Source organism: Streptosporangium sp. NPDC051022 (assembly GCF_040683035.1).
Lineage (GTDB): Bacteria > Actinomycetota > Actinomycetes > Streptosporangiales > Streptosporangiaceae > Streptosporangium.
In genome coordinates this window covers 1-57671 of record NZ_JBFBCF010000039.1, presented here as the reverse complement: position 1 = coordinate 57671, position 57671 = coordinate 1, and the positions used below count along the sequence as shown (strand labels likewise).

Here is a 57671-nt window from a genome sequence, read left to right as displayed (position 1 = left end):
GCGCACGATGGAGAAGTCGGCCCGCATGCCGGGCCGCAGCGTGCCGATCTCGTGGCCGGCGCCGAGCAGTTCGGCGGCGGCCGAGGTCGCGCTGCGCAGTACCTGGGCCCGGTCGAGGCCCGCCTGGGCGAGCGCCTCCAGTTCGTCGAGGTTGCGGCCGTGCGGGGAGAAGCCGGAGTCGGAGCCCATCGCGATCCGCACCCCCGCCTCCATCGCGCGGCGCAGGTTGCTCTCGTGCACCGAGACCGCCTCCCGCGCCTGGAGCAGGAGATCGGGCTCGGCCTCCGCCCCCGCCTCCGCGACGGTCAGGAACGCGCGTGCCGCGGTGAGCGTGGGCACCAGGAAGGTGCCGTGCTCGACCATCAGCGCGATGCCCTCCTCGTCGATGAACACGCCGTGCTCGATCGAGGCGACCCCGGCCCGCACGGCGGCGGTTATCGCGGCGGGGCCGTGCGCGTGCGCCATCACCCGCAGGCCCGCCGCGCCCGCCTCCTCGACCAGGGCGGTGAGTTCGTCCTGGCGGAGCTGGCAGTGCCTGGGGTCGTCGCGGGGGGAGCTGATGCCGCCGGAGACCGCGACCTTGATGACGTCGGCGCCCGCTCTGACCAGTTCGCGCACCACCCGGCGCAGTCCGGTCGGCCCGTCGGCCACCGGGTCCGGCATGCCCGGGTAGAGCGGGAACAGCCAGCGGCCCTCGGTTCCCGACAGGCGCCAGGGGTCGGCGTGGCCGCCGGTCGGGGAGATCATCGCGATCGCCGTGCGCACCCGGGGGCCGCGGACCAGGCCGTCGGCGACCGCCATCGCGATCCCGGCGTCGGCTCCGCCCGCGTCGCGCACGGTGGTGACGCCGAGGTCCAGGGTCCTGGCGAGCGTACGGCCGGTCGCCAGGAAACGGTGCGACAGCGGGGTGTTCACCAGCCGCAGCGTGTCCAGGTGCGGCAGCGTCACGTGGGTGTGGCAGTCGATCAGGCCGGGGATGACGTCGCGTCCCGACACGTCCACGACACGCGCGGCCGGGTCGGTGTGCCCGGCGGGCGCGATCCGCCCGCCGACGACCACCAGGTCGCGGTGCGCCGGGGGCGCGCCGGTGCCGTCGTGGACGGCCGCGCCGCGGTAGATCGTCGTCATTCGCTCCTCCGCAGGTGCTCGGTCAGCAGTGCCGCCAGCGCGGCGGGGGCCTCGTACATCGGCAGGTGGCCGATTCCCGGCATGATCTCCAGCCGCGCGCCGACGACCTGGGCGAACCAGGCGGACTCCGGCGGCGGGCAGGTGCCGTCGAGCTCGCCCACGACGACCAGCACGGGACAGCGCACCCCGCCCGCGGCCGGCTCGGTGTCGGTGGCCGACGCCGCCCGCCAGATCGCGACGGTCGTGGCGGCGTCGTTGTGGCTGAGGTCGGCGGTCACCGCCGCGGCGTGCCCGGGGGCGGCGACCGCCGTGGTGGTGTGGCGGCGCAGGGCGGCTTCGGGGCCGAGGGCGGCGATGTCCTCGATCAGGCCGCCCTCGTCGGGGTCGGCGGGGCGGAAGGCGCCGCCGACGGTGACGACCGAGGCCACCAGGTCCGGCCGCCGCGCCGCCAGTTCGACGGCGACGGCCGCCCCCGCAGAGGCGCCGACCAGGTGCGCCCTCGGCACACCCAGCGAGGCCAGGACGTGCGCGCAGTCCTCGGCCCAGGTCGCGACGTCGTACCGGTCCGACCTGGCCGACTCGCCATGGCCGCGCAGGTCGAGGGCGATCCAGCCGCGGCCGGCGGGCAGCCGTTCCGCCAGGCCCTGCCAGCAGCCGGCGGACAGGTTGGCGGGGTGCAGGAACAGGATCGGCGCGGTGTCCGGTGCTCCGCGGTGGAACAGGACGGACAGCGGGCCCGTGCCGGTCTCGACGGTCCGCCGCTCGGCGTCGCCGAGGAGGAACCGGTCGGCCAGGACGGCATCCCGCTCGGCGGCGGGGTTGTGGCCGCGGCAGGCCACCAGGTAGGCGGCGCCGGAGACGAGCAGTCCCACGGCGAAGGCGATGTCGGTGCCGCCCAGGGCCTCGACCGCCGGCCCGGTGAACAGGCCGGTGGACATGAAGGGGATCATCGCGGCGAAGCCGAGCCCGTAGGCGATCAGCCCGGCGGCGCTCCACCGGCCGTAGACGCCGTCCAGGTCGAACAGCGCCGATATCGCGTAGTGGCCGCGCCGTACCCAGTAGTAGTCGATGAGGTTCACGGCCGACCAGGGCACCAGCAGATACAGCACGATGGTGACGAAGTCATTGAAGGTGCCGAGGTAGGCCGCCGGCATCGCCAGCGCGACCAGGTAGGCGCACACGCCGCCGGCCACGATGCCGATCACCCGGGCCCGCACCGACAGGTGGAAGCGGCGGAAGCCCGCCGCGATGCTCACCCCGGACAGCATCGCCCCGTACAGGTTGACGCCCATTAGGGCGATGGCGCTGGGCACCAGGGTGACCGCCAGCGCGAGCGTCCCGAAGCCGGGGAACAGCCCGTCGCCGATGTCCCGCAGGTTCGGCAGCGCGTCGGCGACCGGCACGGACGAGGCGATGAACGAGCCGAGCGCCATCAGCCAGATCGCCGAGGCGGCGGCGCCCAGGTAGGTCCAGCCGATGACGGACCTGGCGGGGGTCGAGGCGGGCAGGTAGCGCGAGTAGTCGGAGACGAAGACCGCGTATCCCAGCTGGTATCCGGCGGCGGCGGCGAACTGGACCAGGAACGCGGCCGGTGTGTCGGTGTGCGCGGCGGGCCGCGGGTCGAGGTTGACGAGCGCGAGCACGGTGAGCACCGCGAACACCGGGACCACCAGGTAGGACAGCCGGCGCAGCACCACGTGCAGCAGGTCGTGGCCGACGATGGCCAGCAGGGCGGCCACCACGACGATGAGCGCCCCCCACAGCAGGGGCGGTCCCGGCAGCACCAGTGAGACGGCCTGGCCGCCCAGCACCACGCCGAACACGCTGAGCCCGATGTAGAGGAAGATCGCGGCGAACATCGGCAGGGCGGCGCCCCTGACGCCGAACTGCGCCCTGGACTGGACCATCTGCGGCAGGCCCATGGTGGGGCCCTGGTTGGCGTGGAAGGCCATGAGGAACGCTCCGGCCAGCGCCCCCAGCGTGCCGGCCGCGATCGACCAGCCCAGGGACAGACCCTGGGCCGGGCCGACGAACCCGACGATGACCGTCGAGATGACGAGCTGGCCGGTGAACCAGAACGGTGCCTGGTGCCAGGCCCGGCCCCGGCGTTCCGAGGGCGGGACGTAGTCGATTGAGCGGACCTCGATCACCCCGAGGAGCCGTGAGGGTGAGACATCGCTGGTCAAAGATGGCCTCCGCTGAAGAGAGCCGAAGAACGGTGATGGAAAACTACAAAAAGAATGTAGGTTTGTCGAGGGTTCTTCCCGGCTTTCGGTCGGCAGGATCGGTCGGTTTCGGACGCGACGATATGTCGGTCCCCTGGAGGGGGAAGCGGAAGGGACGCGGAGCGCCGGACGGGACGGACGAGCTTCGGCCGTCACTCCGCCGCGGGGCCTGCCGCCGTGCGGCCTTCCGGGCGGATCTCCCCGTGACCGGGTCCCGCCGGCGCGGCGGTCACCCGCCTTTGCCGTGTTCGTGACCGCCCGGGCACCGGCACGGCGGGCGGCGGAACGGGCGGATCGGCGCCGATGAGCGGTGTCCGGCCCGGTGAACGTCTCCGGATCGCGGCACTAGACTCACGAGGCATGATGTACCGCACGATCGGCGAGGTCGCTGCGGCGGTGGGCGTGAGCCCGCAGACGCTGCGGGTCTGGGAATCCCAGGGACTCCTGGTTCCCGATCGCAGCAGTGGCGGGCAGCGGCGCTACACCGACGATCACCTGGCGCGGGCGATGCGCATCGCCGACCTGCGCCGCCGGCACGGCTGGAACCCCGCGGCCATCCGCACGTCGCTGGCCGGCGAACCCGCCGCCGAGGGCGGCAGGCGCCAATGGGACAACGGCTCGATCCGCAACGCCAGGCGGGCCAGCGGGCTCACCCTCAAGGAGCTCGCCGGGATGATCGGGGTGTCGTCCGCCTATCTCGGGGCGCTGGAGCGGGGCGACAGCGGGGTCTCGACCCGGCTCATCATGCGCATCGCCGACGCCCTGCTGGTGCCGCCGAGCGCGCTGGCCACCTTCCGCGCCCGCGACACGATGGTCGTGCGCCAGGACGAGCGGGCGCGCGGCCTGTTCGAGGGCGGCGTGGTCTGGGAGGAGCTCACGCTGCCCGGTTCCGGGATGGAGTGCTCCCTGCTCACCGTGCCGCCCGGTGAGGCCAGCGGCGGCGCGTACGCCCGGCCCGGCGAGTCGTTCGCGTTCGTCATGTCCGGGCGGCTGCGCTTCGTTCTGCCCGGAGACGAGGAGGTCATCGTGGCCGAGGGCGACTCGATCACCCTGCCCTCGCACACGTCGTTCGCCTGGGACAATCCGGGGAGTGAGCCCGCCCGCGCGCTGTGGGTCGAGCAGCTGGGGGTCGGCGCGTGGGAACAGGCCAGGGCCGCCAACATCGTCCGCTCCCCCGACGGCGCCGGATCGTAGGACCGGACGCCCGTGGCCGTCGCGGGCGGGAGCCCGGTGGTGTCGCCGAGCTCGGCGGCGAGGCGGCGCCAAGGAGCGCCGGGGCGTTCGGAGAGGAAGTGACGGGCGGCGTCGCGGAGATCTGGCCGATCGTCGGCAAGGCCCATACGCGCAGCATAACCAAGCGCTCGTTTGTTGGTTAAAGCTTGGGGTATTTTGGGTATTTCCGCAGGTCAGATATGATTTGCAAAGTCACGGGAAAGTTGGGTCGGGGGGATCATTGGCTTTGGCGAAACCGGACTACACGCTCGAGTACGACTATCTCGCCGGAGATCGGCAGGAGCGGGCCATCCTGCTGCACATGGTGCTCTCGCTCCTCGTGGGGATGGTGCTCGGCGCGCTCGGCGCGCTGCTCTCCTCCGGGCCGCACCTGATCTACTCGATCTACCAGCCGTACGCCTACATCCTGCTCGTCGTCCTCGTGGGACGCACCGCGACCAATCTCGGCTGGGCGGCGCTGACCAGCGCGCTGGCGACCTTCGGCCCCCTCATCTCGCTGCTGGCCGCCAGCATCTTCGAGTCCAGCACCCTGTATCTGAACCTCGGTACCAACGGCGCCGTGATGAACGTCACGGTCGCGATGCTGGCGACGTTCGGCGTGCTGGCCTACTTCACCAGGCGCCAGGACCTGTGGGGCGACGTCTCCGGCGGCGTGCTGGCCGGCGTCGTCGCCGTCGACGGCCTCGACAAGACCATGAAGGGCGGCTTCGAGCACGTTCCCGGGTTCTGGCCCTGGAACACGCTGCTCGTGGCCGCGTTCGTGGCGGCGCTGCTGTTCACGCTGCGCAAGGGAGAGGGGCGGGCCCGCGCCGCGTTCGTGGCGTTGATCGTGGCCTGCGCCGGGTTCGTCTTCGCCGTCGCCGCCTGACCCCGCCACGGGTGTTCCCGGTGGTGGTCCCGTGCCGGATGTCGCGGGTGTTTCCCCGCCGCGGACGTTCTCGCCGCCGGACGTCTTATTGACAAGCGATGCGCTTGCGCGAGTCGATAGCCTGTAGGGCATCGATCCCTGCTAGCTAGGAGTAGCCGTGCTGCTGCGCATGTCGTCGTTGTTTCTTCGAACGCTGAGGGACGACCCGGCAGACGCGGAAGTCCCGAGCCACAAGCTGCTCGTCCGCGCCGGTTATGTTCGTCGCGTCGCACCCGGCGTCTACTCCTGGCTGCCGCTCGGCAAGAGGGTCCTGGAGAACGTCACGCGCGTCGTGCGCGAGGAGATGGACCGCATGGGCGGTCAGGAGGTGCTCTTCCCCGCCCTGCTGCCCCGCGAATACTACGAGTCCACGGGCCGCTGGACGGAGTACGGCGACACGCTCTTCCGCCTCAAGGACCGCAAGGGCGCCGACTACCTCCTCGGTCCCACCCACGAGGAGATGTTCACCGACATGGTCAAGGGGGAGTACTCCTCCTACAAGGACTATCCGGTGACGCTGTACCAGATCCAGACGAAGTACCGCGACGAGGCCCGGCCCCGGGCCGGCATCCTGCGCGGACGGGAGTTCATCATGAAGGACTCCTACTCCTTCGACCTGGACGACGACGGTCTCAAGCGCTCCTATGAGCAGCACCGTGAGACCTACATCAGGACCTTCGACCGGCTCGGCATCACCTACAAGATCTGCTTCGCCACGTCGGGCGCGATGGGCGGCTCGGCCTCGGAGGAGTTCCTCGCCCCCGCGGAGACCGGCGAGGACACCTTCGTCGCCTGTCACCACTGCGGTTACGCGGCCAACGCCGAGGCGGTCACCACCCCCGCGCCCGCCGCGATCACCGGCGAACGGCCCGCCCTGCGGGTGCTCGACACCCCCGGCACGCCGACCATCGAGTCGCTGGTCGCCCACGTCAACGAGCACCACGGCCTGGGCGTCACCGCGGCCGAGACCCTCAAGAACATCGTGGTCAAGGTCGTCACCCCCGGTTCGGACAAGGCCGAGACGCTGGTCGTCGGCGTTCCCGGCGACCGCGAGGTCGACTTCAAGCGCCTTGAGGCGTCCCTGGCCCCCGGCGAGCCCGCCATCTTCGAGGCCGAGGACTTCGCCAGGCACCCCGGCCTGGTCCGCGGCTACATCGGCCCGCAGGTGCTCAAGGACCTCGGCATCCGCTACCTCGTCGACCCCCGCGTGGTCGACGGCACCGCCTGGGTGACCGGCGCGAACGAGCCCGGCAAGCACGCCGCGAACGTGGTCGCCGGCCGTGACTTCGTCGCCGACGGCACGATCGAGGCGGCCGAGGTGCGCGCGGGCGACGGCTGTCCCGTCTGCGGCTCCGGGCTGTCCATCGACCGGGGCATCGAGATCGGCCACATCTTCCAGCTCGGCCGCAAGTACGCCGACGCCGCCAAGCTCGACGCCCTCGGCCCCGACGGCAAGCCGATCCGCGTCACCATGGGGTCGTACGGCATCGGCGTCTCCAGGGCCGTGGCCGTGCTGGTCGAGCAGAGGCACGACGAGCTGGGCCTGCTCTGGCCCCGCGAGGTCGCCCCGGCGGACGTCCACATCGTGGGCACCGGCAAGGAGGACCAGATCGAGGTGGCCACCCGGATCGCCGAGGAGCTCGAGGCCCGGGGCCTGCGCGTGCTGGTCGACGACCGCGCGGGGGTCTCCCCCGGCGTGAAGTTCAAGGACGCCGAGCTGCTCGGCATGCCGACGATCCTGATCATCGGCCGGGGTCTCTCCCAGGGACTCGCCGAGCTGCGCGACCGCGCCACCGGCGTCAAGGAGGAGATCCCCATCGCCGAGGCCGTGGACCGCGTCGTGGCCGCCTGCGGCGCCTGACCTTCCCGGTCCTTCCCGCGGCCTTCCGCCCGCGCGACGAGGCGGCCCACGACGGTGGGCCGCCTCTTCGGCGTGCGCGGCCGTACCCGTGGTGCGCGGGGCCGTACCCTGTGCGGCTCCCTAACGGCCGTTCAGGGTCTTGCGCCAGTGGAAGCCCCCCGGCAGGTTCACGGTGAGCGTGCGGCGGCCGTCGGCCGTCCTGGTGACCCGGAAGGCGCGGTTGCCCCAGCTGTGGCCGACTCCGGTGCGTGACAGGTTGAGACGGAACGGACCGAACTTCATCGACTTGCGGTATCCCCAGCCCATCGCTTCCTCCCTGTGAGTGTCAGCGGGGAGTCGGCTACCCGGGTGTGCCGCGGCAAACATCGGCGGCAGGGGAGGGGCGGGAACCGCCGGTCACGACGGCGAGGTCGGCGAGGCCGGCGGTGACGTCGAGGATGACACCGAGGACGACACCGAGGATGACACGGAGGGGGAGGCCGAGGGGGACGCCGGGGAGGCCGCGGCGGACATCCCGGGGAAGGCCTCGATCTCCGGGCGCAGGCCGTAGGAGCGGGTGACGCACTCCTGCATGGCCAGCGCGGCCATCCGCCTGAGCGAGGCGTCGGGGGAGGCGGCCAGCTCCAGGTAGGCGGCCGTCACGCCCCGCTCGACCAGCGTGGCCAGCTCCACGGCCTGGGCGGGCGTCGAGGGGGTGACCGGGAGGCGGTAGGCCGGGCCCGGCTCCGACGGGGTGCCGCCACGGGAGGTGATCAGGGCGCGGAGCTGGTCGCGGCGGGCGCGGTGCGCGTTGAAGGCCGCCGTCGCGGTGACGCGCATGGTGCCGGTCGTCCGGGCGCCGATGACCCCGTAGGCGTAGACGGCCGCGTGCTCGGCCGCCAGGGCCGTGCCGAGTCCCTGGTCGGCCGTCACAGCGGCCTCGACAGGGCCAGGGCGTGCGCGGCCTCACAGGCGCCGATGGACGCGATCAGCTGGGCCAGGGCGGGAGAGGCCCCGTCGAGCTGGCGCGGGCGCCACGCCGCCGACCTGCGCTCCAGGTCGCGCAGGCTCCGCACGGAGACGTCCGGGGACGAGTCCGACGGAGAGGGCGAGGCCGGCGGAGACGCCGGGGAGGACGCCGTCGCCGTTGGACCGCTCCCGCGGGGCAGCCTGCGGCGGAGCTCGGCGAGGTGGGCCTCGTGCCGCTGCCTGAAGGGGGCGAGCTTCGCCGAGGTGCCGGAGGGCGCGGCGGAGGCGGCGGAGGCGTAGAGCGCGATGGTCCGCTCCTTGCCCGCGATCAGCTGCCTGATCAGCACGGTCTCCGGGTCGGGCGGCTCGGCGGCGAGATGTCCGGCCTGCCGGGGCCGCTCGGTGGCGCATCCCGCGACGGTCGCGGCGGCCACCCCGAGAGCGCCGCCCCGCAACAGGGAACGCCGGGAGACGGAACGCACGGACGACCTCCGGTTATGGGTGTGGCTGCTGACGCATCTAGCATCGTACGGGCTTGGGATGGCAATCACCTCGCTTCTCGGACGGCCCCGCCACACCGAGTGGCGCCCTTTCCGCGCCCCGGTGTGGATAGGCTGGTGAACCGCAAGGGCGAGGTCCGCCCGGATTAGATCGTGGCAATGGGAGGTCGGCATGGGCAGCGCCATATCCCGCGACCGCCTGATGAAGCTTCTTGAACCCGTCGTCGGAGCCGAAGGACTCGACCTGGAGGACGTCACGGTCACCCCGGCGGGCAAGCGGCGGTTGCTGCGCGTCGTCGTCGACCGTGACGGCGGCGTGAGCCTGGACGACGTCGCCGAGGTCAGCCTCGCCGTCTCCGCGGCGCTGGACGCCGGTGACGCGATGGGTGCCGCGCCGTACGTGCTGGAGGTCTCCTCTCCCGGGGTCGACCGGCCGCTCACCGAGCCGCGCCACTGGCGCCGCGCGGTGAAACGGCTGGTCAAGGCCGACCTGCGGGACGGCACACAGGTCGAGGGCCGGATCGTCGCGACCGACGAGACCGGCGTGGAGCTGGACGTCGCGGGCGCACCGCGCCGCATTGAGTACGAAGACCTGACCCGAGGGCGGGTACAGGTGGAATTCCGCCGGTTGGACGACGCCGAAGACGACGGCGAAGACGGCGACGAAGGCTAAGGGGGAGCCTCGTGGACATCGACATGAGCGTCCTGCGCAGCCTGGAGCGGGAGAAGGACATCTCCTTCGACCTGGTCGTCAAGGCGATCGAGGACGCGCTGCTGATCGCATACTTCCGGAGTGAGGGAGCGGCCGCCAAGGCGCGCGCCGAGCTCGACAGGCAGTCCGGACATGTGACGATCTTCGCCGCGGAGTTGGACGACGAGAGCGGGGAGGTGCTCAGGGAGTTCGACGACACCCCGGGCAACTTCAGCCGCATCGCCGCGACCACCGCCAAGCAGGTCATCCTGCAGCAGCTGAGGGACGCCGAGGACGAGATCAACTTCGGCGAGTTCGCCAGCCGTGAGGGCGAGCTCGTCGCGGGGGTCATCCAGCAGGGCAAGGACCCGAGGGTCGTCCTGGTCGACCTCGGCAAGATCGAGGCGGTGCTGCCGCACAACGAGCAGGTGCCCGGCGAGGAGTACGTCCACGGTGAGCGCATCCGCTGCTACGTGGTCCAGGTCAAGAAGGGACACAAGGGCCCGTCGGTGACGCTGTCGCGGACCCACCCGGGCCTGGTGAAGAAGCTCTTCGCCCTGGAGGTCCCGGAGATCGCCGACGGCACGGTCGAGATCGCGGCGATCGCCCGCGAGGCGGGTCACCGGACCAAGATCGCGGTGCGTTCGCGGCGTCCCGGCGTCAACGCCAAGGGCGCCTGCATCGGCCCGATGGGCTCGCGGGTGCGCAACGTCATGGCCGAGCTGCACGGTGAGAAGATCGACATCATCGACTGGTCGGAGGACCCGGCGGAGTTCGTGGGGAATGCCCTCTCGCCCGCCCGTGTTTCCCATGTCGAGGTGATCGACGCCGAGGGGCGTGCCGCCCGTGTGATCGTGCCGGACTACCAGCTCTCCCTCGCCATCGGCAAGGAGGGGCAGAACGCCCGGCTGGCCAATCGCCTCACCGGTTGGCGCATCGACATCCGTCCCGACACACAAGCGGGGGACGCGGCCGGTTCCGCAGATGCGTCCACACGGTAAGCTGGAATATGGTGGCCAGGCCGCCCCACTGAGAACCTGTGTGGGCTGCCGGGTTCGCACGGTTTCCTCCGAGCTGCTCCGCCTGGTGGTGGTCGAGGACGTCATCGTCCCTGACCTGCGACGACGGCTCCAGGGGCGTGGTGCTTCACTGCATCCCTCCCTGAGCTGTCTCGAACTCGCCGAGCGTCGCCGAGCGTTTCCGCGCGCCTTTCGCGTCGCGGGACCGCTCGATATGTCGCAGGTGCGAGAACACCTGGAAGGGCTTCACGCTGAAAGGATCGGGTGACATGGTTGCCAACTGTCATGTAGGACGCCGAGTTGATGGGCTGGTCAGATAGCTATGAGCGCCTGATGAGCATGCGGCGATGAGTACGTCTACGTAACGACGGTCCGGCGGCACAGCCTCCCGGGCCGAGTAAGGGAGTGCAGTGGCGAAGGTCCGGGTATACGAGCTCGCCAAGGAGTTCGGTGTGGAGAGCAAGGTCGTCATGGCCAAGCTCCAGGAGATGGGCGAGTTCGTGCGTTCGGCGTCCTCGACTATCGAAGCACCGGTAGTCCGCAGGCTCACGGAAGCTTTGGGCGGTCCCTCCAGGGGATCGTCCGACAGGGGCGGAAACAGGACGCCCAGGCCGCCGCAGGCGGCACCTCGGCCGGCAGGTGGCCAGGCCGGAAGCGGCGCCTCCGCGCCGACCTCGATCCCCAAGCCGGGACCGATTCCCAAGCCGGGTCCCAGGCCCGGCCCCATCGCGGCACGTCCCGCGGCCCCCGCGCCGCAGGCCCCGCCGCCGGTTCCCCAGCCCCCGCAGCCTCAGCAGCAGGCGCAGCCCCAGCCGCAGCAGCAGCCCTCGCCGGTGCAGCCGCCGCGGTTCGAGGCACCGCGTCCCGCCGCCCCGGCTCCCGGCCCCAGGCCGGGTCCGCGTCCGGGGCCGCGTCCCGGTCCGGCGTCCCGGTCCGACGGAGCGCGTCAGGAAGGCCGTCCCTCGGGCGGTCCCGGCGCGCCCCAGGGGCCCAGGCACGGTGCGGGTGCTCCCGGCGCGGGTGGGCCCAAGCCCGGTCCGCGTCCGGGTCCGCGTGGCCCGCGTCCGGGTAACAACCCGTTCTCCTCGAACGCCACCGGCATGGGCCAGGCCCGTCCGCCGCGTCCGGGCCGTGACGGCGCCCCCGGTGACAGGGGTCCGCGTCCCGGTGGTCCTCGCGAGGACCGCGGTCCCCGCGAGCAGGGGCAGCGCGACGGCGCCGGTCCCCGTCCGCCCTCGGCCCGTTCGGGTCAGCCGGGTGCGGCCGGTCCGCGTCCGGGTCCCGGCGCGGGTGGCCCGCGTCCCGGCGGCGGCGCCGGTGCCGGTGGTCCGCGTCCCGGTGGTCCCCGTCCCAGCCCGATGATGATGCCCCAGGGCCGTCCCGCCGGTCCCGGCGGTGGCGGTGCAGGCCGTCCCGGCGGTCCCGGTGGCGGCGGTGGCCGCCCCGGTGGCGGCGGTGGCCGTCCCGGTGGCGGCGGTGGCCGTCCCGGTGGCGGCGGCTTCGCCGGTCGTCCCGGTGGTGGCGGCGGCGCGGGCCGTCCCGGCACCGGAACCGGCGGTCCCGGTGGCGGTGGCGGTGGCGGCGGCTTCGCCGGTCGTCCCGGTGGCGGCGGTGGCCGTGGCCGCGGCGGCGGTACGGCGGGCGCGTTCGGCCGTCCCGGCGGACGCCCGACCCGTGGCCGCAAGTCCAAGCGCCAGAGGCGTCAAGAGTTCGACAACATGCAGGCCCCGGCGATCGGCGGCGTGCAGGCTCCCCGCGGCGGTGGTCAGACGATCCGCCTGTCGCGCGGTGCCTCCCTGGCGGACTTCGCCGACAAGATCGGCGCGAACCCCGCGTCCCTGGTGCAGATCATGCTGCACCTCGGCGAGATGGTGACCGCCACGCAGTCGGTCAACGAGGAGACGCTGCAGCTGCTGGCGGCCGAGCTGGACTACAACCTGCTCGTGGTCAGCCCGGAGGAGGAGGACCGCGAGCTTCTCGAGTCCTTCGACATCGAGTTCGGCGAGGACGAGGGCGACGAGGGCGACCTGGTCGCGCGTCCGCCGGTGGTGACCGTCATGGGTCACGTCGACCACGGTAAGACCAAGCTGCTCGACGCCATCCGGCACACCAACGAGGTGGCGCGCGAGGCGGGTGGCATCACCCAGCACATCGGTGCCTACCAGGTCTCGGCCGAGCACGAGGGCGAGGAGCGGAGGATCACCTTCATCGACACCCCGGGTCACGAGGCGTTCACCGCCATGCGTGCCCGCGGTGCCAAGGTGACCGACATCGCCGTCCTGGTGGTCGCGGCCGACGACGGTGTGAAGCCGCAGACCATCGAGGCGCTCAACCACGCCCAGGCGGCCGACGTGCCGATCGTGGTCGCGGTCAACAAGGTCGACAAGGAGGGCGCCGACCCCAACAAGGTCCGGGCCCAGCTCACCGAGTACGGCCTGGTCGCCGAGGAGTACGGCGGCACCACGATGTTCGTTGACATCTCCGCCAAGAACGGGACCGGCATCGACACGCTGCTCGAGGCCATCCTGCTCACCGCGGACGCCGAGCTCGACCTGCGGGCCAACCCGACGATGGACGCCCAGGGCGTCGCCATCGAGGCGCACCTCGACAAGGGCCGCGGCCCGGTCGCGACCGTGCTGGTCCAGCGCGGCACGCTCCGCGTCGGCGACTCGATCGTCTGTGGCGAGGCCTTCGGCCGCGTCCGGGCGATGCTGGACGACAACGGCAAGCTGATCGACGAGGCCGACCCGTCGCGTCCGGTCCTGGTGCTCGGTCTGACCGCGGTGCCGGGAGCCGGTGACAACTTCATCGTCGTCACCGACGACCGGATGGCGCGCCAGATCGCCCAGCAGCGGGCGGCGCGCAAGCGCATCGCCGACATGGCCCGCTCCGGCCGCCGCCGCACCCTCGAAGAGCTCTTCAGCGAGATGGAGAAGGGCCAGGTCGACGAGCTCAAGCTCATCATCAAGGGTGACGTCTCCGGTTCGGTGGAAGCCCTCGAGGACGCGCTGCTCAAGATCGATGTCGGCGAGGAGGTGCGCCTGCGGGTGCTCCACCGCGCCGTCGGTGCGATCACCGAGTACGACGTCAACCTCGCGGTGGCGGACGACAACGCCGTCATCATCGGCTTCAACGTGCGTCCGGAGGTCCGGGCGCGCGACCTGGCCGAGCGCGAGGGCGTGGACATCCGCTACTACTCGGTCATCTACCAGGCGATCGAGGAGATCGAGGCGGCCCTCAAGGGCATGCTCAAGCCCGAGTTCGAAGAGGTCCAGATGGGCACCGCCGAAGTCCGCGAGGTCTTCAAGGTGCCGAAGATCGGCAACATCGCCGGTGCGCTGGTCCGTTCGGGCACGATCGTCCGCAACAGCAAGGCGCGGATCATCCGCGGCGGTGTCGTCATCTCCGACAACCTCTCCGTCTCGTCGCTGCGCCGCTTCAAGGACGACGCGACCGAGGTCCGCGAGGGCTACGAGTGCGGTATCGGTGTCGGCTACAACGACATCAAGATCGACGACGTCATCGAGACGTTCGAGATGCGGGAGAAGCCGCGCGTCTGATGCTCCGACCGGCAGAGGACCGTCCGCCGGCCGCCGGAACCGCCCACGTCGTGGGCGGTTCCCCGGCAGGTGGGCGGCCCTCGCGCCGTCGGCGCACGGTGACGTCCGTGGCGAGTGACTCAACATGTATGTAGGTGCCCTGACACTGGACATCCTGCTCGGCGACGTTCATTCGCTGAAGCAGAAGCGCTCCGTGGTGCGCCCCATCGTCGCCGAGGTGCAGCGACGTTTTCCGGCCGTGGCCGTCGCCGAGACCGGCCATCTGGATCTGCACCGCCGTACCGAGATCGGGATCGCCGTCGTCTCCGCGACCGCCGCCAACTGTGACGCGGTGCTGAACGACTGCGAGCGCCTGGTGGCCTTCCACCCGGAGATCGAGCTGCTGTCGGCCAGACGGCGGCTCTACAACGAGGACGAGGACTAGCCACAGGGACGACCGGTCGCGGAGCGGGCCTTCGTGTCCGGTCGTTACTGTGAGAAGGGGGGAGTGAATATGGACGCCGCACGCGCACGTAAGATCGCCGATCGCATCCAGCAGGTCGTGGCGGAGATGCTGGAGCGCCGGATCAAGGACCCGAGGCTGGGCTTCGTGACCGTCACCGACGCGCGGATCACCAACGACCTGAGCGAGGCCACGGTGTTCTACACCGTGTTCGGCTCCGAGGCGGAGCGGGCCGACTCCGCGGCGGCACTGGAGAGCGCCAAGGGGCTCATCCGTTCCGAGGTGGGCCGTCAGACGGGACTGCGCCACACGCCGACGCTGACGTTCACCCATGACCCGCTCCCCGACAGCGCCCGCCACCTCGATGGCCTGTTCGCCGAGGCCAAGGTCAGGGACGCCGAGATCGCCAGGCAGGCCGAGGGTGCGAAGCACGCCGGGGAAGCCGACCCGTACCGCAGGCCGGACGAGTCCGAGGACGACTTCGAGGACGGCGATGAGGAACCCTCGGAGCGGGCGGGACGCTCCGCGACGTGACGACCGACCCGCGTGGCGGCGGTCCGGTGCCAGATCGTGACTGGGACCGGGCCGTCGGCCTGGTCTCCTCCGCCGACGAGGTCGCGCTGGCCTGTCACATCTCGCCGGACGCGGACGCGCTCGGCTCGATGCTCGCCGTCGGGATGGCGTTGCGCGCGGGAGGCAAGCGGGTCACCGCCTCCTTCGGGGAGCGCAGGTTCCGGGTGCCCCGGCTGCTGTGTTTCCTGCCCGGGCAGGACCTGCTGGTCGAGCCCGGCGCCTACCCCGCCTCGCCCGAGCTGATGATGACGTTCGACGTTCCCATCGCCGACCGGCTCGGTGTCCTGTCCGGCAACGCCGACAAGGCCCGCGAGCTGATCGTGGTGGACCACCACGCCTCCAACACCGGGTTCGGCACGCTCAACCTCGTCGATCCCGGTGCCGCCGCCACCGCCGTGCTCGCCGAGGACCTGCTCGACCGGCTAGGCCTGCCGATCGACAGGGAGATCGCGACCTGCCTGTACGCCGGACTGGTCACCGACACCGGTTCGTTCAAGCACTCCTCGACCACCCCGGAGGCGCATGCGATGGCCGCCCGGCTGCTGGCCACCGGGCTGAATCCCGAGGAGATCGCCAGGGAGCTGTGGGATCGCTCTCCGTTCGCCTACCTCAAGGTGCTCGGTGCCGTCCTGGACCGGGTGGTGCTGGAGCCCGCGGCGGGACGGGGCCTGGTCTGGACGTTCGTCACCCGGGCCGACCGGGCGTCGTACGGCCTGCCGTACGACGAGGTCGAGGGCATCATCGACGTGGTGCGGCGTACCGACGAGGCGGACGTCGCCGTGGTCCTCAAGGAGGACGACGACGGGGCCTGGCAGGTCTCGACCCGGTCCAAGGGCGAGGTCGACGTCGCGAGGGTGTGCGCCGCGCTGGGCGGCGGCGGACACGCCAAGGCGGCGGGCTTCACCTCCCACCTGCCCGTCGAGCAGACCATGGCACGCTTCCGCGCTCTCCTGTAGCGTCCGGTCAGTCTGGTCGCAGCCCGCGCGCCACGGGGCGCGCATCCGTAGATCTGTACCCTTTGACAGCCTGTGATGAGGACCTCCCATGAGTACGGCTCGCGTCAAGCGCACCCCGCCGCCGAGCGGACTGATCATCGTGGACAAGCCCGCCGAGTGGACCTCGCACGACGTCGTCGGCAAGATGCGGGGCATCGCGGGCACCCGGAAGGTCGGCCACGCGGGCACCCTCGATCCGATGGCCACCGGTGTGCTGGTGGTCGGCGTGGAGAAGGCGACCAGGCTGCTGGGGCACCTCGCGCTCACCGAGAAGGGCTACGACGGCACGATCCGGCTGGGCCAGTCGACCAACACCGACGACGCCGAGGGGGAGATCATCGGGTCGGCCTCGGCGGCCGGGGTCGCCGAGGAGGACGTCAGGAAGGGCGTCGCCGCGCTGACCGGCCGGATCATGCAGATTCCGCCGCAGGTCAGCGCCATCAAGGTGAACGGCGAGCGGGCCTACAAGCGGGCGCGGGCGGGGGAGGAGGTCGAGCTCCAGGCGCGTCCGGTGACGGTGTCGGCCTTCGAGATCACCGGCATCCGCCGCGACGGCGACCTGGTCGACGTCGACGTCTCGGTGACCTGCTCCAGCGGCACCTACATCCGGGCGCTGGCCCGTGACCTGGGGGCGGCTCTGGGCGTCGGAGGTCACCTGACCTTCCTGCGGCGCACCCGGGTGGGGCCCTACGACCTGTCGATGGCCCGCACCATCGAGGAGCTCTCCGCCGACTGCGTCATCCTGCCGATGGCGGAGGCGGTCGCGGCGGCCTTCCCGCGCCGCGACGTGACCGCCGAGGAGGCGGCCCTGGTGTCGCACGGCGGGCGGCTGCCGTCCCTGCGGCTGGGCAAGGGACCGATCGGGGTGTTCGGCCCCGACGGCACGTTGCTCGCCCTGGTCGAGGAGCACGGAAAGATCACCAAGTCCCTGGCGGTCTTCGTGCCCTGACCCGGTGTCCCGCGTGGCGGAGCGGTGCTTTATGGTTCGTAGACCAAACCATTTACTCTGCTCACTCTGCTAGGAGTCCGCCCATGGAGGTGTCCCTCTCACCCCTGTCCGCCGCCGAGATCGCCGCCGATCTGCTCGTCGTGCCGGTGCGCGAGGGACACGACCCCGGGCTCGGCCTCGGCGGAGTCCTCGGCCAGGTCAGGTTCACCGGCCAGACCGGTGAGGAACTGCTGCTGCCGCGCCGGGACGGCGACGCCTTCCGCGCCGGGGCCGTCCTGCTGGTCGGCGTCGGCGCGGGCGGGGACGAGCACGCGGTACGGCGGGCGGTCGGCCGGATCGCGCCCCGGCTGGCCGACTACCCCACGGTCGCCATCGACTTCCCCCACCCCCGGGCGGTCGTCGAGGGCGTGCGGCTGGGCGGTTACCGGTTCGACGGCTACAAGAGCGCGCCGCGGCGGGGGACCGTACGGGAGGTGATCGTCCTGACCGGTGAGGACGCCGGTGCGGACGGGCGGCGGGAGGAGGTCGAGCGGGCGCGGATCGTCGCCGACGCGGTGACCTTCGCCAGGGACCTGGTCAACACCCCGGCCGCCGACCTGGTCCCGATGGACCTGGCCGACCGGGCGCGGACGATGGCCGGGACCTACGGGCTGGACGTGCGGGTGCTGGACGCCGGCGCGCTCCGCGAGGGCGGCTTCGGCGGCATCCTAGGGGTCGGCGCGGCCAGTGCGAACCCGCCGTGCCTGATCGAGGTGAGCCACCCCGGCGACGGCGTCAGCGGCCGGGTCGGTCTCGCGGGCAAGGGCATCACCTTCGACTCCGGAGGCCTGGCCATCAAGAGCCTCGCGGCGATGTCCACCATGAAGTGCGACATGGCGGGAGGCGCGACCATGCTGGCGGTAGTCCAGGCCGCGGCCAGGCTGGGGCTGCCGATCGGGGTCACCGCCGTGGTCCCCGCCGCGGAGAACATGGTCGGCGGCGCCGCGACCCGGCCCGGCGACGTGCTGACGCACCGCAACGGCCGGACCACCGAGGTGACCGACACCGACAGCGAGGGCCGGCTGGTGCTGGCCGACGCGCTCGCCTACCTGGCGGAGAGCTCCCCGGACGTGCTGATCGACGCGGCCACGCTGACCTACTCGGTGATGCACGCGCTCGGCGAGGACATCACCGGGGTGATCGGCGGGGACCGGGGGCTGGTCGGCGAGCTGATCGCGGCCGGTACTCGGGCGGGGGAGCCGATGTGGGAGCTGCCGCTGTGGGAGCCGTACGCCGAGCGGCTCAGGTCCGAGGTGGCCGACGCGAAGAACGAGGGCGGCAACCTGGCCGACGCGACGATCGCCGCGCTGTTCCTGCGGCCGTTCACCGCAGGCCTGCCCTGGGCGCACCTGGACTTCGCCACGACGGCCTACCTGGACAAGGCCACCGACCTGGGGCCGGCCGGGGCGACCGGCGTGATGGTCCGCACCCTGGTCGAGTACCTGGAATCCCGCTCCCGGGCCGGAGCATAGGCCGCATCCCGCACCGGGAGCTCGGCCAGGGCGGGGCCGTGCACGGAGAAGGCCCCCGCACACGCGGGGGCCTTCGGGGGCGGGCTCAGACACCGAGGCAGTTGCGGACCACGGAGAGGTCCAGCTCGGTGATGGCGGCGATCGCGTTGAGGGCCGTGTCGAGGCTGATCACGTGGGCGTCGACGAGGGCCAGGAACGGTGCGGCCACCGCCCTGACGGTCGAGCACACGTCCTGCCGGACGACGGAGGGCGTGGTGTTCACCGGAGCCGCGTTGGCCGCGGCGGGAACGCCGAACATGGCGAGACCGAGGGCGGCGACGGTGACGGTGCGGAGGGCGACGGTACGGAGGTGAATCATGGCTGGCTCCTTTCTTTGGGCCTTTGGCGTTTTTCTCGCCGCATTTATGTTGCTCCTCGAATTCCAAGGAAAACAAGCGTTCATCGGTGAATTAAAAAATCCATCTTGGGGCGTCGTGATATTTAGAGATAAATACTTAAATGGCGATCCGCGTCTCCGGAGGTCCGTGGAGGCGGGCTTCCCTCGGGTGTTTCGCGCGTGGGGGAACCCGGTGTGCGGCCGTGTCCGTGGGGCGGAGAAAGGGGTGAAGCCGGGGAATCGTGTTTTTCTCCGGATGCTTTACGGCGTCTTGCGCGCTTTTATGGGGCGCGTGCCCCCGTTTGGCGTGACGTGATCCGGCCGACCGGTCCGGAGAAATTCCCGGCTCCGGCGAGAAAGGAGGGAAAAAGAAATTCCACTGCCCCGGGAGGGGGTGGCGGGATTATTGGGGTGGGCGTTCCTGGGCGCGTTCGAGCATGGCGCGCATCATGTCCGAGGTGAGGGTGAAGTGCTCCTCGGCGAGAGAGCCCGCCTGCTCGGCGTCGCCGGCCACGATGGCCTCGTAGATCTTCCGGTGCTCGATCAGCGCCCGCTGGTAATCCTCCGGGTCGTCCTCGCCGTACGGTTCGACGGGGAACCCCAGGCTCACGCGCGTCAGCATGTCCCGGCTGAGCGCGACGATCTTCGGATTGCCGGTCGCGGTCAGCACGGCGCCGTGGAAGGCGGCGTCGGCGGCCTGCTCCTCGCCCAGCGTGCGGGCCCGCGCGTAGTCCTCCAGCGCCGCGCGCATCGCCGCCAGATCCCTGTCGGTACGGCGCAGCGCCGCCGTCCGCGCGACCAGCCCCTCGACCAGGCAGCGCAGGTCGAACAGCTGCTCCAGCTCGGGCCAGCGGGGCAGGAGTGTGCGGCGCACCGCCGAGGCCGTGGCCTCGGTCCAGCTGGTCCGCACATAGGCGCCGCCGGTCCGGCCGCGTTTGATCTCCACGATGCCGACCGCCTGGAGCCTGCCGATGGCCTCGCGGACCGTCGCGCGGCTCACGTCCAGGATCGAGGCGAGCTCGCGCTCCCCGGGGAGCCGTTCGCCGGGCAGGTAGTCGCCTATCGCGACGGCGGTCATCAGCCGGTCGGCCACCTCGGTGGCCACCGAGTGCACCCTGACGGGGCCGAGCGCCGAGGACCGCGGGGTGCCGTCCAGCACCTGGTTCAGCATGCGGGACAGATCGTCGGTGGTCGGCGGGGGAGTGTCGGGGTGCACACCCGGCACGTTACACAACCTGATGATCCTAAAAAAGGTCTTGTGTTCAGGCCATTAATCCATAAGATGTCTGCAAACGGACATTCGCCGCATCTAGCGGCATGTCTCCCCTTTGTTATATGGAGGACTGGCGGTGGCGATCCCCGAAGCGACCACCCAGGGTCTGGCCCCCTTTCGAGACTGGCGGACCTGGTACCGCGTCACAGGTGATCTGAAGGCGGACAAGGCCCCGCTCGTCGTACTGCACGGTGGCCCCGGCGCGGCCCACGACTACACGCTGCGCATGGCGCGGCTGGCCGAACAGGACAGGGCGGTCGTCCACTACGACCAGCTCGGCGTCGGCCTGTCCACCCACCTGCCGGAGCGCGGGGCCGACTTCTGGACCGTCGAGCTCTTCCTCGCCGAGCTCGACAACCTGCTCGACCACCTGGGCATCGCGGGCCGCTACCACCTGCTCGGCCAGTCGTGGGGCGGCATGCTCGCCGCCGAGCACGCCGTACTGCGGCCGACGGGCCTCAAGGGCCTGGTCATCGCCGACTCGCCCGCCTCGATGGGGCTCTGGCGCGAGGAGTGCGACCGGCTGCGCGCCGAGCTGCCCCCCGAGGTCGAGCGGACGCTCCGCGAGCACGAGGCGGCCGGGACGACCGGCAGCGCCGAGTACCGCGCGGCGGAGAAGGTGTTCAACGCCCGCCACGTCTGCATGATCGTGCCCAACCCGCCGGAGGTCCTGGCCAGCGACGCCAAGACCAACGAGGACCCGACCGTCTACCACACGATGAACGGGCCGACCGAGTTCCACGTCGTGGGAACCCTGCGCGACTGGTCGGTCGTCGACCGGCTGCACCGGGTGACCGCGCCCACCCTGCTCGTCTCAGGCCGCCACGACGAGGCCACCCCTCGAACCGTGCAGCCCTTCGCGGACCACATCCCCGACGTCCGGTGGCAGATCTTCGAGCACTCCAGCCACATGCCGCACATTGAGGAAGAGGAACTCTTCCTGAAGGTGGTCGGCTCCTTCCTCGACTCCACGGACTAGGACTCCCATGAAGCGCAACATCCCGATCGTGGCGGGCGCGGCCCTGCTCGCCCTGTCCGTCGCCGCCTGCTCCGGCGGTTCCGGCGGCTCCGCCGAGCCCGGCGCCCCCGCCGCGCAGGACGGCGGCTCCTCCCAGGCGGCCTCCGCCGGTTTCCAGGAGCAGCACAAGGGTGGAACGCTCCACCTGCAGGCCAAGGCGGGCGACGGCACCCTCGACCCGCACATCAACTACAGCAACGGCAACTGGCAGGTCTTTCAGGCCATGTACGACGGCCTGCTGGCCTTCAAGAAGGTCGGCGGCGAGGCCTCCTACGACGTGGTGCCCGACCTGGCCCAGAGCATGCCGCAGGTGAGCAAGGACGGGAAGTCCTACACCTTCACCCTCCGCAAGGGCGTGAAGTTCGCCGGCGGCGGCGAGGTCACCGTCGACGACGTGGTCGCCTCCTTCCAGCGGATCTACAAGGTCTCCGGGCCGACCTCCGGCACCTTCTACGCCGGGATCGTCGGCGCCGACGCCTGCCTCAAGAAGCCCAAGGAGTGCACGCTCGACGGGGGCGTGGTCGCCGACAAGGCCAAGAACACCGTCACGATCAACCTGGTCGAGCCCGACTCGGAGTTCCCGCTCAAGCTGGCGCTGCCGCACGCGGCGGTGCTGCCCAAGGACACCCCGGCCAAGGACCAGGGCACCACGCCGATCGGCGGCACCGGGCCCTACATGGCGGCCTCCTACGACCCCAACAAGGAGCTCAAGCTCGTCCGCAACCCCAACTTCACCGAGTGGTCGCGTGACGCGCAGCCGCAGGGGTACCCGGACGAGATCCTCTACTCCTACGGCCTCACCGCCGAGGCCGCGGTCACCGCGATCCAGAACGGCCAGGCGGACTGGGTCTTCGACCCGCTGCCCGCCGACCGGCTCAGCGAGATCGGCGCCAAGTACGCCTCCCAGGCGCACGTGAACCAGCTGTCGGCCTTCTGGTACATGCCGCTCAACGTCAACCTCCCGCCGTTCGACAAGCCCGAGGCCCGCCAGGCGCTCAACTGGGCGATCGACCGCGACGCCGTGGTGAAGATGTACGGCGGCGCCAACGTCGCCCAGCCCGCCTGCACGCTCCTGCCGCCCGGCATCCCCGGCCACGCCGACTTCTGCGACTTCCCCAAGCCCGACCTGGACAAGGCCAGGCAGCTCGTCCAGCAGTCGGGCACCGCCGGCCAGGAGGTGTCGGTGGTCGTCTCCGACGACGACGTCAGCAAGCAGATCGGCGAGTACGTCCGCAGCACCCTGGAGCAGATCGGCTACCAGGCCAAGCTCAAGGTCATCTCGACGAACATCCACTTCACCTACATCCAGAACAGCAAGAACAAGGTCCAGGTCAGCGTCTCCCAGTGGTACGCCGACTACCCCGCCGCCTCGGACTTCCTGCACGTGCTGCTGTCGTGCGCGTCCTTCCGGCCGGGCAGCGACTCCAGCATCAACATCTCCGGCTACTGCGACAAGGACGTCGACGCCCGGATGGCCGAGGCCATGACGCTGGACCGGACCGACAAGAACGCCGCGAACGTCAAGTGGGGCGAGATCGACCGCGACCTGACCAAGGCGAGCCCGATCATCCCGCTGTTCACCCCCAAGCAGATCGACTTCGTCTCCTCCCGGGTCGGCAACTACCAGTTCCACAAGCAGTTCTTCATGCTCATCTCGCAGCTCTGGGTCAAGTAGATGAGTGCCACGGTGAACGGGACGGTGAAGGAGACGGGACCCATCCCTGCCGTCGCCGCCCCGGTCCGGCCGAGCGCCGGGCCGTGGCGGCAGGCCGCGACCCGGATCCTGCGTAACCGCTCCGCGCTGGCCGCGGGGGCCGGGCTGCTCCTCATCGCGCTCGTCTGCCTGCTGGCGCCGGTCTACGCCGGCTCGATCGCGCACACCGACCCGTTCGTCTCCAACATCTCCGGCACCACGATCGTGAACGGCCGCGAGGTCCAGGTCCTCCAGCAGAGCACGGAGGGCCTCGGCCTCGGCGTCACCCCGATCGGCCCGACCGGCGACCCCGGTCACTACCTGCTCGGCGCCGACAACCAGGGCCGCGACGTCATGGCCAGACTCCTGTACGGCGGCCGCAACAGCCTGCTGATCGGCCTCTCCTCGGCACTGCTGTGCTGCGCGCTGGCCACCGTGTTCGGCGTGCTCGCCGGATACTTCGGCGGCTGGATCGACGCCGTGCTCTCGCGGTTCTTCGACGTGATCTGGGCCTTCCCGGTCTACCTGCTGGCCATCTGCCTGTCGGTCGTGCTGCTCACCAGCGGCCTGCACCTGGGCCCCGTCCACATCGACGCGGGCAGCCTGGCGCTGCCGATCGTCATCATCGCGCTCATCTACGTCCCCTACGTGGCCAGGCCGCTGCGCGGCCAGGTGATGGCGCTGCGCGGCAAGGAGTTCCTGCACGCCGCCGTCGGCCTGGGCGCGAGCGACCTGCGGATCATGCGCCGCGAGGTGCTGCCGAACGTCCTGCCGACCGTGGTGGTCTTCCTGCCGCTGATGACCGCGCTGAACATGCTCACCGAGTCGGCGCTGTCGTTCCTGTCCGTCGGCGTCCAGTCACCGGACGCCAGCTGGGGAACGATCATCAACGACGGCCTGGCCCTGCTCTACACCCGGCCGGCGATCACGGTCGCGGCCGGTCTGTTCGTCGCGCTGACCGCGGTGGCGCTCAATGTGTTCGGCGACGGCGTGCGCGACGCGCTCGACCCGAACGCCCGGCTGCGGGGAGGCGCCTGATGGCCGGCTACATCCTGCGGCGCTTCGGCGCCGCGGTGCTCGTCCTCTTCGCGATCAGCGTGCTGGTCTTCCTGATCTTCTTCGCCACCCCCGGCGTCGACCCGGCGGCCCGCATCGCGGGCAAGAACGCCGACCCGGCCACGCTGGAGCAGGTGCGCGCGTCGTTCGGCTTTGACCGGCCGCTGCCCGTGCAGTACCTGATGATGATGAAGCACCTGTTCATCAGCCACGACCTGACCTCGTTCGTGAACCGGGGCACGCTGGTGATCCCGCAGATCATGCAGGCGGTGCCGGTCACGCTCTCGCTCGTCGTGGGCGCCGCGGTGATCTGGATGGTGCTGGGCGTGGCGATGGGCACCCTCGCCGGGGCCATGCGCGGCACGCTGGTCGACCCGCTGGTCATGCTGCTGGGCGTCTTCGGCGTCTCGCTGCCGGTCTACTGGCTGGGCGAGGTCGTCAACCTGATCACCCAGAAGGAACTGCACGACTCGGTCTTCTCGTGGGTGCCGCCGCTCGGCTACGTCCCGTTCTCGCAGAGCCCGGGACAGTGGGCGCTGCACCTGCTGCTGCCCTGGCTGACCCTGGCCCTGCTGTACGCCGGGATCTACGCCAGGCTGCTGCGCGGGGAGCTGATCCAGGCGCTGAGCGAGGACTACGTGCGCACCGCCCGCGCCAAGGGCCTGTCCGAACGGCGCATCCTGGTCAGGCACGCCCTGCGCTGCTCGCTGATCCCGATCGTCTCGCTGTTCGGCCTGGACTTCGGCGCCCTCGTCGGCGGCGCGGCGCTGCTCACCGAGGTGGTCTTCGGCCTGCCGGGCGTCGGCAAGCTCACCTACCAGGCGCTGCAGAACCTGGACCTGCCCGTGATCATGGGCACGGTCCTGTACGCCGCCTTCTTCGTCGTGCTGGCCAACGCCGTGGTGGACGTCCTGTACGCCCGGCTCGACCCGAGGGTGCGCCGTGCCTGACCGATCCCCGCTCCAGTCATCCTCCGAACCGCTTCTCGAGGTCACCGACCTGCGGGTGCGCTTTCGCACCGGCACGGGTCACTTCACCGCCGTCGACGGGCTGTCGTTCTCGGTACGGCCCGGCGAGGTGCTGGGCGTGGTGGGGGAGTCGGGCTCGGGCAAGAGCGTGTCGATGCTCGGCGTGCTCCGCCTCATCCGCACCCCCAACGCCGAGATCTCCGGGAAGGTCGTCTTCCGGGGCCGGGACCTGCTGGCCCTGAAGGACCGGGAGATGCGGGCCGTACGGGGCCGGGAGATCGCGATGATCTTCCAGGACCCGATGACCGCGCTCACCCCCGTCTACACGGTCGGCTGGCAGATCGCCGAGCAGATCCGCGCCCACGAGAAGATCTCCAAGAGGGCCGCCCGCGACCGCGCGGTCACGCTGCTCGACGAGGTCGGCATCCCGTCCCCCGGCAAGCGGGTCGACTCCTACCCGCACGAGTTCTCCGGCGGCATGCGCCAGCGCGTGGTCATCGCCATGGCGCTGTCGTGCAACCCCGGCCTGCTGATCGCCGACGAGCCCACCACCGCGCTCGACGTCACCACGCAGGCGCAGATCCTCGATCTCATGCGCCGCCTGCGCGCCGACCACGGCTCGGCCATCGTCATGATCACCCACGACATGGGCGTGGTCTCCGAGATCGCGGACGAGGTCCTGGTCATGTACGGCGGGCGCGCCGTCGAACGCGGCCCCCGCACGGACGTCTTCCACGCCCCCCGCCACCCCTACACCTGGGGCCTGCTCGACTCGGTGCCCCGGGTCGGCGGCCCGCGCGTCCGGCGGCTGCCCACGATCCCCGGCACCCCCGGGGCCTCGAGCGCCGGCTGCCCGTTCGCCGACCGCTGCGCCCACCGCCACGCGGCCTGCGCCGAGGTCCCGCCGCTGACCGGCGCCTCCGGCCACCTCGACGCCTGCTGGCTGCCGGAGGAGGACAGGGAGCGGATCCGGCTGGGCGACCGGCACGACGGCGCACCGGACGACCGGGACGCCACCACGGAACGACGGACCGCCCCCGCGGCGGATGAGGAGCGGTGAGCGCCCCGTGAACACAGCGAACACGCCGAACACACCGAGCGCGGCGAGCACACCGGGCGTGGCGGCCACGGGGGTCACGGGAGTCATGGGAGTCCCGGGAGTCACAGGAGTCACAGCGGCCGGCGCGACGGCGAGCACCCTGCTCAGGGCCACCGACGTGGTCAAGCACTTCGGGGCACGCGGTGGCCGGCGCGGCGGGGGCGTGCGGGCCGTCAACGGGGTCTCGCTGGAGGTCCGCACCGGGGAGACCCTCGGCGTGGTCGGCGAGTCCGGGTGCGGCAAGTCCACGCTCGGCCGCTGCCTGGTCCGGCTGACCGACCTCACCGAGGGCAGGGTCGAGTTCGACGGGCGGGACATCACCTCCCTGTCCCGGCGCGGCCTGCGGCCGGTCCGCAGGAGCATGCAGCTCGTCTTCCAGGACCCCTACGCCTCGCTCAACCCGCGCCGCACCGCGGGCGACGCGGTCGCCGAGCCGCTCAGGATCCACGGCCACGGCGACGCCGCGGCGATCAGGACCCGGGTCGGTGAGCTGTTCGACCTGGTCGGCCTCTCCAGGAGCCACCTCGACCGCTACCCGCACGAGTTCTCCGGCGGCCAGCGCCAGCGCATCGGCATCGCCAGGGCCATCGCCCTGTCGCCCAAGCTCGTGGTGGCCGACGAGCCGGTCTCCGCGCTCGACGTCTCGGTGCAGGCGCAGGTGCTCAACCTCTTCGCCGACCTGCAGGAGGAGCTGGGGCTCACCTACGTCTTCATCGCCCACGACCTGGGCGTGGTGCGGCACGTGTCGGACCGGATCGCGGTGATGTATCTCGGGGAGGTCGTCGAGGTGGCCGAGGCCGAGGCGCTGTACGCCGCCCCCGCCCACCCCTACACCCACGCGCTGCTGTCGGCGGTCCCGGAGATCGACGACGGCTCGGGGGCGCCGCGGCGTGAGCGCGTCGTGCTGACCGGCGACGTGCCCAGCCCGATCGACCGGCCGACCGGCTGCTCCTTCCATCCACGCTGCCCGATCGCCCGGGAGCGGTGCCGTACCGAACGGCCGCCGCTGAGCCTCGTCGGAGGCCGTCAGGTCGCCTGTCATTTTCCATTGGGCTCCCCGATTGGAGCCTGAGCCGAGGAGCATGGCAGGCTTTAGGGGTCGATCCGCTACAACGGGAAGAGGCTACGGTGCGAGGCTGGCACGGATTGGACGACGTGCCCGAAGACTGGGGCAGGTCCGTCGTCACGATCGGCGTCTTCGACGGGGTTCACCGGGGCCATCAGCAGATGGTGGCCCGTGCCGTGAGGATGGCCGGTGAACTCGGGCTTCCCTCGGTGGTCGTGACCTTCGACCCCCATCCCGAGGAGGTCGTGCGGCCCGGCACGCACCCCCCGCGGCTGACGACGGCCAGGCACCGCACCGAGTTGCTCGCCGCGCTCGGCGTCGACGCGGTCTGCGTGCTGCCGTTCACGCTGGATTTCTCCCAGATGACCCCGGACGAGTTCGTGCAGACCGTGCTGGTCGACCGGCTGCACGCGGCGGGCGTCGTGGTGGGGGAGAACTTCCGGTTCGGCCACAAGGCCGCCGGTGACGTCGAGACACTGCAGACGCTCGGCGAGAAGTACGACTTCGTGGCGGAGGCGGTCCCCCTGGTGAGCAACGGCGACACCATCTCCTCGACGCTCATCCGTGAGCGGCTCGCCGCCGGGGACATGGAGGCCGTGGCCGTGGCGCTCGGCCGGCCGCACCGGGTCGAGGGCGTCGTCGTCCGCGGCTACCAGCGCGGCAGGCAGCTCGGTTTCCCGACGGCCAACGTGGAGTCGCCCGAGTTCACCGCGATCCCCGCGGACGGCGTCTACGCCGGCTGGCTGCAGGGCGTCTCCAACAACAACCTGCCGGCCGTCTACGGCGGCGAGCGCTGGCCCGCGGCCATCTCCGTGGGCACCAACCCCACCTTCGAGGGCGTGCCCCGCACCGTCGAGGCCTACGCGCTCGACCGCGACGATCTCGATCTCTACGGCGCCCACGTGGCCGTGGACTTCGGGCGGCGGCTGCGCGCCAACCTCAAGTTCGACTCGATCGAGGCGCTCATCGCGCAGATGCACGCCGACGTCGACGAGGCCCGCCGCCTCACCTCGGGGGATGTCTCCTCCTCCTGAGGTCGTCTCCTCCTGAGGTCTCCCTCTGGAGGTCTTCCGAGCCCCTCCTCCGAGGTCTTTCCTCCGGCCGTCACGGCTCGCCCGTCCGCGGATGTGCGAGACTCCGAGACCCGGTGGTAATCTGGCGTGTCAGCTCTGTAACCGGTGGTGTCGAAGCCCCGGCGCTGATCCGCCACGGCGACTGTAGGCACGCGCGGTCGTTCGGGCATCTGTAGATCCGCGTGCCCGTAGAAGTCCAAGGAGAAAAGTGTCGCTCGACACCGCCGCCAAGAAGCAGATCATCGGCGAGTACGCCAAGGGTGAAACCGACACCGGTTCGCCCGAGGTGCAGATCGCGCTGCTGAGCAAGCGCATCAGCGAGCTCACCGAGCACCTGAAGCTGCACAAGCACGACCACCACAGCCGTCGTGGCCTGCTGCTGCTCGTCGGTCGCCGCCGTCGCCTGCTCAAGTACCTGCAGAGCAAGGACATCGAGCGCTACCGCTCGCTCATCGAGCGGCTTGGTCTGCGCCGATAAAATAGTGAGGGAGCGGCGTCCGCGCCGCTCCCTCATCTCATAGAGGAGGCGTCGGCGCGTCGCGCGGTGAACACGCCGTCCCTATGAGCAAACTGAATAGCCGAGACAGTGCCCCGCGTCCGCACAGCAAGCGCGCCCCACGGCGTCGGAGGGCCGGTCCTCGGTAGTGGCCCCCGGTCATCTTGGCATCAGCCATACGGAACCGGGCGCTTCGATCGAAGACCGGCGCTGCACCTACGGGGAGCCGGCAGAAAGACGACTCAGGCGTGAGATGTGCGCCTGAGCGGACGCGGGCGACCGACCCACAAGGAGGTCCCCCGTGGAGGGTGTCCACAGCAGTGAAGCCGTAATCGACAACGGCTCGTTCGGTACGCGTACCATCCGCTTCGAGACCGGGCGTCTCGCGCGCCAGGCGGCGGGTTCGGCCGTCGTCCACCTCGACGACGAGACGATGGTCCTGTCCGCGACCACGGCGTCCAAGAGCCCCAAGGAGAACTTCGACTTCTTCCCGCTCACGGTCGACGTCGAGGAGCGCATGTACGCCGCGGGCCGCATCCCCGGCTCGTTCTTCCGGCGTGAGGGCCGTCCCTCCGAGGACGCCATCCTCACCTGCCGCCTGATCGACCGGCCGCTGCGCCCGTCGTTCGTCAAGGGGCTGCGCAACGAGGTCCAGGTGGTCGCCACCGTCATGGCGCTCAACCCCGACCACCTCTACGACGTGGTCGCGATCAACGCCGCGTCCCTGTCCACCCAGCTCGCCGGGCTGCCCTTCTCCGGGCCGATCGGCGGCGTGCGCGTCGCCCTGATCGAGGGCCAGTGGGTCGCCTTCCCGACCCACTCCGAGCTGGAGAACGCCACCTTCGACATGGTGGTCGCCGGCCGCGTCCTGGAGGACGGTGACGTCGCGATCATGATGGTCGAGGCCGAGTCCACCCGTGACACGCTCAAGCTCATCGCCGAGGGCGCCGTCGCGCCGAACGAGGAGACCGTGGCGCAGGGCCTGGACGCCTCCAAGCCGTTCATCAAGGTGCTCTGCGAGGCTCAGGCCAGGATCGCCGAGGTGGCCGCCAAGGAGACCCGCGAGTACCCCGTCTTCCTCGACTACCAGGACGACGTCCTGGAGGCCGTGGCCAACGCGGTCAAGAGCGAGCTCGCCGCCGCGCTGACCATCGCCGCCAAGCAGGAGCGCGAGACCGAGCTCGAGCGGATCAAGGCGCTGGCCGCCGAGAAGGTCGCCCCCGAGTTCGAGGGCCGGGAGAAGGAGATCGGCCCCGCGTTCCGGTCGCTGACCAAGAAGCTCATGCGCGAGCGGGTCATCGCCGAGGGCGTCCGCATCGACGGCCGGGGCGTCAAGGACATCCGCCAGCTCAACGCCGAGGTCCACGTCGTGCCCCGCGTGCACGGCTCGGCCCTGTTCGAGCGCGGCGAGACCCAGATCCTGGGCATCACCACGCTCAACATGCTCCGCATGGAGCAGATGATCGACACGCTCAACCCCGAGCGCACCAAGCGCTACATGCACAACTACAACTTCCCGCCCTACTCCACCGGTGAGACCGGCCGGGTCGGTTCGCCCAAGCGCCGCGAGATCGGCCACGGCGCGCTCGCCGAGCGGGCGCTCCTGCCGGTCCTGCCGACCCGCGAGGAGTTCCCCTACGCGATCCGTCAGGTGTCCGAGGCGCTCGGCTCCAACGGCTCGACCTCCATGGGCTCGGTCTGCGCCTCGACCATGTCGCTGCTCGACGCGGGCGTCCCGCTCAAGGGCATCGTCGCGGGCATCGCGATGGGCCTCATCAACGAGGGCGACCAGTACGTCACGCTGACCGACATCCTCGGCGCCGAGGACGCCATGGGCGACATGGACTTCAAGGTCGCCGGCACCAAGGACGTCATCACCGCCCTCCAGCTCGACACCAAGCTCGACGGCATCCCCGCCTCGGTCCTGGCCGCCGCGCTGAAGCAGGCCAAGGGCGCCCGCCTGGCCATCATCGACGTGATGCAGGAGGCCATCGACTCCCCGGCGGAGATGAACGCGACGGCTCCGCGCATCATCACGATCAAGGTCCCGGTCGACAAGATCGGCGAGGTCATCGGCCCGAAGGGCAAGATGATCAACCAGATCCAGGACGACACCGGCGCCGAGATCACGATCGAGGACGACGGAACCATCTACATCGGCGCCACCGACGGCCCGTCCGCCGAGGCGGCCAGGTCGGCGATCAACGCCATCGCCAACCCGCACATGCCGGAGGTCGGCGAGCGCTACCTGGGCACGGTCGTCAAGATCGCCGCCTTCGGCGCCTTCATCTCCCTCATGCCGGGCAAGGACGGCCTCCTGCACGTCTCCCAGATCCGCAAGCTGCACGGCGGCAAGCGCATCGAGAACGTCGAGGACGTCATGAACGTCGGGGAGAAGATCCAGGTGGAGATCGCCGAGATCGACTCGCGCGGCAAGCTCTCCCTGGTTCCCGTCGAGGTCATCGAGAAGGAGGCCGCGGCGGCGGACGAGAACGGCGCCCCCGCGGAGGAGTCCTCGGCGCCCGCCGAGGAGAAGCCCCGCGAGGAGTCGTCGCGGCCGCGCCGTACCCGCACCCGGAGCAGCGGCGGCGGCGCGAGCCGCGGAGGAGAAGACCGCAACTCGTGATCACCACCACTCTGCACCCCGGCAAAGAGGGCGCCGGGGTGGTGCGGCGCACCGTCCTCCCCGGTGGCCTCCGGGTGGTGACCGAGTCCATGCCGACCGTGCGTTCCGTCGCGGTCGGCATGTGGGTCGGCATCGGATCGAGGGACGAGGCCCCCGAGCACACGGGGGCCTCCCACTTCCTTGAGCACCTGCTGTTCAAGGGCACCCCGACGCGGGACGCACTGGAGATCTCCGCGGCGATCGAGGGCATCGGCGGTGAGATCAACGCCTTCACCGCCAAGGAGTACACCTGCTACTACGCGCGGGTCCTCGACGAGGACCTGAAGCTCGCGGTCGACGTCATGGCCGATGTGATCACCTCCTCGCTCATCACCCCGGAGGACGTCGAGGCCGAGCGCGGCGTGATCCTCGAAGAGATCGCCATGCACGACGACGACCCCTCGGACGTCGTGCACGAGCAGTTCTCCTCGGCCCTGTACGGCGACACGCCGATCGGCCGCCCGATCCTCGGCACGGTCGAATCGATCAAGGCCCTGTCCCGGGACCGGATCGTGGAGTACTACCGCCGCTACTACCTGCCCTCGCACACGGTCGTGGCCGTCGCGGGCAACGTCAGCCACGAGCGGGTGGTCGAGCTGGTGGCGGCCGCCTACGAGCGGGCGGGCGCGCTGGGCGGCGACGACCAGCCCGTCGCGCCCCGGATCGGCGGCCCGGAGGTCGCCTGCCTGTCCGGCGTCACGGTGCTCGACCGGCCCACGGAGCAGGCGAACCTGGTGCTGGGCACCGCCGCCCTCTCACGTAACGACGACCGCCGGTTCGCGCTGGGCGTGCTCAACGCGGTGTTCGGCGGCGGCATGTCGTCCCGGCTGTTCCAGGAGATCCGGGAGAAGCGCGGGCTGGCCTACTCCGCCTACAGCTACACCTCCGCCTACTCCGACACCGGCCAGTTCGGGATCTACGTCGGCTGCCTGCCGCCGAAGATCGACGAGGTCCTCAAGGTGACGCGGGCCGAGATGGCGCAGCTGATCGCGCACGGCATCACCGAGGAGGAACTCGTCCTCGGCAAGGGACAGATGCGAGGCGGTCTCGTGCTCGGCCTCGAGGACACCGGCTCGCGGATGTCCAGGCTCGGCAAGAGCGAGCTGGTGCACGAGCAGCTGATGTCGGTCGACGAGGTGCTCGGCCGCATCGAGGCCGTCACCCTCGACGAGACCCGGGAACTGGCCCGGGAGATCCTGCAGCGGCCCATGACCCTGGCGGTCGTCGGCCCCTACGCCGACCGGGACTTCTCCTCGGTCCTGGCCTGAGACGGCTCCCGGGAACACCGCGAGAGGGCCGGTGCCGTGCGGAACCCCCGCACGGCACCGGCCCTTCCACGTTCCCGCCCGCCGCCCGCGCCCACTCCTCCGGGAACGTCCGGCTTCCCTCCGGGATCCCGTCGCATCCGGGGAACCTCGGGGCACCGGTACGGCGAGGGGCGGAGTGTGCCCGGCCGGCGCCGATGAGCGGTGCGCGGCGCGGTGAACGGCCTCCGCCGGGCGGGGTTTCCGGTGGGGCGCGGCAGGGGGTTGCGTCGGGTCCGGGGGTGTGGATGGGGATAGGCTGGCCGGGTGATCAGGGTTGGAGTTCTCGGCGCCCGCGGGCGCGTGGGCATCGAAGTGTGCAAGGCCGTCGAGGCGGCCGACGATCTGGAGCTCGTGGCGGCCGTCGACAAGGACGACCCCATCGAGGACCTTGAGGGCTCCGAGGTGGTGGTCGACTTCACCCACCCCGGCGTCGTCATGAACAACCTCGAATGGTGCGTCTCCCACGGCATCCACGCGGTGGTCGGGACCACCGGCTTCGACGCCGAGCGCCTGGCCGCCGTGCGCGGCATGCTCGACGCCAACCCCGGCGTCAACGTGCTCATCGCGCCCAACTTCGGCATCGCGGCCGTGCTGATGATGCACTTCGCCCAGCAGGCCGCCCGCTACTTCGACTCCGCCGAGATCGTCGAGCTGCACCACCCGAACAAGGCCGACGCGCCCTCGGGAACCGCGCGCCGTACGGCCGAGCTGATCGCCGAGGCGCGGCGCAAGGCCGGGGCCGCTCCCATGCCCGACGCGACCAGCGCGGAGCTGGAGGGAGCTCGGGGAGCCGACGTGGACGGCGTCCACGTGCACTCGGTACGGCTGGCCGGGCTGATCGCCCACCAGGAGGTGCTCCTGGGCGGTGACGGGGAGATCCTCACCATCCGTCACGACACCATGAACCGCGCCTCGTTCACCCCGGGCGTGCTGCTGGGCGTGCGCCGGATCGGCGAGACCCCCGGCCTGACCGTCGGCCTGGAGCACCTGCTGGACCTGTAGGCCGGGAACCCCCGCCTGACCCGTCGCCGGCTCGGGAGCCCCCTGGGTCCGGGAGTCCCCCTGGCCCGGGAGCCCCCAGGCCCGGGATTCCACCGGGCTCGGGGTCCCACCGGGCCCGGCAACGGCCGGTCCGCGGGCCGGGCTTTCGCGCTCCGCCCCCGAACCACCCCCGTACCGCTCCTGAGCGGCCACGATGCCGATAGCATCGCTGGCGTGAGCCGGTTCCGTGATGAGTTGTGGCAGGTGGTCGATGGTGTGTACGGCGAGATCCTGGCTCATCCGTTTCTCACCGGGCTGACCGACGGCACGCTCCCGCGCGAGGTCTTCCGGCACTTCGTGGTGCAGGAGACGCACTTCCTGCCGGACTACGCGCGTGCGCTGGCGGCGTGCGGTGTGAAGGCCGCCGACCCGGCCGCGGTGCAGCGGTTCGCCGGGGACGCCGCGCGCACCGTCGAGGTCGAGCACAGCCTCCACGTCGAGTTGCTGGCCGCCTTCGGCATGGGCGAGGACGACGCGCGCCGCGAGGGCGCGACCCCCACCACCGTCGGCTACGGTTCCTACCTGCTGCGCGCCTGCCACCTGGGCACCTTCCCCGAGGCGCTGGGCGCGATCGTGCCCTGTTACTGGATCTACGCCAGGGTGGGCGAGGCGCTGCTGAAGCAGTCGTCGCCCGACCCGCTCTACGCCTGGTGGATCGAGACCTACGGCAGCGAGCACTACCAGGAGACCGTCGCCGGGGTGCTCGACCTGCTCGACGAGGTGGCCGCCACGCTGCCCGAGACCGAGAGGGAGAGGCTGTGCGCGCACGCGCTGACCACCGCCCGCTACGAGTGGCTGTTCTGGGACGCCGCCTGGCGGCGGGAGTCATGGCCGATCTGAGCTGCGGCTAACCTTACGAGTATGCGCCTGCGGGACCTGTGCCAGGTCGATCACCTGGGCTTGAAGGTCCTCACCGGTCACGATCTGCTCGATCGCCGGGTCCGTGGCATCTCGACCACCGACCTCATCGAGCCGGGCCGCTTCCTCAAGCCCGCCGAGCTCGTCCTCACCGAGCTGACCTGGCATGACGGTCCGGAGTCCGCCAGGCGTTTCGTGGCCGCGCTGGTCGAGGCCAGGGTCGCCGCGCTCTGCTCCGGCACCGCGCTCAAGGTCCCGCCCGCCGACCTCATCGACGCCTGCGCCGACGCCGGGCTGCCGATGCTCGCCCTCGGCGTGGAGGTCTCCTTCGGCACGCTCACCGAACACGTGCTGCGCGCCCTGATCGAGGAGTTCGGCTCCGCGCCGAGCCGGCCGTACGGCTCCCGCAGAAGGCTGGCCAGCACGCTCGTGGACGGCGGCAGCCTGAGCAAGGTCGTCACCACGGTGGCGGGGGAGCTGGACGTGCCCTGCTGGGTGATGTCGGCGACGGGCCGGGTGGTCGTTGGCTCCCAGCCGCTGCCCGAGGGGGCCGGTGAGCGGCTGGCGCACGCGTTCCTGTCGGCCCGGTTCCTCCCCGGTACGGCCCCGCAGCCCGACGGCAGCGTGCTGTCGGTGTTCCCGGTCAGCAGGGGAGTGCCCCACCGGATCGCCAACTGGTTCCTGGCCTACGCCGGAGAGCAGGTCAGGGCGGGCGGTGAACACGAGGACCTGATCGTGGAGCTGGCCGCGCTGGTGGCACTCGAACGCTCCCGCCTGGAGGCGGCGCACCGCATCGAGCGCCGGGTGCTGGACCAGCTTCTCGCCCTGCTGGCCTCGGGCGACGCGGACCTTCCGGGCGTGGTCTCCCGGCTGCACACCCTGCACATCGAGACCGAGGACGGCCTGCTGGCCGTGGCGCTCGCGGTCGAGGGGGTCGAACGGGCCGACGAGGTGGGCGTCGCGGTGCTCGACGAGCTGCTGCGGCCGCTGGCCCCCGGGGTGGCGACCGCGGTGGGCGGCCAGGCCGTCGCGCTGGTCCCGCTGGCGGGCAACACCGCCGCCGAGCTGACCTCCCACCTGCTGGCCGGGGCGGCCACCCTGGAGGCCGGTCTGGGCGAGGCCCGCATCACGATCGGCATCAGCAGCGTGACCAGCGGCCCGGCCGCGCTGAGCAGCCTGATCGAGGAGGCCAGACACGCCCGCACCCTGGCCGAGCTGGGCGAGGGCCGGGTTTCGGCGATCACCGGCGCCGACGTCAGCTCCCACCGCTCACTGATCGCCGCCATCCCGGGGGAGCTGCGGCGTTCGTTCCGGACCCGGCTGCTCGGCGCGCTGGAGGAGTACGACGCGGCCCACCAGACGGACCTCGTGGAGACGCTGGAGACGTTCCTGGGAGAGTCGGGCTCGTGGGCCTCGACCGCCGACCGGCTCCACGTCCACGTCAACACGTTGCGCTACCGGTTGAAGCGGATCGAGGAGCTGACCGGCAGGTCGCTCACCTCCCTGGACGAACGCGTCGACTTCCTGCTGGCCCTCAGGATGCGTTAGCCCCGTCTTCCGGGGTTCTCCGGGACGTGCCGGTGACGGGGGCGCCGGGTCTCCGGAGAGGCGCGCCGGTTTCCCGGCCGCAGGAGAGGATCATTTACCGTTCTTGTCGGAGTCGGCGGACAGGACGATGGCTCCGGTGTGGCCGTCGCCGTCCTCGGTGACCTTCATGAGCATGGCGGGCCGGTAGATGGAGTCGTTGTCGTTGAGGGTGTCGCGGCCGGTGTGCTCGCTGTACGGCGCGGCCGCGAAGACCTTCGTGTTGAGGCTCTCGTCGAACATCAGCTGGGTGGTCAGCACCCGGGCGTCGCCGACGTGCACCATCACGTGGATGTGGACGGTCCGGCCCCGGTACCAGCCCGGCCAGATGGTGGTGAACTGTACGGTTCCCCGGGAATCGGTGACCTGTGCGCCGCGCAGGTAGCGTTTGTCGTCGGCCGGGGTGAGATCGCCCATCCCGTCGTTCGCGCCGCCCCCACCCGGGCCTCCACCCGGGCCTCCGGACGGGCCGCCCTGGCCGGGAGCACCCGTGGGCCGCGCGCCGGGCGTCGGGCCGCCGGGTCCTCCGGGGCCACCGGAAGGGGGCGTGCCGCCTCCCGGGCCGCCTCCGGGGCCGCCCTGCCCGGACGACAGCGCCTCGGCGCCGGAGTAGATGCCTCCGGCGTCGCAGTGCCAGATCTCGACCACCGCGTCGGGCAGCGGCTTGCACGTCTCGCTGTCCTGCACCTTGATGGCGACCTTCAGCCGGGTGCCCTGCCGGTCCTCGCGGATGTCGCTGCGGATCTTGTCCGCGTCGAAGTAGTACGGCCCCTGGGTCGTCGACTCCGTCAGCACGCACGTGTTGGCGTCCGCGAACAGGTCCGCCGTACTCGCGCTCGTCGCCGTCCGCGGCGTGATCGACGCGGTCGCCCCGGTGGAGGTGGTCACCGTGGAGGTGCCGCCCGCCTCGTTGCCACAGGCGGCGAGGAGCGCGCCCAGGCCGACCGCGCCGATTCCGGCCAGCGCCGTCCTGCGGCTGACCCGCTGCCCCTCGTGGTCGTGTCCCATCGTCCGTTCCTCCCAGGTTCTCGGTCTGGCCGACAACCTAGGAGGGGAGTATGAGGATCGGGTGAGAGCCGGCCAAGAGTCGGCTTACGACCCGTTCCACGACACCGGCCAAGAGCCGGCTTACGGCGCCTTCCGCGGTATGTGCCCTGTTGGGCGGCCCGCCACCGGCGTGGCCGGCGGCGGGTTCTCCACGGCGCGGAGCGGCCGGGACCGGCTCGGCGACCGGCTCAGCGGGCGGCGTAGGCGTCCAGCTCGGCGAGGTAGGCGTCCTTCACGTGGCGGGGCAGCCAGGTGATCTCGAAGGCGTTGCGCTCCAGCTGGACGAGGTCCTCCTTGGAGAGCGAGAGCGCCTCGGCGAGGGCGACCAGGTTCTCCTGGACGTAGCCCGTGAAGTAGGCCGGGTCGTCGGAGTTGACGGTCACGCGCAGGCCGAGGTCGAGCATCCGGCGGATGGCGTCGGCCTTCATCGAGTCGGTCACGTAACCGTTGGAGATCGGGCACACGGTCAGCCCCAGCCCCTTGACGCGGATCGCCTCGACGAGCGCCGGGTCCTCCAGGGAGTTGACGCCGTGGTCGATGCGGTTGACGCCGATCTCCTCGATGGCCTGGCGGATGTGCTCGGTCGAGTTCTCCTGGTCGACGTCGCAGTGCATCGTCAGCAGGTAGCCCTCCTGCCTGGCCCGCTCGTAGACGGCCTTGAACTTGACCGGCGGGTTGCCCTTCTCGTCGGAGTCGAGGCCGACGCCCACGATCCACTCGCGGTACGGCAGGGACTCCAGCAGCGTCGCCATGGCGTACTCCGCCTGGAAGTCGCGCAGGAAGCACATGATGAGCTGCGCCTTGATCCCGAGCTGGTTCTCGGCGTCGATGAGCGCGCGGCGCAGGCCGCGGATCACGATGTCGAACGGCACGCCGCGCGAGGTGTGGGCCTGCGGGTCGAAGAAGATCTCCGCGTAGCGGACGTTCTGCGAGGCGGCCTTGCGCAGGTAGGCCATGGCCAGGTCGTAGAAGTCGGGCTCGGTGCGCAGCACCTCCATGCCCTCGTAGTAGATCTTCAGGAACGAGGGCAGGTCGTTGAAGGAGTAGGCCGCCTTGATCTCCTCGACGGAGGCGTAGGGCAGCTCGATGCGGTTGCGCTCGGCGAGCTCGAACTTGAGCTCCGGTTCGAGGGTGCCCTCGATGTGCAGGTGGAGCTCACACTTGGGCAGCCCCGCGATGAAGTCCGTCATGCCTGGCTCCAGGAGAGAATCGGGTCGACGACCTCAAGTTTGACGCAGTCGACGAGGCCGAGGTCGGTGATGGCGTAGTCGGGGATCGCGGTGATCGACAGGAAGAAGAGATACATCAGCGGCGCGGGCAGCGCGCAGCCCAGCTCGCGGGCCAGGTCGTCCAGGGCGCTCTCGGCCTCGGCCATCTCCCGCGCGGGCAGGTCGGAGACGATGCCGCCGACCGGCAGCGGCAGCAGCCGCAGGACCTCGCCGTCCACGACGACGACCTGACCGCCACCGGCCCTGGCGACCTCGTTGACGGCGATGGCCATGTCGGAGCGGGAGGCGCCGACGCAGATGATGTTGTTGTCGTCGGGGGCGGCGCTGGTCGCGATCGCGCCCCTGGTGATGCCGAAGCCGTTGACCAGGGCGACCGGCCGGTTGGCGGTCTTGCCGTACCGCTCGACGACCGTGATGTAGAGCGCGTCCTGCTCGACGGACGGCTCCACGATCCCGCCGGTGACGGGGAGCGTGACGTCGTGCCGCTTGCGGACGAAGACCTGCTCGGGGCTCATCCGCATGGCCAGCGCGGTGACCGTGGCGGCGCCGGTGGCCTCGTCGGGGACGCGGAGCACGATGTCGTCGGCGGTCAGCTCGGGGACCGGGAAGGGGCGCACCGTTCCGCGGGAGGGCGGCACGGTGGGGGTGATCATCGAGCTGTCCCTGGCGACCAGCGAGCCTCCGGCCACGACCTCGCGCACCCGGAAGTCCGCCAGGTCGTCCACGATCAGCACGTCGGCGAACCGGCCCGGGGCGATGCTGCCGACCAGGTGGTCGATCCGGTACATCTCCGCGCAGTTGACCGTGGCCATCTGGATCGCGGTCACCGGGTCGACGCCCGCCTTGACCGCCATCCGGACCAGCTTGTCCATGTGGCCGCCGGCGAGCACGTCCGCGGCGTGCACGTCGTCGGTGCAGAAGGCCACCCGGCGCGCGCCGACCTGGGAGACCACCTTGATGTTCTCCTCCAGGAAGTGGGCGACGCTGGACTCGCGCACGATGGCGTAGATGCCCCGGCGGAGCTTCTCCAGTGTCTCCTCCGCGGAGTACGACTCGTGGTCCAGCCGGATCCCGGCCGCGGCCAGGCCGCTGATGCGGCGCGGGTCCGACAGCGGGGCGCAGCCGAAGACGGGCAGCCGGTGCCGTTCGGCCAGGTCGAGCGCCTCCAGGACGGCCTCGTCGCCGTGTTCGACGAACTCCTGCACGGTCTCCCAGATGCCGACGCACTCGGGCCACTCGTGGGCCTGGCGGTGCTCGTCGGGGCCGAAGGTGTGCCCGACGGTCGACTCGGGGACGGTGTAGGGGGCCTTGGCGGGGGCGCCCCACCAGACGCGCATGCCGGTCGCCGCGGCCTCGTCCAGGAAGCCCCGCACGCCGGGCAGGCCGTCGACCACGAGGATCTGGTCCAGGCCGGAGACGACGCTGGTGGTGCCGTACGGGACGACCAGGTCGGCGAAGCTGGTCACGGAGAGCTTGCTGCACTCGATGTGCAGGTGGCCGTCGATCAGACCGGGGACGAGGTAGCCGCCCCCGGCATCGATGATCTTCGTCTCGGAGCCGCGGGGGAGGTCGGGGCCGACGACGGCGATCCGGGTGCCGCTGATGCCGATCTCGGCGGGGTAGGTCTCACCGGTCAGCACGTTGACCAGGGTTCCGTTGGTGATGATCGTGTCGGCGGGACGTCGTCCGTACGCGACGTCGAGCAGGGCGCGGTCGGCCATTTTCGCTGCGGGCCTTTCCAGTCGGGTCGGGTCCAGGTGGGCGGGGTCCGGCCGGGGCGGGGTCCGGCCGGAGAGGGTCAGGCGGCGACGGGGACGGGGACGGGACGGCGGTCGAGGGCGGCGTACACCAGGCCGGCCACGGCGAACCCGGCGAAGATGCTGAAGTCGGAACCGCCGGTCGCCTGGGAGAGCGGTCCGGTGAAGGCCGTCGAGTTGATCCAGAGCGCTGCCGCGATCATGCCCGCGACCTGCGCGACGATGCCGTTCCAGCGGATGCCGCCGCTGCCGTGGTACGGCCCGCCCTCGGTGAACAGGCCCTGGGCGTCGTAGGACCCCCTGCGACGCAGCCAGTCGGTCAGGTAGATGCCCGCCCACGGGGCCAGCCAGAGGATCAGCAGGCCGAGGAAGGTGTTGAGCATCGTGTTGAAGGAGTCGGAGAACACCGCCACGCAGGTGATCGCCACGCAGATCACCAGGTCGAGCACGACCGCGGCGGAGCGGTTCAGCCTGATCCCGGACGCCTGGAGGTTCAGGCCGGAGGAGTAGAGGTCGGTGGTGTTCACCGCGAACAGCGTGACGATCGCCAGCAGCAGGTAGGGGACCACGAACCAGGAGGGCAGCGCGCCGGGCAGTCCCGAGATGGGGTCGCCCGCGTCCTTGACCACGGTGGCGACGGCCGCGCCGAGCGTCATCAGCAGGATGTACGGCACCAGCCCGCCCAGCGCCGCGTAGCCGAAGACGGCCTTCTTGCTGGAGGAGGCGGGCAGGTAACGCGAGTAGTCGCTGCCCAGCGGGGCCCACGACAGGCCGCCGCACGACATGACCAGCGCGACCGCGATGGTGAAGGTGGCGAAGTCTGCCCCGCCGGACGAGGCGACCTGCACCTTGGGCCCGATGAGCGCGGCCATGACGGCGAACATCGCGACGAACACCCAGGTGAAGTACTTCTGCGCCTTCATCACGGCGGCGTGCCCGATGAGAGGCAGCACGAGCTGGATGAGCGCCGCCACGACGATCACGCCGATCTTCAGGCCCGCGCTCTGGCCGGCGATCCCGGCCTGGTCGAGCAGGGCGAGGGAGGCGAAGGTGATCAGCACCATGCCGCCCGCCTCGAAACCGACCATGTTGATCCAGCCGAAGAAGCTGAGCACCCGGGCACCCTTCGGGCCGAACGCGGCGCGGGAGACCGCCATCGTCGAGGTGCCGACGGCCGGGCCCTGCAGGCTGGTCAGGCCGACCAGCGGGAAGGACAGCAGGTTGCCGATCACGATGGCCAGCACGGCCTGCGGGAAGCTCAGGCCGAGGGAGACGACGACCGTTCCGTAGACCAGGGTGAAGATGCCCAAGGTGGTGCCGGTCCAGAGGAACAGCAGATCACGCGGTCTGCCATACCTCTCCGACGGCGAGACCAGCTCGATCCCGCGTTGCTCGACGGCCACGACGCCTCCAACTCTGCCTTGGACATTCACGTTCAGTGAACCAAAGCGGAAGGCGTGCTCCCGTTGTCGGAGAACACGAGCCTGGACGTCCCGGCCTGTGACGGCCTCCAAAGTGATCGTTACCCGGGGCGGCTCCGCGCGCTTTCCCATCGTGAGCCTCTGACCTGCGGGAACATCCGCGAAGACGCCTCATGGGGGGGCGTCACGCAAGCCCTGTGAGGGCGATCCAGAAGGCGTGTCAGGCTCGCCCACGGGCCCAGGCTATGCGCCAGGAGACTCTGCCGCGCACGATGCCCGAAACCGGCTCCACCGAGCCGCCGGTTCACCGAGCCGCCGGTTCACCGGGCCGCGCGCCGCTCACCGGCACCGGCGAGGTTCGCGCCGGCGCCCGCCGTACCGGTGCCGTGGAGGATCCGGTGCCCGGGGCGATGCCGCCGGCGTTCAGGGTGAGGAGGACGTCGGCCAGAGCGGGCGAGGAGGATGTCAACGGGGGCGGGGAAACGGGAGGGCGGGGAAACGGGAAGGGGAGAAGTCAGCGAGGACGGAGGGAGAAGGTCAGAGGGCGTTCAGGGCGAGGCCGACGGTGAACAGCAGGCCGTAGACGAGCTGGAAACGGCCGGTCTGCTGGAGCGTCGCGATCAGCGCGGGGCCGGTGGCGCCCTCCCTGACGGCCTTGACCGGGGCGAGCGCGAGAGGGGCGGCGAGTACGGCCAGCGCGGTGAACGGCTGCCACGGCGCCATGGCCAGCGCGACGGCCAGCGGCAGCACCAGGCAGAGGGTGTAGAGGGTGCGGGTCCGGCTGTCGCCGAGCACCACGGCCATGGTGCGCTTGCCCGCCGGGCCGTCGGTCACGATGTCGCGCAGGTTGTTGACCACCAGCATCGCGCAGGCCAGCAGGCCCACCGGGACCGAGGCCACGAGCGCCGTCCACGGCAGCGATTCGAGCTGCACGAACGTGGTGCCCGCCACCGCGACCAGGCCGAAGAACACGAACACCGAGATCTCGCCGAGCGCGCGGTAGCCGTACGGCCGTGAGCCCCCGGTGTAGAACCAGGCCGCCGCGATCGAGGCCGCGCCGATCAGCAGCAACCACCATGCCCCGGTGGCCACGACCAGGACCAGCCCGGCCACGGCCGCGGCCAGGAAGCAGCCGAAGGCCGCGGCGAGCACCTCGTGGGGCGCCGCGGCCTTCGAGCCGACCAGGCGCATCGGGCCGACCCGCTCGTCGTCGGTGCCGCGCACGCCGTCGCTGTAGTCGTTGGCGTAGTTCACGCCCACCTGCAGTGCGAGCGCCACGAACAGGGCGAGCAGGGCCCGCCACCACACCGCGCCGCCGTGGCCGATCGCGGCGCCGGTGCCGACGGCGACCGGGACGACGGCGGCGGGGAGGGTGCGCGGACGAGCTCCGGCGATCCACTGGCTCGGGGTGGCCATGGCGTTGCGAGCTTCCTCTCCGGGTCTAGCTGATGTCGGTGGCCAGGCGGACCATCCGCACGGAGCGGCCGATGTGCAGCACCCGCTCGGCGCCGTCCTCGCCCCAGCCCGCTGACTCCAGGAACCCCAGCAGCGCGTAGTTGTCGGCGAAGGCCCAGGTCACGATGGTGTGGTAGCCGTCTTCTCTGAGGTGGTCGACCGTGGCGTTCAGCAGGCGGCTGCCGTGGCCGCGCCGGACGTGGTCGGGGTCCACGAGGAAGGTGAGCATCTCGCCGGTCGTGGTCGGGTCGAGGTCGGGGTCCTCGGTGGGGGCGTGCGAGGCCAGCCCGACGACCCGCTCCGAGCCCCGGGACGCCGCGGCGGCCTCGATGCCGCCGGGACCGAGGGCGGGGAAGGCGTCAGTGTCCAGGATGACCCGCTCGACCGCGACCAGCACCCGGTGACGGCGGCTGGGAGGGGAGACGATCGCCTCGTCCCACTGCCGCCGCCAGAGGTCCTCGGCCGCGGCGCCGGTCATCTGCTCCAGCGGCCCTTCGGGAAGGAAATCCCGGTATCCGTACTTCCAGGCGCGGATCTGGGTGCTCGCCACCGCGGCGACATCATCGTGCCGAGCCGCCCGCACGCCTACGTCTGCCATCTAGGCCCGCTCCTTCTCTGCCGTCTGCCGTCGCCTTGAACACGCCGCCTCGCGAGTCTCGTGCCACGCGAGCGGGCATCAGGCGGGTGGATCCGTGAGGCAGCCCCTACACCGTATCGGGGAATCCGACTCGGAGATGACGTGGCTATGTCTCGGTCTGACGGCGCGCCCGGTATGCCCTGGTCTTGGTGCGATTGCCGCACACTTTCATCGAGCACCAAGAGCGTGAGCGGTTCTTGGAGGAGTCGACGAAGGCCCACTGGCAGGTGCTCTCCGTGCAGACCTTGAGCCTCGGCCACATGCCGTCGGCGTGCGCGCTCATCACGGCGGCCGCGATTCTGGCCAGCCCGCCGGGCACCCCCGTCGAGACCGGTTCGAGGACCGGGCCGGCCGCCGTCAGGGTGACCCGCAACGGGAGTGTCGCGAACGATTGGGGCGATCCCGCCTCCTGGTCGCGGTCGTGGTTGTGGCGCAGCGCCGCGCGCAGCGACTCGCGAAGGTCGGCGGCCATGATCACGTCGGTGTCGCCCGCGGTGTCGCCCGGCCCGATGAGGTCGCGCCTGCCGAGCCAGGCGGTCAGCGCGGCGGGCGACGGGATCGAGTCGGTGCCGCTCTCCACGTCGTAGGTGTTCACGAAGTCGCACACCAGGTCGGAAGGGTTGCTCATGGGTCATTCACCTCTTCGAAACCACTGTACGGCTCCGAAACCACTGTACGGCAGTAGGAGGTTGTGTTTTTCCAGACACCTACACAGCCGTTTCGACGGTGTCGAACGGCGAATCCCCGCATGTCAGCGGGGTTCCCGCGCTCACGGAAGGCTCACGGAAGGCTCACGGAAGGCTCAGGGAAGGCTCACGGAAGGGTGCGTGAGCCGCCTCCCCCCGGAGACGTCTCCATCACCGTCTCCAGCGCCGTCGCCAGCCGCCGGACCCCCTCGCCCAGCTCCGCCAGGTGGACGGCCGCCGAGTGGGTCACCCGGATCCTGGGGCCCGGGGGTTCGGCCGGGTAGTAGATGCGTCCCTGGCTGACCAGGACGCCCGCCCGTCTCGCCGTCTCGACCACGGCGTCCTCGTCCAGGTCGGGCGGCAGCCGTACCCACAGGTGCAGGCCGCCCGCGGGAATGAGGTGGATCTCGGCGGCGGGCGCCAGGGAGGTCAGCGCGGCGGCGAGGGCGTCGCGGCGGGCCGTGAGCTCGGTGGTCAGCGTGCTCAGATGGCGCCCCCAGGCGGGCGAGCCGACGAACTCCAGCGCCGTCTCCTGCAGGGGCCTGGCGACGAAGAACGACTCCACGATCTGGCTCGCCCGCAGCCGTCGCGCGGCGGGGCCGCGGGCGACGACGCCCGCGACGCGCATGTTGGGCGACAGGACCTTGGTGAGCGAGTTGACGTGCACGACGGTGCCGTGGGTGTCCAGCGCGGCCAGCGGCGGCGGAACCGGGGCCGTCGTGAAGTATCTGGCGTAGTCGTCCTCGACGACGAACGCTCCCGCCGCCCGCGCGATCGCGAGCACCTGCCGCCGCCGTTCGAGGGGGAGCGTCGCGCCGGTGGGGTTGTGCAGGGTGGGCTGGCAGTAGAAGACCCGCGCGCCCGTGACGGCGAACGCCTCGGCGAGAAGCTCGGGCCGCACCCCGTCCCGGTCCATGGGTACGGCCGTCGCCCGCACCCCGGCGGTGCGGGCGGCGGCGAGCACACCCGGATAGGTCGGGGTCTCGACCAGCACGGGCGTGCCCGGCGCGGAGAGGGCGCGCAGGGTGTGGGTGAGGGCGGACTGGCCCCCGCTGACGACGAGGGCGTCCGAGGGGGTGACGTCGCCGCCGACCTCGTGCGCGAACCACCTGCGCAGCTCGGCGAGCCCGGTCAGGGGTGGCATCTCCCAGACGCCGGGACGCCGCAGCGCCCGGCAGGCCGCGCCGGACAGGGCCTTCGCGGGGCACAGGACCGGGTTGAGGTAGCCGCCGGTGAGCGGGATGACCCCCTCGGGCGGGGGAGTCAGCAGGACGCTCACCTCGGTGTCGTCGATCACCCGGTCGCCGAGTGCGACCGTCTGCCAGGACAGGTCCGCCGATGTGTCGGCCCGCGCGACGGCGGGGGCGACGTAGGTCCCGCTCCCCGGCCTGATGACCACCCGCCCCTCGGCGGCGAGCCTGCCCAGCGCCCGGGACACGGTCACCGGGCTCACGCCGTGGACCCGCATCAGCTCCCGGCTCGACGGCAGTCTGTCGCCCGGACGCAGCCGGTCCGCCTGGTCCCGGAGGATGGCCGCCAAACGGACGATACTGCTATCGTCATTCATGAAGAATGATGATAGCGCTATCCATTCGGGTCGAGTAGCGATCCTCTCCGCCCGCCCGGGGACCGTGATCTCAGGGACCGCCCCGCCCGGGAGCGCGTCACCGGGGAATACGTCATCGGGGAGTGCGGCACCGGGGAGTGCGGCGTGGCGCGGCACCCTCCTCGCCGGTCTCGGAGTGCTGTCGTTCTCCGGGTCCTTCCCGGCGACGGTCTTCGCGATGGAGGGGTTCGACCCCTATCTCGTGGCGGTGGGGCGCGCCGTGATCGCGGCCGCCGCGGCGCTGGTGTTCCTGCTGGTGGCGAGGGTGCCGCTGCTGCCGCCCCGGTCCCGGCTCCGGTCCTATCTCGTCATCGCGGCCGGGGTGGTGTTCGGATTCCCGATCTTCAGCGGGCTGGCGCTCGACGGCGGTGCCGACACCTCGCACGCCGCGGTCGTCGTCGGGCTGCTGCCCGCGGCCACCGCCGTCTGCGCCGTCGTGCGGGGCGGGGAGCGGCCCAGACCGCTGTTCTGGGCCGCCTGCGGCCTGGGCGCCCTGTCGATCACCGCCTTCACCGTCGGCCGGGGCGGCGGCCACGTCACCGGCGCCGACCTGCTGCTCGTCGCGGCGCTGCTGTCGGCCGCCGTCGGCTACACCGAGGGAGGGCGCCTGGCCCGCGAGACCCCCGGCTGGCGGGTGATCTCCTACGCCCTCGTCGTCGCCGCCCCGCTCACCGTTCCGGTGACGGTCGTGCTGGCACTGACCACGCAGGTACGGCCGGACGCGGCGTCACTGGCCGGGTTCGCCTACGTGGGCCTGATCTCGATGTTCCTCGGCTTCATTCCCTGGTACGCGGGGCTGGCCGCGGGCGGTATCGCCCGTGCCGGGCAGACCCAGCTCGCCCAGCCGCTGCTCACCCTGCTGTGGGCCTGGCTCCTGCTGGGCGAGCCGTTCGAGCCGGTGACGGTGGGCGCCGCGCTGGCCGTGGCCGCGTGCGTCGCCATGAGCCAGCGGGCACGTTCCTGAGGTCCTCCGCCGCGTCGCCGGCCCCCTCCCACGCCGCGCCGGTCCCGGTTCCGGTCCCGTGCCGCGCGGGGGCCTTTCCGCGCCGTCAGGTCTCTTCCGTGCCGTCGGGGGCCGGCACGTCACGTTCGTCACCTGTTGGGTGGCCGATTCCGGAGTCGTCGAGAGCCCCGGAGCGGTTGGGGGTCTCGGCGCCGGGGAATGGACGGTGATGTTCGCGTGCCCCCCTTCCCGGCGTCGGCTTCCCGGCGGACAATGCGGGGTGATGGCGCCCTGGGGCTGCTCCCCGCCGGACGGCGGGACCCACAATGGGATCGGTACCGGCCTTTCGTCTCCCGCCCCTCACAGGGACGGGCGGGCGAGAGCGGTGCGGGCCCTTTCGTCGACGCAGGGAGGACATGTCGTGGCTGGAGGCCTCGCGGTCGGAGACGTGGTCGAGGATTTCGAACTCCTCGACGAGACCGGTACGGCACGGCGGCTCAGCGACCTGCTCGCCAAGGGGCCGGTGGTGCTGTTCTTCTACCCGGCGGCGATGACCACGGGATGCACGGCGGAGAGCTGCCACTTCCGGGACCTGGCGGCGGAGTTCACCGAGGTCGGCGCGACCCCGGTGGGGATCAGCCGGGACGCCGTCGCCCGGCAGAGGCTGTTCTCCGAGACCTACGAGCTGGGCTTCCCGCTGCTCTCCGACCCGGACGGCACCGTGGCCCGCAAGCTCGGCGCCCGCCGCAGCTTCGCGGTCGGGCCGTTCCTCACCCGCCGGATGACCTTCGTCATCGACGTCGACCGCCGCCTTCTCGAGGTGGTCCACAGCGAGACCAGCATGCTCTCCCACGCCGACAGGGCCCTGGAGGTCCTGCGGGCGCGGGCGCGGGAGTGACGGGACACCGCGGGAGGGGACGGTCCCGGACGAACGGCGGAGGCCCGCAGAGGCCCGCAGAGGCCCACGGAGGCCCATGGGAGGCCTGCGGACGGGCGGGACGCGGGCGGGTCCGGAGACGGGCGGACTCGGGCGCGCGGGCGTGACCGGACAGATCTTTTAGAGGCTCCGGGCGAGCACGCGGTGTAGCCGTGGTCATGAGGTGGAGACGCTGGGGGAAGACGGCGAAACCTGCGCCGATCCGGCGGGAGGATACATGGTCACCTTGGGACTGTTCGTGCTGCTCGAAGCCAAGCCCGGCAAGGAGGAGGAGGTGGAGGGCTTCCTCAAAGACGGGCTCACGCTCGCCGAGGCGGAACCCGGCACGACGGCGTGGTTCGCGATTCGCCTGGGGACGACGACCTTCGCCGTTTTCGACGCCTTCCCCGACGAGGCGAGCCGCGAGGCCCACCTGACCGGCCGGATCGCCGAGGCGCTCACGGAACAGACCCCGAAGCTCTTCGCGAAGCCTCCGGCCGTCAACAAACTGAACATTCTGGCCGCGAAGCTGCCCGGATAGGGGCCGGACAGGGGACTGCTCCCCCCGCTCCGGTTCCGTCAGGTTCCCCCTGTCACCCCTGTCACCTCTGTCGCGTCCTGTGCCGCTCGCGCCGCGGCCCGCCTCCGGGGCGGGCCGCGCCGTACCCGCGCGAACGTCCCGGACGGCGTCCCGGAGGCGGGGCGGTGGCGGGAGAGCCGGGGCAGGGGACCGGTTTCCCGGTAAGGGGAACGGGGGCGGAACGCGGGCCGTGAGGTTTCTCGGAGGCGGCCGGTCGGTCGGCTGGGCCAGAATATAAGGCAAAGCCGATATGAGGAGACCGATCGTGATCGACCCGCACACCGCCGAACTGCTCGGCATCGATCCGGACGCCCCCGAGACGCGGCGTGAGCTCCGGGCGGTCGAGCGTGACGTGCGGCTCATCCGGAGCCTGGTCCGGTTGCGCCGGGCGCGCGGTCTCACTCAGGCGCAGGTCGCCGAGCGCATGAGCCGCAGCCAGCCGGCGATCTCGGATTTCGAACGTCTGGGCGGTGATCCCCACCTTTCCACGATCCGGCGCTACGCCCTCGCCATCGGTGCCGACGTGACGCACTTCGTGTGCGCGCCGGGCGACCCGGAGGGCGTCTCGCCGGTCGATCCGGGAGCCGCGACGCGGGCCTCCGCCGTGGCGTGCGTCCGTCTCGACGACGGAGGGCACCTCCGCGCGACCGGTGGCGGCGTGACGGGCGGGATCGTGAACGTGGATCTCGTGCGAACGGCCGGCTGATGCGGGGTTTCCTCGTGCTCTGCGACTCGGCCGGTGTCGACCGGGCGACCGGAAAGATCAACATGCTGGGCGCCGGATGGTCGCTGACCGGGCCGCAGGTCCCTCCCATGGCGGTCGCCGGATTCCTGCGCGTGCCCTGGGAGGAGGCGAAGGCGGAGCACGCCTTCACCCTCCGCCTGGTCGACGGCGACGGAGAACCCGTCAGGACGCCCTTCGCCGGGGAGGAGGGGGCGCTCAGGTTCGGCGGCACACTCGTCGTCGACCTGGGAGAGGGACGGGACCGCGAGCGCGCGGAGAACCCCGAGATCCACTCCGGCTTCGCCGTCAGCGTGCCCTCGCTTCCGCTCGGTCCGGGACGGTACACCTGGACGCTGGAGGTGGACGGTGACGATCTCGCCTCGGTGACCTTCGGAGTCCGGGCAGGTCTCGGCGACCGATGACCGCGCGGAGCGGGGATCGGTGGGTCGGTGGGTCGGTGGGGAGTCAGCGGGGGGCGTCGGGGGCACCGGGGGCCACCGCCCGCTCCAGGGTGTCGAAGGAGCGGATCAGCAGGGCGGTGTGGTCTCCGATGACGGCGTCGGCGGAGTCGCCCGCGAGGATCCTGCCGACGCCGATGGCGTAGCTCGTGCGGAAGGCCGAGACGATCAGGGCGGCGGTCACCCGGGACCACGGGTCGTCGGGGGCGGCGTCCGCCGCCTCGGCCAGTAGCGAGCCGAGCAGCTTCTCCAGTTCGTTCACCAGTTCCCTGGCCCGTGCCCGTAGCGCGGGGGAGTCCAGTACGACCTGCCAGAAGAGCCGGTAGCGCTCGTCGAGCCCGCAGAGGGGATGGCGCTGCCGTACGAGCTCCAGCAGCAGGCGGCGCAGCGCGGTGAGCGGCTCCTCGCCCGGAGGTCGTTCCCGGATCGCCCTGGTGATCAGCTCGGCGGCCTCGGGAAAACGGTCGAGGAAGAGATCTTCCTTGCGGGGGAAGTAGTTGAAGACCGTTTTCGTCGAGACGTTGGCCGCCTCGGCCACCTCGGCGACCGTGACGTTGTCGAAGCCGCGCTGGGCGAAGAGCACCGTGGCCATGTCGGAGATCGTCTTGCGCGTCTGCTGTTTCTTCCGCTCGCGGAGTCCCGGTTCGTTGCCCACGGGGGAACTATAGTTGATAAAAACTTATAGTCGAAGTAAGTTTTTATCGACGGTACTGAAACCTCCGAGGGGTGTGGCATGTCGTACGACGTCGACGTTGTGGTGGCCGGGGGCGGCCCGGTGGGGCTGATGCTGGCCTGCGAGCTGGCGATCGGCGGTGTCTCGGTCGTGGTGCTGGAGCGGCTGACCGAGATGGACCCGACCGTCAAGGCGGGGGCGCTCACCACCCCCAGCGTGGAGGCGCTCTACCGGCGCGGCCTGCTGCCCGCGTTGCGGAAGGCACAGGAGGAGAACATGGCGCGGGTCGCCGCCTTCGGGCGGCAGCGATCCTCGGCGGAGAACTCGGGAGAGAACTCAGCGGAGGGTTCCGGGGAGTCCGGGGGAAAGAGCCTCCGGACGCCGCCGAGGTTCGCGGGCCACTTCGCGGCGATCATGCTCGGCGCCGACCTGCTCGACCCGTCCGACCCCGACCTGACCGGGCACGGGCCCGCCGACGAGGTCGGCCTGGTCGCCCAGCAGCAGCTGGAGGCGATTCTCGGCCTGCGTGCCGCCGAGCTCGGGATCGAGGTGCGCCGGGGCGTCGAGCTGACCGGCTTCGAGACCGACGCGGACGGGGTGACGGTCGCGACGAGCGAGGGGCCGGTCCGGGGCCGCTGGCTGGTGGGCTGTGACGGAGGCAGGAGTACGGTGCGCAAACTCGCCGGGTTCGACTTCCCCGGCACCGACCCCGAGATCACCGCCTACCAGGCCATGGTGGAGATGGAGGGGGCGCAGGAGCTGGGGGCCGGCTGGCAGGTCACCCCCACCGGGATCTACGCGCACGGCCCGATGCCCGGCCGTATCCTCACCGCCGAGTTCGGCGGCGCCCCGGCCGACCGCACGGTCCCCGTCACCGCGGCCGAACTGCAGGCCGCGATCAGGAACGTCAGCGGGACGGAGGTCGTCGTGACCAAGGTCAGGACCGCGACCCGCTTCACCGACAACGCCCGCCAGGCGACCACCTACCGGATGGGGCGGGTGCTGCTGGCCGGTGACGCCGCCCACGTCCATTCGCCCTTCGGCGGCCAGGGGCTGAACCTCGGCATCGGAGACGCGGTCAACCTCGGCTGGAAGCTCGCCGCGACCGTGCGCGGCCGGGCCCCCGAGGGACTGCTGGACACCTACACCGCCGAACGCCACCCCATCGGGGCCTGGGTGCTCGACTGGACGCGCGCCCAGATCGCACTGATGCGTCCCGACCCCCACGCCAGGGCGCTGCGCGCGGTGGTGGCCGACCTGGCCGGGACCGTCACCGGCACCACCTACCTCGTCAAGAAGATCTCCGGGGTCTGGCACCGCTACGACCTCGCCGGAGACCACCCCCTGGTCGGCGCCAGTGCCCCCGACCTGGAACTGGCCGACGGGAGCAGGCTCGCCGACCACCTCCACGGGGGCGGCGGGCTGCTGCTGGACCCGTCCGGGGAACTGGGCGCCCTGGTCGGCGGTCACCGGGACAGGGTGAAGGTGGTCGCCGAGGCCCTGCCGGAACGCCCGGAGCTGGCCGGTGTGCTCCTGAGGCCCGACGGCTTCGTCGCCTGGGCCGCCGACGCGGGCCGGGTGGATCCGGCCGCGCTGGAGACGGCCCTGTCCACCTGGTTCGGCGCACCCGCCCCGGCCCACGCGGGAACGGCGCGGACGTCATCCTGACCGCCGCGGAGCCTCGGCCGCCCTGAGGGGCGCGAGGAGGCCGTACCCCGGCGCCTGGGCCCCGGCCCGCCCGGACACGGCGGGCCGGCGCGACCGCCGAGCTCAGGGCTGCGGGGAGTGGCTGTAGACCAGGCGGAAACGGTCGCCGGGGATGACGATGTCGCTGGTCTCGACCGGGCGGTCACCGGCCCAGTGGGTGCGCTCCACGTGCAGGACGTGCACGCCCGCGGGCAGGGCCAGGACGTCGCTCTCGGCGGGCTGGGGCACGCGGGTGTAGACCTGCTCCACGATCTCGGTGATCTTCACACCGAGGGCCGACAGGCGGGAGACCAGGCCGCGGGGGTTCTCCTCGAAGGCGGTCTCGCCGAACTCGGCGGGCTCGTACGAGGTGGCGAGCTGGACGGGCCTGCCGTCGCCGCGGAAGACGTAGTGGACGCGGATCACGGGCGCGGAGTCGTCCAGGCGCAGGCGCTGGGCGATGTCGGCGGGCGCCTCGGCGTGTTCGGCCCGCCGCTCCCAGGTGGCGCGGGTGCCCTGCGACTGGATGTCGGTGCCGAAGGGGGCGTGGTGGTCGTGATAGCGCCAGCGGTGCAGCGGCTGCAGCACGGGCCTGGCCCTGACGTAGTGGCCCGAGCCGACACGGCCGACGATCAGGCCTTCGGCGGCGAGCACCCGCAGCGCGTGGCGGGCGGCCGTCTCGCCGACGCCGTACTTGCGGGTCAGCTGGGCGCGGGAGGGGATCGGCGCGCCGGGGGGAAGGGAGCCGTCGACGATCTGGCGGCGGATATCGGCGACGACGCGCAGGTAGACCGGATCGGAGCTTGCCACGTGTCCATCCCTGAGTTCGACAGGCGTCGTCCCATCCTGACGTATTCGATGGACAACTCACGGTAATGGCGGCAATTTGGAGCTCCAACTTTGCGGGGCTCGGGAAGCGCCTGAAAATATCTCAGAGACCGTGTAACGCCCGCGTAAGAGTCCGCGATTCAACTACAGAGGTCGTCGATGTGTGTACCCCCGAGCACATATCGGCGGCCTCTTCATCGTTTTACCCTCGCGACATCCGGCGGCGCCACGGGCTCGCGCGGGCGGTGTGCGGAGGGCCGCGCGGGGGAGCGTTCGCCCCCGGGTCCGCCGGGGTACGGAGACCGGGCGGGGTGGCGAGGTCCACCGTTTCTGCGGATCCGGGTAGCGTTCGGTTTATGGCAGCGCCAACTGGAACCTCTGACGCCCCTTTCGGCCGCATGCTGACCGCCATGGTCACGCCCTTCACCGGCGACGGAGCGGTCGACTATGACGGAGCACGGCGTCTTGCCGCCTACCTCGTGGACGAGCAGCGCAACGACGGCCTCGTCGTGAGCGGCACCACGGGAGAGTCCCCGACCACCTCGGACGAGGAGAAGGAGCGCCTGCTGCGCGCCGTCGTCGAGGAGGTCGGCGACCGCGCCACCGTCGTCGCTGGGGCGGGCACGAACGACACCCGCCACAGCGTCGAGCTGGCCGAGGCCGCCGAGCGCGCCGGGGCCCACGGCCTCCTGGTGGTGACGCCCTACTACAGCAAGCCCCCGCAGGAGGGGCTTTACCGCCACTTCACCGCCGTGGCCGACGCCACGGGCCTGCCGGTCATGCTCTACGACATCCCGGGCCGCAGCGGCGTGCCGATCGAGACCGGTACTCTCGTGCGGCTGGCCCGGCACGAGCGGATCGTCGCGGTGAAGGACGCCAAGGCCGACCTGTTCGCCGGATCGCAGGTGATGGCGGCCACAGGGCTGGCCTTCTACTCGGGTGACGACACGCTCAACCTGCCGTGGGTCTCGGTCGGGGCCGCGGGGTGCGTCAGCGTCGTCGGGCACGTCGTGGGCGCGGAGATCGCCACGATGATGGAGCTGTACCGCTCGGGCGACGTCTCGGGCGCGCTCGCCGTCCACCGCAGGCTGCTGCCCGTGGTCTCGGGAATCATGATGCGAGCCGGTGGTGCGATCATGGCGAAGGCGGCGCTGACCCTGGTGGGACGGTCCGCGGGACCGGTGCGGGCGCCCCTGGCCGAGGCCACGGAGGAGCAGGTCGCGCTGCTGAGAGAAGACTTGGCCGCGGGCGGCGTGAAGCTGCCCGACGGAGTTGTGTCATGAGCGGAAACGTGGCGACCGTCGCCGGTCGCATTGGGGAGGAAGGAAAGTTTGAGCGACAGAGGACATAGCGGTGCGCCAACGGTCGGAGTGCTCGGCGAGGGAGCAGTCCAGACACTCCGGGGAAGCGCCGTCACCTACCAGAGAGGTGTGACCGGATGAGTCACCCCCATCCCGAACTCGGACCGCCGCCAGAGCTTCCCGAAGGCGCGCTGCGCATCGTCGCGCTCGGCGGCCTCGGCGAGATCGGCCGCAACATGGCGGTCTTCGAGTACGAAGGCCGCCTGCTGATCGTCGACTGCGGGGTGCTGTTCCCCGATCCCGAGCAGCCGGGCGTCGACCTGATCCTGCCCGACTTCGAGTACATCAGGGACCGCCTGGACGACATCGAGGCGGTCGTGCTGACGCACGCGCACGAGGACCACATCGGTGCCGTGCCGTACCTCCTCCGGGAGCGTCGTGACATCCCGATCGTGGGCTCGAGGCTGACGCTGGCACTGATCGAGGCGAAGCTCACCGAGCACCGCATCCAGCCGGTGAAGGTCGAGGTCGTCGAGGGAGAGCGGCGCCGCTTCGGGCCGTTCGAGACCGAGTTCCTGGCGGTCAACCACTCGATCCCGGACGCGCTGGCCGTGGCCGTCAGGACGCCGGCGGGCATCGTGCTGCACACCGGGGACTTCCGGATGGACCAGCTGCCCAGCGACGGCCGGCTGACGGACCTGGGAGGGTTCGCCAGGCTCGGCGCCGAGGGCGTCGACCTGCTGATGTCGGACTCGACCAACGCCGAGGTGCCGGGCTTCGTCACCAGCGAGCGGGAGATCGCCCCGGTCATCGACGAGGTGATCCGCACCGCGGAGAAGCGCATCATCGTGGCGAGCTTCGCCTCCCACATCCACCGAGTCCAGCAGGTCATCGACTCCGCGGAGAAGCACGGCCGCAAGGTCGCGCTGGTCGGCCGCTCCATGGTCCGCAACATGGGCGTCGCCAGGGACCTCGGCTACCTGAGGGTGTCGCCGGGCGTCATCGTCGACTCCAAGGAGATCGAGGGCTGGCCGCCGGAGGACGTGGTGCTGATCTGCACCGGGTCCCAGGGCGAGCCGATGGCGGCGCTGTCGCGCATGGCCAACCGCGACCACCCGATCCGGATCGCCGAGGGCGACACCGTGCTGCTGGCCTCCTCGCTGGTGCCCGGCAACGAGACGGCCGTCAACAAGGTGATCAACGGGCTGACCCGCTGGGGCGCCCGCGTGGTGCACAAGGGCAACGCGAAGGTGCACGTCTCCGGGCACGCCGCCGCGGGCGAGCTGCTCTACGTGCTCAACCTGACCCGGCCGTCCAACTTCATGCCGGTGCACGGCGAGTGGCGTCACCTGAGGGCTCACGCCAAGCTCGCCGCGCTGACCGGGGTGCCGGAGGACCACATCGTGATCGCCGAGGACGGCGTCGTGGTGGACCTGCTCGACGGCCGGGCGAGGATCGTGGGAGCGGTGCCCGCCGGGTACGTCTACGTGGACGGCACCTCGGTGGGCGACGTCACCGACTTCGCGCTGAAGGATCGGCGGATCCTGGGCGAGGAGGGCTTCATCTCCATCGTCGTGGTCGTCGACACCGGCACCGGCAAGCTGACCGGCGGCCCGGAGATCCACGCCCGCGGGTCGGGCATCGACCCCGACCGGCTCGTCGAGGTCCTCCCGCAGATCGAGAAGGCGCTGGAGGACAACGCGGCCGACGGCGTCGTGGACATCCAGCAGATCCGCCGGGTGGTCCGCAGGACCGTCGGGCGCTGGGTGAGCGACACCTACCGCCGCCGCCCGATGATCATTCCCGTGGTGATCGAGGTCTGATCAGCCCACCGTACGGCGGCTCCCCGGCCGCCGTACGGTCCGTCGCCTGTCCGGTTCGTCGCCGCCCGTCCGTTCGCCCGTCCGCCGTACGGTGCCGCGGAGCGCCCCGGACAAGGCCGTCCGGTTCCCGGCGAGCCTACGCGCCATCCGCCGTTCGCCTCGTTAGCCTCGCTAGCATGGCCACCCGTACGTCTAAAGGCGCTTCAGGCAAGCCCCCCGCCAAGGGGACACCGGGCCGGTCCGGGGCTTCCTCGTCCCGTACGGCCCCCGTGAAGCGGGTCACCACGGCACGGGCGAAGCCCGCGCCCCAGGCCCGCAGGCCCGCCCCCGCACAGCCCGACCCGATCGGCTGGGTCTTCACCATGATCGGCAAGCTGTTCATGGGCGTGTGGATGCTCCTGGCGGGCGGCGTCGGCAGCGCGGCACGGGCCCTCGGACAGAACGCCCGGGAGCTGGATCCGGTGCACCGCCGCGACGGGCTCGGGCTCGCGGTGTTCTCCGGGGCGATCGCGCTGGCGGCAATTCTCTGGCGGGAGACGACGGGCACGGTCTCCGAAGTGGTCAACGCGGCGATGCGCGGGGTGTTCGGGTCGCTGGCCTGGCTGGTCCCGGTTCTGCTGGCGCTGCTGGCCTGGCGTCTGCTGCGCCATCCCGACCAGAACGCCGACACCGGGCGGATGAGCATCGGGTGGTCCGCGCTCATGATCGGCCTGCTGGGTGTCGTGCACGTCGTGCACGACACGCCCTACCCGTCGGGAGGCCCCTCCGACGGCATGGACAAGGTCTCGGCCGCGGGCGGCATGGTCGGCTTCATCGTCTCCGCGCCCCCGGCGAGCATCCTGCCCGCGTTCATCACGATCCCGCTGCTGCTGATCCTGTCCGGCTTCGGCGTCCTGGTGATCACCGCGACGCCGGTCCACCGGATCCCGGAGCGGCTGACCGAGATCAGGCACATGCTCTTCGACCGCGACGCCCCGGCCAGGCCGAGCCGGTCGGCCAGGCGGCCCGCGCGGAAGAAGCCCGCCGAGGGGCCGGACGGCGGCGACACCGTCAAGCCGTACGACACGCCCCTCGTCACCGAGGGGAAGGACAAGCTCACCGACCACTCCCCGGAGATCGTTCCCGGGCTGGCCGAGACGGCCGCGGCGGCGGGAGACGCCGGGGAGGCGGGAGAGACGGGGGAGGGGACGACGGCGGTCCAGCCTCTCCCCGAGCCGCCCGCCCCGACGCCGGCGCCGCGCACGGTGGAGCAGCTCGTGCTGTCCCCGCAGGCCGGTTCCTACACCCTGCCGGACATCCAGTTCCTGCGTCAGGGCAGCGCGCCGAAGCCGCAGACCAAGGCCAACACCGTCGTGGTCAACGCGCTGACCAGCGTGATGGAGCAGTTCTCCATCGACGCCCAGGTGATCGGGTTCACCCGGGGCCCCACGGTGACGCGCTACGAGATCGAGCTGGGTCCCGCGGTCAAGGTGGAGAAGGTCACCGCGCTGACGAGGAACATCGCCTACGCCGTCAAGTCGGCGGACGTACGGATCCTCAGCCCCATCCCCGGCAAGTCCGCGATCGGCGTCGAGATCCCGAACACCGACAAGGACCTGGTGTCGCTGGGCGACATCCTGCGCTCGCAGGTGGCCCAGGCCGACCACCATCCGATGATCGTCGGCCTCGGCAAGGACGTCGAGGGCCGCACGATCGTGGCCAACCTGGCCAAGATGCCCCACCTGCTCATCGCGGGCGCCACCGGCGCCGGTAAGTCGGTCTGCGTCAACGGCCTGATCTCCTCGAT

At 71.2% G+C, this 57671-nt stretch carries 52 protein-coding genes (1 of these 52 running past the window's edge); 35 read left to right on the top strand and 17 right to left on the bottom strand.

The genetic code is table 11. From position 1 onward, the window contains the following. Window positions 1–1128, bottom strand: the 5' portion of a protein-coding gene (locus AB0N02_RS40610) for an amidohydrolase family protein (RefSeq protein ID WP_363958537.1). It extends 132 nt beyond the left edge of the window; 1128 of the gene's 1260 nt are visible here — the first part of the coding sequence; its start codon is at window positions 1126–1128; the stop codon falls past the left edge of the window. Beyond that, on the bottom strand, window positions 1125–3314 hold the full coding sequence (locus AB0N02_RS40605; RefSeq protein ID WP_363958534.1) for an alpha/beta fold hydrolase: 2190 nt from the start codon (window positions 3312–3314) through the stop codon (window positions 1125–1127). The genes AB0N02_RS40610 and AB0N02_RS40605 overlap by 4 nt, the downstream gene beginning before the upstream one ends. Window positions 3315–3713: 399 nt before the next feature. On the opposite strand from AB0N02_RS40605, the gene AB0N02_RS40600 reads away from it, so the two are divergent. The 3 genes from AB0N02_RS40600 (at window position 3714) to AB0N02_RS40590 (ending at window position 7354) form a co-directional block, all read left to right on the top strand. Beyond that, entirely contained in the window at window positions 3714–4547 is an 834-nt protein-coding gene (locus AB0N02_RS40600; RefSeq protein ID WP_363958531.1) for a MerR family transcriptional regulator, read from the top strand. Between the two features lie 265 nt (window positions 4548–4812). Continuing rightward, window positions 4813–5454: a hypothetical protein gene (locus AB0N02_RS40595; RefSeq protein ID WP_363958528.1), complete on the top strand. Its 642-nt coding sequence runs from the start codon at window positions 4813–4815 to the stop codon at window positions 5452–5454. A gap of 157 nt (window positions 5455–5611) precedes the next feature. Then, on the top strand, window positions 5612–7354 hold the full coding sequence (locus AB0N02_RS40590; RefSeq protein WP_363958525.1) for a proline--tRNA ligase: 1743 nt from the start codon (window positions 5612–5614) through the stop codon (window positions 7352–7354). 120 nt (window positions 7355–7474) lie between these two features. On the opposite strand, the gene AB0N02_RS40585 is transcribed toward AB0N02_RS40590, so the two are convergent. The 3 genes from AB0N02_RS40585 to AB0N02_RS40575 all read right to left on the bottom strand — a co-directional run bounded on the left by AB0N02_RS40585 (window position 7475) and on the right by AB0N02_RS40575 (window position 8784). Continuing rightward, window positions 7475–7660: a DUF4236 domain-containing protein gene (locus tag AB0N02_RS40585; protein ID WP_363958522.1), complete on the bottom strand. Its 186-nt coding sequence runs from the start codon at window positions 7658–7660 to the stop codon at window positions 7475–7477. A 90-nt stretch (window positions 7661–7750) separates the two neighbouring features. Beyond that, on the bottom strand, window positions 7751–8266 hold the full coding sequence (locus tag AB0N02_RS40580; protein ID WP_363958519.1) for a ferritin-like domain-containing protein: 516 nt from the start codon (window positions 8264–8266) through the stop codon (window positions 7751–7753). Continuing rightward, a complete protein-coding gene (locus AB0N02_RS40575; RefSeq protein ID WP_363958516.1) occupies window positions 8263–8784 on the bottom strand; it encodes a hypothetical protein in 522 nt (173 codons plus the stop codon). Before AB0N02_RS40575 ends, AB0N02_RS40580 begins: the two co-directional genes overlap by 4 nt. Window positions 8785–8974: 190 nt before the next feature. Between AB0N02_RS40575 and rimP the strand changes: the two genes are divergently transcribed. From rimP to AB0N02_RS40530, 9 genes are all read left to right on the top strand, one after another. Next, window positions 8975–9475 carry a ribosome maturation factor RimP gene (rimP, locus tag AB0N02_RS40570; RefSeq protein WP_363958514.1) on the top strand — a complete coding sequence of 167 codons (501 nt, stop codon included), beginning with the start codon at window positions 8975–8977 and terminating at the stop codon, window positions 9473–9475. A gap of 23 nt (window positions 9476–9498) precedes the next feature. Then, window positions 9499–10494 (top strand): transcription termination factor NusA, encoded by a 996-nt coding sequence (nusA, locus tag AB0N02_RS40565; protein ID WP_271222729.1) that lies wholly within the window; start codon window positions 9499–9501, stop codon window positions 10492–10494. Continuing rightward, window positions 10478–10780 carry a YlxR family protein gene (locus AB0N02_RS40560; protein ID WP_363958511.1) on the top strand — a complete coding sequence of 101 codons (303 nt, stop codon included), beginning with the start codon at window positions 10478–10480 and terminating at the stop codon, window positions 10778–10780. Before nusA ends, AB0N02_RS40560 begins: the two co-directional genes overlap by 17 nt. Window positions 10781–10922: 142 nt before the next feature. Beyond that, on the top strand, window positions 10923–14072 hold the full coding sequence (infB, locus tag AB0N02_RS40555; RefSeq protein ID WP_363958508.1) for a translation initiation factor IF-2: 3150 nt from the start codon (window positions 10923–10925) through the stop codon (window positions 14070–14072). A gap of 124 nt (window positions 14073–14196) precedes the next feature. After that, window positions 14197–14496, top strand: a complete 300-nt coding sequence (locus AB0N02_RS40550) for a DUF503 domain-containing protein (protein WP_363958505.1) — start codon at window positions 14197–14199, stop codon at window positions 14494–14496. A 69-nt stretch (window positions 14497–14565) separates the two neighbouring features. Beyond that, a complete protein-coding gene (gene rbfA / locus AB0N02_RS40545; protein WP_363958502.1) occupies window positions 14566–15048 on the top strand; it encodes a 30S ribosome-binding factor RbfA in 483 nt (160 codons plus the stop codon). After that, complete coding sequence (locus AB0N02_RS40540; RefSeq protein WP_363958499.1) at window positions 15045–16043, top strand: bifunctional oligoribonuclease/PAP phosphatase NrnA; 999 nt, start codon at window positions 15045–15047, stop codon at window positions 16041–16043. The genes rbfA and AB0N02_RS40540 overlap by 4 nt, the downstream gene beginning before the upstream one ends. 88 nt (window positions 16044–16131) lie before the next feature. Then, window positions 16132–17031 (top strand): tRNA pseudouridine(55) synthase TruB, encoded by a 900-nt coding sequence (gene truB, locus AB0N02_RS40535; RefSeq protein WP_363958497.1) that lies wholly within the window; start codon window positions 16132–16134, stop codon window positions 17029–17031. Between the two features lie 83 nt (window positions 17032–17114). Continuing rightward, window positions 17115–18542, top strand: a complete 1428-nt coding sequence (locus AB0N02_RS40530; protein ID WP_363958494.1) for a leucyl aminopeptidase — start codon at window positions 17115–17117, stop codon at window positions 18540–18542. A gap of 85 nt (window positions 18543–18627) precedes the next feature. On the opposite strand, the gene AB0N02_RS40525 is transcribed toward AB0N02_RS40530, so the two are convergent. Continuing rightward, entirely contained in the window at window positions 18628–18900 is a 273-nt protein-coding gene (locus AB0N02_RS40525) for a hypothetical protein (protein ID WP_363958491.1), read from the bottom strand. Between AB0N02_RS40525 and AB0N02_RS40520 the strand changes: the two genes are divergently transcribed. Next, complete coding sequence (locus AB0N02_RS40520; protein WP_363958488.1) at window positions 18899–19234, top strand: hypothetical protein; 336 nt, start codon at window positions 18899–18901, stop codon at window positions 19232–19234. The two genes, AB0N02_RS40525 and AB0N02_RS40520, sit on opposite strands and share 2 nt — an antisense overlap. Before the next feature lie 87 nt (window positions 19235–19321). Here AB0N02_RS40520 and AB0N02_RS40515 read toward each other — a convergent pair whose 3' ends face one another. Then, complete coding sequence (locus AB0N02_RS40515; RefSeq protein WP_363958485.1) at window positions 19322–20134, bottom strand: FadR/GntR family transcriptional regulator; 813 nt, start codon at window positions 20132–20134, stop codon at window positions 19322–19324. 133 nt (window positions 20135–20267) lie between these two features. Here AB0N02_RS40515 and AB0N02_RS40510 point away from each other — a divergent pair, with 133 nt between their 5' ends. The 13 genes from AB0N02_RS40510 (at window position 20268) to AB0N02_RS40450 (ending at window position 36079) form a co-directional block, all read left to right on the top strand. Continuing rightward, the gene (locus AB0N02_RS40510; protein WP_363958483.1) at window positions 20268–21170 is read left to right on the top strand and encodes a proline iminopeptidase-family hydrolase; all 903 of its coding nucleotides are present in this window, start codon (window positions 20268–20270) and stop codon (window positions 21168–21170) included. 7 nt (window positions 21171–21177) lie between these two features. After that, window positions 21178–22884 (top strand): ABC transporter substrate-binding protein, encoded by a 1707-nt coding sequence (locus AB0N02_RS40505; RefSeq protein WP_363958480.1) that lies wholly within the window; start codon window positions 21178–21180, stop codon window positions 22882–22884. Continuing rightward, window positions 22885–23940, top strand: a complete 1056-nt coding sequence (locus AB0N02_RS40500) for an ABC transporter permease (protein ID WP_363958477.1) — start codon at window positions 22885–22887, stop codon at window positions 23938–23940. It abuts the gene before it with no gap. After that, window positions 23940–24908: an ABC transporter permease gene (locus AB0N02_RS40495; RefSeq protein WP_363958474.1), complete on the top strand. Its 969-nt coding sequence runs from the start codon at window positions 23940–23942 to the stop codon at window positions 24906–24908. Before AB0N02_RS40500 ends, AB0N02_RS40495 begins: the two co-directional genes overlap by 1 nt. Next, entirely contained in the window at window positions 24901–25986 is a 1086-nt protein-coding gene (locus tag AB0N02_RS40490; RefSeq protein WP_363958471.1) for an ABC transporter ATP-binding protein, read from the top strand. Before AB0N02_RS40495 ends, AB0N02_RS40490 begins: the two co-directional genes overlap by 8 nt. 7 nt (window positions 25987–25993) lie before the next feature. Beyond that, complete coding sequence (locus AB0N02_RS40485) at window positions 25994–27097, top strand: dipeptide ABC transporter ATP-binding protein (RefSeq protein ID WP_363958468.1); 1104 nt, start codon at window positions 25994–25996, stop codon at window positions 27095–27097. Window positions 27098–27153: 56 nt separating this feature from the next. Then, window positions 27154–28125 carry a bifunctional riboflavin kinase/FAD synthetase gene (locus AB0N02_RS40480; RefSeq protein ID WP_363958465.1) on the top strand — a complete coding sequence of 324 codons (972 nt, stop codon included), beginning with the start codon at window positions 27154–27156 and terminating at the stop codon, window positions 28123–28125. A 247-nt stretch (window positions 28126–28372) separates the two neighbouring features. Beyond that, window positions 28373–28642, top strand: coding sequence for a 30S ribosomal protein S15 (gene rpsO, locus AB0N02_RS40475; RefSeq protein ID WP_271217844.1), 270 nt, complete (start codon window positions 28373–28375; stop codon window positions 28640–28642). Window positions 28643–28961: 319 nt separating this feature from the next. Beyond that, window positions 28962–31286: a polyribonucleotide nucleotidyltransferase gene (locus tag AB0N02_RS40470; protein ID WP_363958461.1), complete on the top strand. Its 2325-nt coding sequence runs from the start codon at window positions 28962–28964 to the stop codon at window positions 31284–31286. Further along, complete coding sequence (locus AB0N02_RS40465) at window positions 31283–32593, top strand: pitrilysin family protein (RefSeq protein WP_363958459.1); 1311 nt, start codon at window positions 31283–31285, stop codon at window positions 32591–32593. The genes AB0N02_RS40470 and AB0N02_RS40465 overlap by 4 nt, the downstream gene beginning before the upstream one ends. A 303-nt stretch (window positions 32594–32896) precedes the next feature. Beyond that, on the top strand, window positions 32897–33634 hold the full coding sequence (gene dapB / locus AB0N02_RS40460; RefSeq protein WP_363958457.1) for a 4-hydroxy-tetrahydrodipicolinate reductase: 738 nt from the start codon (window positions 32897–32899) through the stop codon (window positions 33632–33634). A gap of 213 nt (window positions 33635–33847) precedes the next feature. Beyond that, window positions 33848–34513, top strand: coding sequence for a thiaminase II (tenA, locus tag AB0N02_RS40455; protein WP_363958454.1), 666 nt, complete (start codon window positions 33848–33850; stop codon window positions 34511–34513). Between the two features lie 21 nt (window positions 34514–34534). Then, a complete protein-coding gene (locus AB0N02_RS40450) occupies window positions 34535–36079 on the top strand; it encodes a PucR family transcriptional regulator ligand-binding domain-containing protein (RefSeq protein ID WP_363958451.1) in 1545 nt (514 codons plus the stop codon). Between the two features lie 90 nt (window positions 36080–36169). On the opposite strand, the gene AB0N02_RS40445 is transcribed toward AB0N02_RS40450, so the two are convergent. The 8 genes from AB0N02_RS40445 to AB0N02_RS40410 form a co-directional block, all read right to left on the bottom strand. Further along, the gene (locus AB0N02_RS40445; protein WP_363958448.1) at window positions 36170–37123 is read right to left on the bottom strand and encodes an intradiol ring-cleavage dioxygenase; all 954 of its coding nucleotides are present in this window, start codon (window positions 37121–37123) and stop codon (window positions 36170–36172) included. A 227-nt stretch (window positions 37124–37350) separates the two neighbouring features. Beyond that, complete coding sequence (locus AB0N02_RS40440; RefSeq protein WP_363958445.1) at window positions 37351–38352, bottom strand: adenosine deaminase; 1002 nt, start codon at window positions 38350–38352, stop codon at window positions 37351–37353. Further along, entirely contained in the window at window positions 38349–40112 is a 1764-nt protein-coding gene (locus AB0N02_RS40435; protein ID WP_363958442.1) for an adenine deaminase C-terminal domain-containing protein, read from the bottom strand. Before AB0N02_RS40435 ends, AB0N02_RS40440 begins: the two co-directional genes overlap by 4 nt. Window positions 40113–40189: 77 nt before the next feature. Continuing rightward, window positions 40190–41551: a cytosine permease gene (locus AB0N02_RS40430; protein WP_363958439.1), complete on the bottom strand. Its 1362-nt coding sequence runs from the start codon at window positions 41549–41551 to the stop codon at window positions 40190–40192. Window positions 41552–42106: 555 nt separating this feature from the next. Continuing rightward, window positions 42107–42985 (bottom strand): 1,4-dihydroxy-2-naphthoate polyprenyltransferase, encoded by an 879-nt coding sequence (locus AB0N02_RS40425; RefSeq protein ID WP_363958436.1) that lies wholly within the window; start codon window positions 42983–42985, stop codon window positions 42107–42109. A 25-nt stretch (window positions 42986–43010) separates the two neighbouring features. Beyond that, window positions 43011–43622 (bottom strand): GNAT family N-acetyltransferase, encoded by a 612-nt coding sequence (locus tag AB0N02_RS40420; RefSeq protein ID WP_363958433.1) that lies wholly within the window; start codon window positions 43620–43622, stop codon window positions 43011–43013. Window positions 43623–43767: 145 nt separating this feature from the next. Beyond that, window positions 43768–44289, bottom strand: a complete 522-nt coding sequence (locus AB0N02_RS40415; RefSeq protein WP_363958430.1) for a CGNR zinc finger domain-containing protein — start codon at window positions 44287–44289, stop codon at window positions 43768–43770. Between the two features lie 185 nt (window positions 44290–44474). Beyond that, window positions 44475–45914, bottom strand: coding sequence for a PLP-dependent aminotransferase family protein (locus tag AB0N02_RS40410; protein ID WP_363958428.1), 1440 nt, complete (start codon window positions 45912–45914; stop codon window positions 44475–44477). Here AB0N02_RS40410 and AB0N02_RS40405 point away from each other — a divergent pair. The 5 genes from AB0N02_RS40405 to AB0N02_RS40385 all read left to right on the top strand — a co-directional run bounded on the left by AB0N02_RS40405 (window position 45877) and on the right by AB0N02_RS40385 (window position 49538). Next, on the top strand, window positions 45877–46917 hold the full coding sequence (locus AB0N02_RS40405) for a DMT family transporter (RefSeq protein ID WP_363958425.1): 1041 nt from the start codon (window positions 45877–45879) through the stop codon (window positions 46915–46917). The two genes, AB0N02_RS40410 and AB0N02_RS40405, sit on opposite strands and share 38 nt — an antisense overlap. A gap of 400 nt (window positions 46918–47317) precedes the next feature. Then, window positions 47318–47794: a peroxiredoxin gene (locus AB0N02_RS40400; RefSeq protein WP_363958422.1), complete on the top strand. Its 477-nt coding sequence runs from the start codon at window positions 47318–47320 to the stop codon at window positions 47792–47794. Window positions 47795–48050: 256 nt separating this feature from the next. Continuing rightward, window positions 48051–48353 (top strand): antibiotic biosynthesis monooxygenase, encoded by a 303-nt coding sequence (locus AB0N02_RS40395; protein WP_363958631.1) that lies wholly within the window; start codon window positions 48051–48053, stop codon window positions 48351–48353. Window positions 48354–48657: 304 nt separating this feature from the next. Then, window positions 48658–49098: a helix-turn-helix transcriptional regulator gene (locus tag AB0N02_RS40390; RefSeq protein ID WP_363958419.1), complete on the top strand. Its 441-nt coding sequence runs from the start codon at window positions 48658–48660 to the stop codon at window positions 49096–49098. Further along, window positions 49098–49538, top strand: a complete 441-nt coding sequence (locus AB0N02_RS40385; protein ID WP_363958416.1) for a hypothetical protein — start codon at window positions 49098–49100, stop codon at window positions 49536–49538. The genes AB0N02_RS40390 and AB0N02_RS40385 overlap by 1 nt, the downstream gene beginning before the upstream one ends. A gap of 43 nt (window positions 49539–49581) precedes the next feature. Here the strand turns inward: AB0N02_RS40385 and AB0N02_RS40380 are convergent, their stop codons facing one another. Then, the gene (locus tag AB0N02_RS40380) at window positions 49582–50229 is read right to left on the bottom strand and encodes a TetR/AcrR family transcriptional regulator (RefSeq protein WP_363958414.1); all 648 of its coding nucleotides are present in this window, start codon (window positions 50227–50229) and stop codon (window positions 49582–49584) included. Between the two features lie 78 nt (window positions 50230–50307). Here AB0N02_RS40380 and AB0N02_RS40375 point away from each other — a divergent pair, with 78 nt between their 5' ends. Then, window positions 50308–51915 carry an FAD-dependent monooxygenase gene (locus AB0N02_RS40375; RefSeq protein WP_363958411.1) on the top strand — a complete coding sequence of 536 codons (1608 nt, stop codon included), beginning with the start codon at window positions 50308–50310 and terminating at the stop codon, window positions 51913–51915. Window positions 51916–52017: 102 nt separating this feature from the next. Here AB0N02_RS40375 and AB0N02_RS40370 read toward each other — a convergent pair whose 3' ends face one another. Then, a complete protein-coding gene (locus AB0N02_RS40370; protein WP_363958408.1) occupies window positions 52018–52743 on the bottom strand; it encodes a GntR family transcriptional regulator in 726 nt (241 codons plus the stop codon). Between the two features lie 374 nt (window positions 52744–53117). Here AB0N02_RS40370 and dapA point away from each other — a divergent pair, with 374 nt between their 5' ends. From dapA to AB0N02_RS40355, 3 genes are all read left to right on the top strand, one after another. Further along, complete coding sequence (dapA, locus tag AB0N02_RS40365; RefSeq protein WP_363958406.1) at window positions 53118–54044, top strand: 4-hydroxy-tetrahydrodipicolinate synthase; 927 nt, start codon at window positions 53118–53120, stop codon at window positions 54042–54044. A gap of 155 nt (window positions 54045–54199) precedes the next feature. After that, window positions 54200–55885, top strand: coding sequence for a ribonuclease J (locus AB0N02_RS40360; RefSeq protein ID WP_363958404.1), 1686 nt, complete (start codon window positions 54200–54202; stop codon window positions 55883–55885). A gap of 269 nt (window positions 55886–56154) precedes the next feature. Beyond that, on the top strand, window positions 56155–57671 hold a 1517-nt coding region (locus AB0N02_RS40355; RefSeq protein WP_363958401.1), incomplete at its 3' end, for a DNA translocase FtsK 4TM domain-containing protein.

What these genes read in the sequence shown, in the direction of transcription:
- AB0N02_RS40600 (WP_363958531.1), top strand. Translation starts at nt 3,714, where the DNA reads ATGATGTACCGCACGATCGGCGAGGTCGCTGCGGCGGTGGGCGTGAGC.
- AB0N02_RS40585 (WP_363958522.1), bottom strand. Translation starts at nt 7,660, where the DNA reads ATGGGCTGGGGATACCGCAAGTCGATGAAGTTCGGTCCGTTCCGTCTC.
- rimP (WP_363958514.1), top strand. Translation starts at nt 8,975, where the DNA reads ATGGGCAGCGCCATATCCCGCGACCGCCTGATGAAGCTTCTTGAACCC.
- nusA (WP_271222729.1), top strand. Translation starts at nt 9,499, where the DNA reads ATGAGCGTCCTGCGCAGCCTGGAGCGGGAGAAGGACATCTCCTTCGAC.
- AB0N02_RS40560 (WP_363958511.1), top strand. Translation starts at nt 10,478, where the DNA reads ATGCGTCCACACGGTAAGCTGGAATATGGTGGCCAGGCCGCCCCACTG.
- AB0N02_RS40550 (WP_363958505.1), top strand. Translation starts at nt 14,197, where the DNA reads ATGTATGTAGGTGCCCTGACACTGGACATCCTGCTCGGCGACGTTCAT.
- rbfA (WP_363958502.1), top strand. Translation starts at nt 14,566, where the DNA reads ATGGACGCCGCACGCGCACGTAAGATCGCCGATCGCATCCAGCAGGTC.
- truB (WP_363958497.1), top strand. Translation starts at nt 16,132, where the DNA reads ATGAGTACGGCTCGCGTCAAGCGCACCCCGCCGCCGAGCGGACTGATC.
- AB0N02_RS40530 (WP_363958494.1), top strand. Translation starts at nt 17,115, where the DNA reads ATGGAGGTGTCCCTCTCACCCCTGTCCGCCGCCGAGATCGCCGCCGAT.
- AB0N02_RS40520 (WP_363958488.1), top strand. Translation starts at nt 18,899, where the DNA reads ATGGCTGGCTCCTTTCTTTGGGCCTTTGGCGTTTTTCTCGCCGCATTT.
- AB0N02_RS40525 (WP_363958491.1), bottom strand. Translation starts at nt 18,900, where the DNA reads ATGATTCACCTCCGTACCGTCGCCCTCCGCACCGTCACCGTCGCCGCC.
- AB0N02_RS40505 (WP_363958480.1), top strand. Translation starts at nt 21,178, where the DNA reads ATGAAGCGCAACATCCCGATCGTGGCGGGCGCGGCCCTGCTCGCCCTG.
- AB0N02_RS40500 (WP_363958477.1), top strand. Translation starts at nt 22,885, where the DNA reads ATGAGTGCCACGGTGAACGGGACGGTGAAGGAGACGGGACCCATCCCT.
- AB0N02_RS40495 (WP_363958474.1), top strand. Translation starts at nt 23,940, where the DNA reads ATGGCCGGCTACATCCTGCGGCGCTTCGGCGCCGCGGTGCTCGTCCTC.
- AB0N02_RS40450 (WP_363958451.1), top strand. Translation starts at nt 34,535, where the DNA reads ATGCGCCTGCGGGACCTGTGCCAGGTCGATCACCTGGGCTTGAAGGTC.
- AB0N02_RS40445 (WP_363958448.1), bottom strand. Translation starts at nt 37,123, where the DNA reads ATGGGACACGACCACGAGGGGCAGCGGGTCAGCCGCAGGACGGCGCTG.
- AB0N02_RS40440 (WP_363958445.1), bottom strand. Translation starts at nt 38,352, where the DNA reads ATGACGGACTTCATCGCGGGGCTGCCCAAGTGTGAGCTCCACCTGCAC.
- AB0N02_RS40435 (WP_363958442.1), bottom strand. Translation starts at nt 40,112, where the DNA reads ATGGCCGACCGCGCCCTGCTCGACGTCGCGTACGGACGACGTCCCGCC.
- AB0N02_RS40425 (WP_363958436.1), bottom strand. Translation starts at nt 42,985, where the DNA reads ATGGCCACCCCGAGCCAGTGGATCGCCGGAGCTCGTCCGCGCACCCTC.
- AB0N02_RS40420 (WP_363958433.1), bottom strand. Translation starts at nt 43,622, where the DNA reads ATGGCAGACGTAGGCGTGCGGGCGGCTCGGCACGATGATGTCGCCGCG.
- AB0N02_RS40415 (WP_363958430.1), bottom strand. Translation starts at nt 44,289, where the DNA reads ATGAGCAACCCTTCCGACCTGGTGTGCGACTTCGTGAACACCTACGAC.
- AB0N02_RS40405 (WP_363958425.1), top strand. Translation starts at nt 45,877, where the DNA reads ATGGCCGCCAAACGGACGATACTGCTATCGTCATTCATGAAGAATGAT.
- AB0N02_RS40410 (WP_363958428.1), bottom strand. Translation starts at nt 45,914, where the DNA reads ATGAATGACGATAGCAGTATCGTCCGTTTGGCGGCCATCCTCCGGGAC.
- AB0N02_RS40395 (WP_363958631.1), top strand. Translation starts at nt 48,051, where the DNA reads ATGGTCACCTTGGGACTGTTCGTGCTGCTCGAAGCCAAGCCCGGCAAG.
- AB0N02_RS40385 (WP_363958416.1), top strand. Translation starts at nt 49,098, where the DNA reads ATGCGGGGTTTCCTCGTGCTCTGCGACTCGGCCGGTGTCGACCGGGCG.
- AB0N02_RS40375 (WP_363958411.1), top strand. Translation starts at nt 50,308, where the DNA reads ATGTCGTACGACGTCGACGTTGTGGTGGCCGGGGGCGGCCCGGTGGGG.
- dapA (WP_363958406.1), top strand. Translation starts at nt 53,118, where the DNA reads ATGGCAGCGCCAACTGGAACCTCTGACGCCCCTTTCGGCCGCATGCTG.
- AB0N02_RS40360 (WP_363958404.1), top strand. Translation starts at nt 54,200, where the DNA reads ATGAGTCACCCCCATCCCGAACTCGGACCGCCGCCAGAGCTTCCCGAA.